53 protein-coding genes (1 of these 53 cut by a window edge) are annotated in these 55,469 nt (G+C 73.2%); 29 read left to right on the top strand and 24 right to left on the bottom strand.

Features of this window, described 5'->3' with window-relative positions; translation table 11 throughout:
- A protein-coding gene (locus ACIBNE_RS01270) for an FAD-dependent oxidoreductase (RefSeq protein ID WP_399268173.1) crosses the window boundary here: on the top strand, window positions 1-490 show its final stretch. 1,292 nt of this gene lie to the left of the window's left edge; only the last 490 of its 1,782 coding nucleotides appear in the window; its start codon lies beyond the left edge, outside the window; it ends in the stop codon at window positions 488-490.
- A 12-nt stretch (window positions 491-502) separates the two neighbouring features.
- On the opposite strand, the gene ACIBNE_RS01265 is transcribed toward ACIBNE_RS01270, so the two are convergent.
- From ACIBNE_RS01265 to ACIBNE_RS01250, 4 genes are all read right to left on the bottom strand, one after another.
- A complete protein-coding gene (locus ACIBNE_RS01265; RefSeq protein WP_399268171.1) occupies window positions 503-886 on the bottom strand; it encodes a winged helix-turn-helix transcriptional regulator in 384 nt (127 codons plus the stop codon).
- 100 nt (window positions 887-986) lie between these two features.
- Window positions 987-1,775 carry an amino acid ABC transporter ATP-binding protein gene (locus ACIBNE_RS01260; RefSeq protein WP_399268169.1) on the bottom strand — a complete coding sequence of 263 codons (789 nt, stop codon included), beginning with the start codon at window positions 1,773-1,775 and terminating at the stop codon, window positions 987-989.
- The gene (locus ACIBNE_RS01255; protein WP_399269993.1) at window positions 1,772-2,677 is read right to left on the bottom strand and encodes an amino acid ABC transporter permease; all 906 of its coding nucleotides are present in this window, start codon (window positions 2,675-2,677) and stop codon (window positions 1,772-1,774) included. The genes ACIBNE_RS01260 and ACIBNE_RS01255 overlap by 4 nt, the downstream gene beginning before the upstream one ends.
- 2 nt (window positions 2,678-2,679) lie before the next feature.
- Window positions 2,680-3,558, bottom strand: coding sequence for an ABC transporter substrate-binding protein (locus ACIBNE_RS01250; protein ID WP_399268166.1), 879 nt, complete (start codon window positions 3,556-3,558; stop codon window positions 2,680-2,682).
- 185 nt (window positions 3,559-3,743) lie between these two features.
- Here ACIBNE_RS01250 and ACIBNE_RS01245 point away from each other — a divergent pair, with 185 nt between their 5' ends.
- The 3 genes from ACIBNE_RS01245 to ACIBNE_RS01235 all read left to right on the top strand — a co-directional run bounded on the left by ACIBNE_RS01245 (window position 3,744) and on the right by ACIBNE_RS01235 (window position 6,399).
- A complete protein-coding gene (locus ACIBNE_RS01245; RefSeq protein WP_399268164.1) occupies window positions 3,744-4,649 on the top strand; it encodes a LysR family transcriptional regulator in 906 nt (301 codons plus the stop codon).
- A 101-nt stretch (window positions 4,650-4,750) separates the two neighbouring features.
- On the top strand, window positions 4,751-5,320 hold the full coding sequence (locus ACIBNE_RS01240; protein WP_399268162.1) for a cysteine dioxygenase: 570 nt from the start codon (window positions 4,751-4,753) through the stop codon (window positions 5,318-5,320).
- Entirely contained in the window at window positions 5,320-6,399 is a 1,080-nt protein-coding gene (locus ACIBNE_RS01235; protein ID WP_399268160.1) for a YeiH family protein, read from the top strand. The genes ACIBNE_RS01240 and ACIBNE_RS01235 overlap by 1 nt, the downstream gene beginning before the upstream one ends.
- A 211-nt stretch (window positions 6,400-6,610) precedes the next feature.
- Here ACIBNE_RS01235 and ACIBNE_RS01230 read toward each other — a convergent pair whose 3' ends face one another.
- The gene (locus tag ACIBNE_RS01230) at window positions 6,611-7,939 is read right to left on the bottom strand and encodes a 6-phospho-beta-glucosidase (RefSeq protein WP_399268158.1); all 1,329 of its coding nucleotides are present in this window, start codon (window positions 7,937-7,939) and stop codon (window positions 6,611-6,613) included.
- A 73-nt stretch (window positions 7,940-8,012) separates the two neighbouring features.
- Here ACIBNE_RS01230 and ACIBNE_RS01225 point away from each other — a divergent pair, with 73 nt between their 5' ends.
- Together ACIBNE_RS01225 and ACIBNE_RS01220 are read left to right on the top strand one after the other, a co-directional pair.
- Window positions 8,013-9,929, top strand: coding sequence for a M64 family metallopeptidase (locus tag ACIBNE_RS01225; RefSeq protein ID WP_399268156.1), 1,917 nt, complete (start codon window positions 8,013-8,015; stop codon window positions 9,927-9,929).
- A gap of 68 nt (window positions 9,930-9,997) precedes the next feature.
- Window positions 9,998-11,473 carry a membrane-associated oxidoreductase gene (locus ACIBNE_RS01220; RefSeq protein WP_399268154.1) on the top strand — a complete coding sequence of 492 codons (1,476 nt, stop codon included), beginning with the start codon at window positions 9,998-10,000 and terminating at the stop codon, window positions 11,471-11,473.
- A 70-nt stretch (window positions 11,474-11,543) separates the two neighbouring features.
- On the opposite strand, the gene ACIBNE_RS01215 is transcribed toward ACIBNE_RS01220, so the two are convergent.
- Together ACIBNE_RS01215 and ACIBNE_RS01210 are read right to left on the bottom strand one after the other, a co-directional pair.
- Window positions 11,544-11,753 (bottom strand): DUF397 domain-containing protein, encoded by a 210-nt coding sequence (locus ACIBNE_RS01215; RefSeq protein ID WP_399268152.1) that lies wholly within the window; start codon window positions 11,751-11,753, stop codon window positions 11,544-11,546.
- Complete coding sequence (locus ACIBNE_RS01210; protein ID WP_399268150.1) at window positions 11,750-12,580, bottom strand: helix-turn-helix domain-containing protein; 831 nt, start codon at window positions 12,578-12,580, stop codon at window positions 11,750-11,752. Before ACIBNE_RS01210 ends, ACIBNE_RS01215 begins: the two co-directional genes overlap by 4 nt.
- 105 nt (window positions 12,581-12,685) lie before the next feature.
- Here ACIBNE_RS01210 and ACIBNE_RS01205 point away from each other — a divergent pair, with 105 nt between their 5' ends.
- Window positions 12,686-13,159, top strand: a complete 474-nt coding sequence (locus ACIBNE_RS01205) for a hypothetical protein (protein WP_399268148.1) — start codon at window positions 12,686-12,688, stop codon at window positions 13,157-13,159.
- Between the two features lie 163 nt (window positions 13,160-13,322).
- Window positions 13,323-13,838, top strand: a complete 516-nt coding sequence (locus ACIBNE_RS01200) for an NUDIX domain-containing protein (protein WP_399268146.1) — start codon at window positions 13,323-13,325, stop codon at window positions 13,836-13,838.
- Between the two features lie 91 nt (window positions 13,839-13,929).
- Here ACIBNE_RS01200 and bglX read toward each other — a convergent pair whose 3' ends face one another.
- The 4 genes from bglX to ACIBNE_RS01180 all read right to left on the bottom strand — a co-directional run bounded on the left by bglX (window position 13,930) and on the right by ACIBNE_RS01180 (window position 18,262).
- Window positions 13,930-16,140 (bottom strand): beta-glucosidase BglX, encoded by a 2,211-nt coding sequence (gene bglX / locus ACIBNE_RS01195; protein WP_399268144.1) that lies wholly within the window; start codon window positions 16,138-16,140, stop codon window positions 13,930-13,932.
- 87 nt (window positions 16,141-16,227) lie between these two features.
- On the bottom strand, window positions 16,228-17,043 hold the full coding sequence (locus tag ACIBNE_RS01190; protein WP_399268141.1) for an SAM-dependent methyltransferase: 816 nt from the start codon (window positions 17,041-17,043) through the stop codon (window positions 16,228-16,230).
- A 121-nt stretch (window positions 17,044-17,164) separates the two neighbouring features.
- A complete protein-coding gene (locus ACIBNE_RS01185) occupies window positions 17,165-17,401 on the bottom strand; it encodes a DUF397 domain-containing protein (RefSeq protein ID WP_399268139.1) in 237 nt (78 codons plus the stop codon).
- The gene (locus ACIBNE_RS01180) at window positions 17,402-18,262 is read right to left on the bottom strand and encodes a helix-turn-helix domain-containing protein (RefSeq protein ID WP_399268137.1); all 861 of its coding nucleotides are present in this window, start codon (window positions 18,260-18,262) and stop codon (window positions 17,402-17,404) included.
- A gap of 207 nt (window positions 18,263-18,469) precedes the next feature.
- Here ACIBNE_RS01180 and ACIBNE_RS01175 point away from each other — a divergent pair, with 207 nt between their 5' ends.
- From ACIBNE_RS01175 to ACIBNE_RS01165, 3 genes are all read left to right on the top strand, one after another.
- Window positions 18,470-18,937, top strand: coding sequence for an ATP-binding protein (locus ACIBNE_RS01175; RefSeq protein ID WP_399268134.1), 468 nt, complete (start codon window positions 18,470-18,472; stop codon window positions 18,935-18,937).
- Window positions 18,931-19,353, top strand: coding sequence for a hypothetical protein (locus tag ACIBNE_RS01170; RefSeq protein ID WP_399268132.1), 423 nt, complete (start codon window positions 18,931-18,933; stop codon window positions 19,351-19,353). Before ACIBNE_RS01175 ends, ACIBNE_RS01170 begins: the two co-directional genes overlap by 7 nt.
- A 735-nt stretch (window positions 19,354-20,088) precedes the next feature.
- Window positions 20,089-21,168 carry a terpene synthase family protein gene (locus tag ACIBNE_RS01165; RefSeq protein WP_399268130.1) on the top strand — a complete coding sequence of 360 codons (1,080 nt, stop codon included), beginning with the start codon at window positions 20,089-20,091 and terminating at the stop codon, window positions 21,166-21,168.
- 62 nt (window positions 21,169-21,230) lie between these two features.
- Here the strand turns inward: ACIBNE_RS01165 and ACIBNE_RS01160 are convergent, their stop codons facing one another.
- From ACIBNE_RS01160 to ACIBNE_RS01110, 11 genes are all read right to left on the bottom strand, one after another.
- Entirely contained in the window at window positions 21,231-22,871 is a 1,641-nt protein-coding gene (locus tag ACIBNE_RS01160) for a cytochrome P450 (protein ID WP_399268128.1), read from the bottom strand.
- A 24-nt stretch (window positions 22,872-22,895) separates the two neighbouring features.
- Window positions 22,896-23,522 carry a GTP-binding protein gene (locus ACIBNE_RS01155; protein WP_399268126.1) on the bottom strand — a complete coding sequence of 209 codons (627 nt, stop codon included), beginning with the start codon at window positions 23,520-23,522 and terminating at the stop codon, window positions 22,896-22,898.
- Entirely contained in the window at window positions 23,503-23,937 is a 435-nt protein-coding gene (locus ACIBNE_RS01150; RefSeq protein ID WP_399268123.1) for a DUF742 domain-containing protein, read from the bottom strand. The genes ACIBNE_RS01155 and ACIBNE_RS01150 overlap by 20 nt, the downstream gene beginning before the upstream one ends.
- Window positions 23,934-24,341 (bottom strand): roadblock/LC7 domain-containing protein, encoded by a 408-nt coding sequence (locus ACIBNE_RS01145; protein WP_399268121.1) that lies wholly within the window; start codon window positions 24,339-24,341, stop codon window positions 23,934-23,936. Before ACIBNE_RS01145 ends, ACIBNE_RS01150 begins: the two co-directional genes overlap by 4 nt.
- Window positions 24,338-26,020 (bottom strand): ATP-binding protein, encoded by a 1,683-nt coding sequence (locus ACIBNE_RS01140; RefSeq protein WP_399268119.1) that lies wholly within the window; start codon window positions 26,018-26,020, stop codon window positions 24,338-24,340. Before ACIBNE_RS01140 ends, ACIBNE_RS01145 begins: the two co-directional genes overlap by 4 nt.
- A 364-nt stretch (window positions 26,021-26,384) precedes the next feature.
- Window positions 26,385-29,063 (bottom strand): ATP-binding protein, encoded by a 2,679-nt coding sequence (locus ACIBNE_RS01135; protein WP_399268117.1) that lies wholly within the window; start codon window positions 29,061-29,063, stop codon window positions 26,385-26,387.
- A 179-nt stretch (window positions 29,064-29,242) separates the two neighbouring features.
- The gene (locus tag ACIBNE_RS01130) at window positions 29,243-30,634 is read right to left on the bottom strand and encodes an MFS transporter (protein WP_399268115.1); all 1,392 of its coding nucleotides are present in this window, start codon (window positions 30,632-30,634) and stop codon (window positions 29,243-29,245) included.
- Between the two features lie 56 nt (window positions 30,635-30,690).
- Window positions 30,691-31,122: a nitrite reductase small subunit NirD gene (nirD, locus tag ACIBNE_RS01125; protein WP_399268113.1), complete on the bottom strand. Its 432-nt coding sequence runs from the start codon at window positions 31,120-31,122 to the stop codon at window positions 30,691-30,693.
- On the bottom strand, window positions 31,119-33,665 hold the full coding sequence (gene nirB, locus ACIBNE_RS01120; RefSeq protein ID WP_399268111.1) for a nitrite reductase large subunit NirB: 2,547 nt from the start codon (window positions 33,663-33,665) through the stop codon (window positions 31,119-31,121). The genes nirD and nirB overlap by 4 nt, the downstream gene beginning before the upstream one ends.
- Window positions 33,662-34,912 (bottom strand): NAD(P)/FAD-dependent oxidoreductase, encoded by a 1,251-nt coding sequence (locus ACIBNE_RS01115; RefSeq protein ID WP_399268109.1) that lies wholly within the window; start codon window positions 34,910-34,912, stop codon window positions 33,662-33,664. The genes nirB and ACIBNE_RS01115 overlap by 4 nt, the downstream gene beginning before the upstream one ends.
- Window positions 34,909-36,963, bottom strand: coding sequence for a molybdopterin oxidoreductase family protein (locus ACIBNE_RS01110; RefSeq protein ID WP_399268107.1), 2,055 nt, complete (start codon window positions 36,961-36,963; stop codon window positions 34,909-34,911). The genes ACIBNE_RS01115 and ACIBNE_RS01110 overlap by 4 nt, the downstream gene beginning before the upstream one ends.
- A 192-nt stretch (window positions 36,964-37,155) precedes the next feature.
- Between ACIBNE_RS01110 and ACIBNE_RS01105 the strand changes: the two genes are divergently transcribed.
- Both ACIBNE_RS01105 and ACIBNE_RS01100 read left to right on the top strand, forming a co-directional pair.
- Complete coding sequence (locus ACIBNE_RS01105; protein WP_399268105.1) at window positions 37,156-38,358, top strand: uroporphyrinogen-III synthase; 1,203 nt, start codon at window positions 37,156-37,158, stop codon at window positions 38,356-38,358.
- Entirely contained in the window at window positions 38,355-39,155 is an 801-nt protein-coding gene (locus ACIBNE_RS01100) for a sirohydrochlorin chelatase (protein WP_399268103.1), read from the top strand. The genes ACIBNE_RS01105 and ACIBNE_RS01100 overlap by 4 nt, the downstream gene beginning before the upstream one ends.
- Here ACIBNE_RS01100 and ACIBNE_RS01095 read toward each other — a convergent pair.
- Complete coding sequence (locus ACIBNE_RS01095; protein ID WP_399268100.1) at window positions 39,056-39,523, bottom strand: GNAT family N-acetyltransferase; 468 nt, start codon at window positions 39,521-39,523, stop codon at window positions 39,056-39,058. The two genes, ACIBNE_RS01100 and ACIBNE_RS01095, sit on opposite strands and share 100 nt — an antisense overlap.
- 14 nt (window positions 39,524-39,537) lie before the next feature.
- Window positions 39,538-41,184: a cytochrome bc complex cytochrome b subunit gene (locus tag ACIBNE_RS01090; protein ID WP_399268098.1), complete on the bottom strand. Its 1,647-nt coding sequence runs from the start codon at window positions 41,182-41,184 to the stop codon at window positions 39,538-39,540.
- 235 nt (window positions 41,185-41,419) lie between these two features.
- Here ACIBNE_RS01090 and ACIBNE_RS01085 point away from each other — a divergent pair, with 235 nt between their 5' ends.
- The 16 genes from ACIBNE_RS01085 (at window position 41,420) to ACIBNE_RS01010 (ending at window position 55,374) form a co-directional block, all read left to right on the top strand.
- Window positions 41,420-41,827 (top strand): hypothetical protein, encoded by a 408-nt coding sequence (locus ACIBNE_RS01085; RefSeq protein WP_399268096.1) that lies wholly within the window; start codon window positions 41,420-41,422, stop codon window positions 41,825-41,827.
- A 47-nt stretch (window positions 41,828-41,874) separates the two neighbouring features.
- Window positions 41,875-42,447: a phage tail protein gene (locus ACIBNE_RS01080; protein WP_399268094.1), complete on the top strand. Its 573-nt coding sequence runs from the start codon at window positions 41,875-41,877 to the stop codon at window positions 42,445-42,447.
- A 15-nt stretch (window positions 42,448-42,462) separates the two neighbouring features.
- Window positions 42,463-42,756: a hypothetical protein gene (locus tag ACIBNE_RS01075; RefSeq protein ID WP_399268092.1), complete on the top strand. Its 294-nt coding sequence runs from the start codon at window positions 42,463-42,465 to the stop codon at window positions 42,754-42,756.
- Between the two features lie 65 nt (window positions 42,757-42,821).
- Window positions 42,822-43,169 (top strand): hypothetical protein, encoded by a 348-nt coding sequence (locus tag ACIBNE_RS01070; protein WP_399269991.1) that lies wholly within the window; start codon window positions 42,822-42,824, stop codon window positions 43,167-43,169.
- 25 nt (window positions 43,170-43,194) lie between these two features.
- Window positions 43,195-43,818: a hypothetical protein gene (locus ACIBNE_RS01065; protein WP_399268090.1), complete on the top strand. Its 624-nt coding sequence runs from the start codon at window positions 43,195-43,197 to the stop codon at window positions 43,816-43,818.
- Between the two features lie 24 nt (window positions 43,819-43,842).
- Entirely contained in the window at window positions 43,843-44,994 is a 1,152-nt protein-coding gene (locus ACIBNE_RS01060) for a hypothetical protein (protein ID WP_399268088.1), read from the top strand.
- Window position 44,995: 1 nt separating this feature from the next.
- Window positions 44,996-45,883, top strand: a complete 888-nt coding sequence (locus ACIBNE_RS01055; RefSeq protein ID WP_399268086.1) for a phage distal tail protein — start codon at window positions 44,996-44,998, stop codon at window positions 45,881-45,883.
- A 74-nt stretch (window positions 45,884-45,957) separates the two neighbouring features.
- Window positions 45,958-47,019, top strand: coding sequence for a hypothetical protein (locus tag ACIBNE_RS01050; RefSeq protein ID WP_399268084.1), 1,062 nt, complete (start codon window positions 45,958-45,960; stop codon window positions 47,017-47,019).
- 6 nt (window positions 47,020-47,025) lie between these two features.
- Window positions 47,026-48,114: a hypothetical protein gene (locus tag ACIBNE_RS01045; RefSeq protein WP_399268082.1), complete on the top strand. Its 1,089-nt coding sequence runs from the start codon at window positions 47,026-47,028 to the stop codon at window positions 48,112-48,114.
- On the top strand, window positions 48,114-48,350 hold the full coding sequence (locus tag ACIBNE_RS01040) for a hypothetical protein (RefSeq protein WP_399268080.1): 237 nt from the start codon (window positions 48,114-48,116) through the stop codon (window positions 48,348-48,350). Before ACIBNE_RS01045 ends, ACIBNE_RS01040 begins: the two co-directional genes overlap by 1 nt.
- A gap of 77 nt (window positions 48,351-48,427) precedes the next feature.
- A complete protein-coding gene (locus tag ACIBNE_RS01035) occupies window positions 48,428-49,192 on the top strand; it encodes a VOC family protein (RefSeq protein WP_399268078.1) in 765 nt (254 codons plus the stop codon).
- A 3-nt stretch (window positions 49,193-49,195) separates the two neighbouring features.
- Complete coding sequence (locus ACIBNE_RS01030; RefSeq protein WP_399268076.1) at window positions 49,196-49,645, top strand: OsmC family protein; 450 nt, start codon at window positions 49,196-49,198, stop codon at window positions 49,643-49,645.
- 258 nt (window positions 49,646-49,903) lie between these two features.
- Window positions 49,904-50,917 (top strand): LacI family DNA-binding transcriptional regulator, encoded by a 1,014-nt coding sequence (locus ACIBNE_RS01025; RefSeq protein ID WP_399268074.1) that lies wholly within the window; start codon window positions 49,904-49,906, stop codon window positions 50,915-50,917.
- Window positions 50,918-50,928: 11 nt separating this feature from the next.
- Complete coding sequence (locus ACIBNE_RS01020) at window positions 50,929-52,521, top strand: sugar ABC transporter ATP-binding protein (protein ID WP_399268072.1); 1,593 nt, start codon at window positions 50,929-50,931, stop codon at window positions 52,519-52,521.
- On the top strand, window positions 52,511-54,448 hold the full coding sequence (locus ACIBNE_RS01015; protein ID WP_399268070.1) for a substrate-binding domain-containing protein: 1,938 nt from the start codon (window positions 52,511-52,513) through the stop codon (window positions 54,446-54,448). The genes ACIBNE_RS01020 and ACIBNE_RS01015 overlap by 11 nt, the downstream gene beginning before the upstream one ends.
- Window positions 54,445-55,374, top strand: a complete 930-nt coding sequence (locus tag ACIBNE_RS01010) for a ribokinase (protein WP_399268068.1) — start codon at window positions 54,445-54,447, stop codon at window positions 55,372-55,374. The genes ACIBNE_RS01015 and ACIBNE_RS01010 overlap by 4 nt, the downstream gene beginning before the upstream one ends.
- Window positions 55,375-55,469: the final 95 nt, after the last annotated feature.

Raw genomic sequence — 55,469 nt, 5'->3', positions numbered from 1 at the left:
GGACAAGCCGGGGATCCTGTACGGGAAGACGGCCAAGCAGTGCACGCGCGAGCAGGTGGCGCGCGAGGTGTGGGCGCAGCTCAAGGCGACGCTCAACGACACGGGCAGGACGGTGCTGAGCGACGGGATGCTGCACTCGTGGTTCCTGGACCCGGGGGTGGACGGTCTCGGCACGCCGAACCCGACGAACGAGGACGAGCTGCTGATCCACCCGGTGGGCACCTTCCACAACCGGCCGTCGGCCGGGACGCGGATCCCCAACTTCTTCCTGGCCGGGGACTACGTGGCCGTGGACATCGACCTGGCGACGATGGAGGGCGCGAACGCCTCGGCCCGGCAGGCGGTCAACGCGCTGCTCGACCGGGAGGGTTCGACGGCCCCGCGGTGCAGGGTGATCCCGATGCACCGGGTCCCGGCGGTCGAGGCGCTGAAGCGGCACGACCTGCTGCGGTACCGGCTGGGTCTGCCCAACGCGCTCGACCTGGGGTGACCGGGGGCGCGGTCAGGCGTCGAAGCGGTCGCGCGCGTCCTCGATGTGAGCGAGGTGCCTGCCCGTCCAGCCGCAGATGACGTCGACCGCCGCGCGCAGGTCCTGCCCCGGGCCGGTGAGGGTGTACTCGACCCGGGGCGGCACCGTGGGGTACACCTTCCGGTCGACCAGGCCGTTGCGCTCCAGCATGCGCAGGTTCTGGGTGAGCATCTTGTGGCTGACGCCCTCGACCTCGCCGCGCAGCTCGCTGAAGCGCAGGGTGCCCTCCCCCAGCGCCTCGATGATGAGGAGCGCCCATTTGTTGGCGACGTCGGAGAAGATCTCCCGCGCCAGGGAGTCGGCGCGCCTCAGGTCCGCGTCCTCGGGCAGGCCCACGAGCTGCCGCTTGGTCATCATGGGGCTCCTCCGTCACCGGTCCGCCGCTGTTCCACCCACGTGGGCGCCACTCTCCTCCGGTTCCCCGGTCACCGCAAGAGAGCACGGCGGGGCGGGCGCGCTATCCGGGGGCGAGGCGGCCCGACTCCACGATGCGCCGCAGGAAGCGGCGGGTGCGCTCCTCGCGGGGCGCGCCGAACACCTCGGCCGCCGTGCCGCGCTCCAGCACCCGGCCGCCGTCCAGGAAGCACACCTGGTCGGCGACGTCGCGGGCGAAGCCCATCTCGTGCGTGGCGATGACCATCGTCATGCCCTCGTCCTTCAGCCCGCGCACCACGGCCAGCACCTCACCGACCAGCTCCGGGTCGAGCGCCGCCGTGATCTCGTCGAGCAGCAGCAGCCGGGGCCGCACCGCGAGGGCGCGGACGATCGCCACGCGCTGCTGCTGGCCGCCGCTGAGCCGGTCCGGGTACTCCCCCGCCTTGTCGGCGAGGCCCAGGCGCGCGAGGAGTTCGCGCGCCCGCTCCTCGGCCGCGGCGCGCTGCGCCCGGTGCACGCGGCGCGGGGCGAGGGTGATGTTGTCGAGCACCGTCATGTGCGGGAAGAGGTTGTACGACTGGAAGACGATGCCGATGCCCCGGCGCACCTCGTCGGGGTCGACGCGCGGGTCGGTGATCTCCCGGCCGTCCAGGAAGACCGCCCCGTCGTCGATCTCCTCCAGCAGGTTGGCGCAGCGCAGCAGCGTCGACTTGCCGGAGCCGGACGCGCCGATGAGGGCCGTGACGGTGTGCGCGGGGACGTCGAGGGAGACGTCGCGCAGGACGGGTTCGGCGTGCTTGCCGAAGGTCTTGCGGACGTTCTCCAGACGCAGCACGGGGGTGCCGGGAGGGGTCTCGGCCGTGGCGCTCATGCGGTTCCTCCCTGGGTGCGCCTGCGGTCCGTGCGTGCGGTGACCCAGTCGGTGAGGCGGGTCATGGGGATGGTCAGCGCGACGAAGACCAGTCCCGCGACGACGTACGGCGTGTAGTTGAAGGACTTGCCCGCGAGGATCTGCGCCGCGTACACCGCGTCGACCGCGCCCGCGATGGAGACCAGCCCGGTGTCCTTCTGGAGCGAGACCAGGTCGTTGAGGAGCGGCGGCACGACGCGCCGCACGGCCTGCGGCAGCACGACGTGGCGCAGCGCCTGCCGGTGGGTGAGGCCCAGCGAGCGGGCCGCGGCGCGCTGGCTGGGGTGGACGGACTCGATCCCGGCGCGGAAGACCTCGGCGACGTACGCGGAGTAGGTGAGGACCAGCGCGGTGCCGCCGAGCACGACGGGGTCGGTGGTGACGCCCTGGAGCCGGAGCGCGGGCACGCCGAAGACGACCATCAGCAGGCAGATGATCAGCGGGAGTCCGCGGAAGAAGTCGGTGTACGCGGTGGCCAGCGCGCGCAGCGGGAAGAAGGCGGGGCCGCGCAGGGTGCGGGCGACGGCCAGCAGCATGCCGATGGCGAGGACGGCGGCGCCGCAGACGGCGAGGAGGCGGAGGTTGAGCCAGAGCCCTTCCATGACGAGGGGGAACGCCTCGCGGGCGTAGTCGGCGCTGAAGAAGGTGGCGCGGGTGCGCTCCCAGCCGGGCGAGTTGACGACGGCGAGGAAGAGGACGGCGCCGGTGACGAGGGTGGACACGGCGGCGATCGCGGTGGCGCGCAGGGCGCGGCGGCGCTTGTAGCGCTCGCGGTCGACGCGGCGCCGCGACGGTACGTAGGGGTCGGTGCCGGGCGGGTCCGGGGGGATCGGGTCCGGGGGGAGCGCGTCCTCCTTGTGCAGGCTCACTTGAGCACCGGGGCGTTCGCCGCGTCCGCGAGCCACTGCTTCTCCAGTTTCGCGAGCGTCCCGTCCGCGCGCAGGGAGTCGACCGCGCCGGTGACGCAGGCGGTGAGCGCGCTGCCCTTGTCGAGGACGAGCCCGAACTGCTCGCCGCCGGGGCCGCCGCTCTCGAACTGCCCGACCACCTTCGCCTCGGGCACTTCCGCCGAGGTGATGTAGAAGGCGGTGGGCAGGTCCACCACGATCGCGTCGACCTGGCCGTTCTTGAGCGCGGACTTGGCGAAGTCGTTCTTCTGGTAGACGGCCGGCTTCTTCGTCGGCTTGATCACGTCGTTGATCACGTCGAGGCTGGTGGTGCCGACCTGCGCGCCGAGCCTGACGTCCTTGAGGTCGGCGGGGGTCTTCGCGTTCGCGGCGGGCGAGTCCTTGAGGGCGATGACCGCCTGGCGCACGTCGTAGTAGCCGGAGGAGAAGTCGACGGCCTTCTTGCGCTGCTCGCTGATCGAGATCTGGTTGATGTCGAAGTCGAACTTCTTCGCGCCGGGCGCGACGGCGGAGTTGAACGGGACGGTCTGCCAGACGACCTTGTCCTTGGCGTAGCCGAGCCGTTCGGCGACCGCGTAGGCGACCGCCGCCTCGTAGCCCTTGCCGCCCGCCGGGTCGTCGTCCTGGAACCACGGCGCGTACGCGGGCTTGTCCGTGCCCACCGTGAGCCTGCCCGCCGTCCCGGTGGCGAGCGCGCCCTTGGCGCAGGCGGCGCCGGACGCGGCGGGGGTCTTCCCGGTCGCGCTCTCGGACTCCTGCGGGGCGCAGCCGACGGCGGCGGTGAGGAGGAGGAGGGCAGCGGCGGCGAGGGTCTTGAGGTGGTTGCGGTGCGGCATGGCGGGAGCCTGGCAGCGCGGGCGGCACCGTGTCGAGGGCTACCCGTTGCGATCTTGTGAAGTTCCCCGGGAACGGCTGCGGAAACCGCCGGGCCGCGTACCGGCCGCGTCCTGACCGCGTACTGGCCGAAAAGGCGCAGCCGGAGAACTGTTCGAGTACTCCAACATCCGCTTATGATTCTGCGGTGTTCGACTCGCGGCACATCAGGACTTTCCACGAAGTGGTCCGCACCGGTACCTACTCCGCTGCCGCCCGCTCGCTGGGCTACACCCAGCCCGCCATCACCCAGCAGATGAAGGCGCTCGAACGCTCGGTGGGCACGCCGCTCTTCACCCGCGTCGGCCGCCGCATGCGGCTGACCGAGGCCGGCGAGGCGCTGTCGCGGCACGCCGGGATCATCCTGGAGAACATCTCCACCGCCCAGCAGCAGATGAACGCGATCACCCGGCTCCGCTCGGGCCGGGTGCGGATCTGTGCCTTTCCCAGCGCCAGCGCCACGCTCGTGCCCGAGGCGCTGGCCCGGCTCGACGCGGGCCATCCGGGCATCCGGGTCGAGCTCCAGGAGAACGAACCGCCCGAGTCGCTGCACCGGCTGGTGCGCGGCGAGTGCGACGTCACGCTCGCCTTCACCTACCCCGGCCTGCACGAGGAAGTGCCGGACGAGGTCGAGGAGATACCGCTCCTGGAGGACCAGCTGACCGTGCTGCTCCCGGTCGGGCACCCGCTGGCCAGGCGCCGTTCGATCAAACTCACCGACCTCGCGGGCGAACGGTGGATAGCGGGGTGCCTGCGCTGCCGGGCCAATCTGCTGCACGAGTGCGCGGAGGACGGCTTCGCCCCGGACATCACGTTCACCACGGACGACAACCTGGTGGTGCAGAGCCTGGTGGCGGAGGGGCTCGGCATCGCGATGGTCCCGGCGCTGGTGCTGTCGTTCCTGTGCCACAAGAAGGTGGTGGGGCGCCCGCTGGACCCGGCGTCGCGGCGCCAGGTCTCGGCGTACGTCCTCCGGGAACACCTGCGGATCCCGGCGACCGCGCTCGTGCTGGAGCAGCTGAAGAAGGTCGCGGCGAACCGGGTCGGCTGCTGAGCGGCACCCGCGACGCACGGCGCGACGCATAAGCGCGGCTTCGCACAAGTCCAAGGAACCGTCGTTGGACGTGATGGATCGGCCGCCCCGACGCTGCTGGCATGACCACTCCGACCGCGTACCGCGCAGAGACGACCACCGCTCGCCTCGACGCCCTCGTCGCCGACATCCGGGACGCGGTCGGCCGGGGCCTGCCGCCCGACCTCACCGCCTACCTCGTCGGCGAGCGCCTCGCGCCGCACCTCGGCGCCGCCGACCTCCTGGCCGACGTGCAGTGCCAGGGCGACCCCGAGCGCTACCGCCAGCACCTGCTGCACGCCGAGCACGACGGCAGCTTCTCGCTCGTCGCGCTCGTCTGGCTGCCCGGCCAGCGCACCTCGATCCACGACCACGTCTCCTGGTGCGTCACCGGCGTCCACCGGGGCGAGGAGCACGAGCGCCGCTACCGGCTCGTCCCGGCCACGGAGACCGGCGGCGAGGCCAGGCTGGTCGCCACCGAGGACGTCGTCAACCCGCTCGGCGCGGTCTGCGGCTTCGCCCCGCCCGGCGACATCCACCGCGTCTGGAACGCGGGCCCCTCGCTCGCGATCTCGCTCCACGTGTACGGGGCCGACATCTCGCGCCTGGGCAGCAGCGTCCGGCGCGTGTACGAGCTGGAGGCGGACCGCTGATGGCGCTGCTCGACCGGCGGCCCTCGCGCGCGTCCGCCGCTCCCCCGCGCCGCACGCCCACCCCGGCGTCGCTGCTGCCCGTCCCCGCGCCAGGCGACCTGCCGGGGCTCGCGCTCGCCGCGCTCGGGGTGGCCGTCGCCTGGTGCGTGCACCTGCTGGTGCCTGCCGTGCCGATGCTCACGGCCGCCGTGGTGCTCGGCCTGACCGCCGCCCATCTGCCCGGGGCGCGCGAGGTGGTGCGGGGCACCGCCAAGGCGGGCCTGTCGTTCGCCGGGAAGCGGCTGATGCGCGTGGGCATCGTGCTCCTCGGGCTGAAGCTGAGCGCGGGCGACGTGCTGGGGCTCGGCTGGGCGACCGTGGCGATGGTGCTCGCGGTCGTCGCGGCGACGTTCTTCGGTACGTGGTGGCTGGGGCGGCGCATGGGGCTGCCCGGCGACCAGCCGCTGCTCATCGCGACCGGGTACTCCATCTGCGGCGCGTCCGCGATCGGCGCGATGAGCGAGGTCAACGACAGCGACGAGCGCGACACGGCGACGTCGGTGGCGCTGGTCACCCTCTGCGGCACGCTCGCCATCGCCGTACTGCCGCTGCTCCAGGGGCCGCTCGGGCTGGACGCGCCGGAGTTCGGCCGGTGGGTCGGGGCGAGCGTCCACGACGTGGGGCAGGTCGTGGCGACCGCGCAGACCGCGGGACCCGGGGCGCTCGGCGACGCGGTGCTCGTGAAGCTGATGCGGGTGGCGCTGCTGGCGCCGCTGGTCGCGGCGGTGGCCCTGTCGGTACGGGCGCGGCGGCGCACGGACGGGGGCGCGGCGGGCAAGCGGCCGCCGCTGGTGCCGCTGTTCGTCGCCGGGTTCCTGGCGATGGTGCTCGTACGGAGCACGGGGTGGCTGCCGGACGGGGCGCTGGACGCGGCCGGGGTCGGCCAGGAACTGCTGCTGGCCGCAGCGCTGTTCGGCCTCGGCAGCATGGTGGACCTGCCGCGCCTGTCCCGCACGGGCGGCCGGGTCGCGGCGCTGGGCCTGTGCTCCTGGGTGGTCGTGGCGGGAGTGTCGTACGCGGGGGTGCTGCTCACCGCGTGAGCGGAGGCGGGCGGTTCCGCCTACGGCGGGTGGTTCCCCTACCCGCCCCTTCCCGAAACCCTGCCGGGGGCGTCAAAGATCGCGCAGTTCCCCGCGCCCTTCAAGGGGCGCGGGGAACTGCGCGAAACGGGGGCTGGGGCAGCGCCCCAGTTTCGGGAAGGGGCGGGTAGGGGACCTGCCCCGCGCAGCGGGACCCCACCCCAAATCCGGCTCACCCCTTGAGGTACGCCAGCCCCGGGTGCACCTCCCGGTACCCCTCCACCAGCCGCCGCGCGACGTTCACCGAGTCGACCAGCGGATGCAGCGCGAACGCCTTCACCGCCGCCGCCCGCGACCCGCTCTCCGCCGCCGCCAGCACCTCCCGCTCGACCGCCTTCACGGCCGTGACGAGCCCCACCGCGTGGTACGGCAGCGGGGCGACGGACACCGGGCGCGCGCCCTTCGCGTCCACCACGCACGGCACCTCGATGACCGCGTCCGCGTCGAGCACGGACAGCGTGGTGCCGTTGCGGACGTTCAGGATCAGCGTGGCGCGCTCGTCGCGGGCGATGCCCCGCATCAGGGCCAGCGCCACCTTCTCGTACCCGCCGGACACCAGGTCGGCCTCGTCGCGCTCGCCCGCTCCCGACGCCTCGCGGTTCTCGGCCATGTAGGTGGCCTCCCGCTCCGCGAGCGTGCGCCGCCAGGACGCGAGCGACGCGGGCTCGGCGTAGAACCTCGACTGCTGGACGCGCAGGAAGGCGCCGCGCGTCAGCTCCGCCTCCCGGTAGGCGCGCACGGTCTCGCGGTTGAAGTAGTAGTAGTGCAGGTACTCGTTGGGGATCGCGCCCAGCGACTGGAGCCAGTCCGCCCCGAAGAGCCTGCCCTCCTCGAAGGAGCCGAGCAGCTCCCGGTCCGCGAGCAGCCGGGGCAGTTCGTCGCGGCCCTCCACGCGCAGCCCGCGCAGCCAGCCCAGGTGGTTGAGGCCCACGTAGTCGATCTCGGCGCGGTCCGGCGCCGCGCCCAGCAGGCGCGCGACGCGTCGGCCGAGGCCCACCGGCGAGTCGCAGATCCCGATGACCCGCCCGCCCAGGTGGCGCGCCATGGCCTCGGTGACCAGGCCCGCCGGGTTGGTGAAGTTGATGACCCAGGCGTCCGGCGCGAGCGCCTTGACCCGGCGGGCGATCAGATCCGCGACGGGCACGGTCCGCAGCCCGTACGCGATGCCGCCCGCGCCCACCGTCTCCTGGCCCAGCACGCCCTGGTCGAGCGCGACCCGCTCGTCGGCGGCGCGCCCTTCGAGGCCGCCGACGCGGATCGCGGAGAAGACGAAGTCGGCGCCGCGCAGCGCCGCGTCGAGGTCGCCCGTCGCGCTGACGGCCGGCGCGTCGGGCACGTCGGCCGCCTGGTCGGCGAGGACCCGGGTGATCGAGGCGAGCCTGGCCGGATCGGTGTCGTGGAGCGCGACCTCGGTGACGCGGCCCTCGGCGCGGTCGGCGAGCAGCGCCCCGTACACCAGCGGCACCCGGAAGCCGCCACCGCCCAGAATGGTCAGTTTCATGCCCTCACGTTACCCTCATTGGCAACTTCGGCCTCTTTACCGCCAGTTGGCCCCGGCCCTACGCTCCGCGGCCATGAGACCCCCGAGCAGATTCGCGCTCGCCGCCACCGCGGCGACGGCACTCCTGGCGGCGTGTTTCACCGCGCCGACCGCAGCGGCCGGCCAGGCCCCCAGCGCCACGACCGACAGGACCAGTCTCACCGATCTGACCGATCTCACCGACTCCGCGACCGTCGTGCCGATCCAGACCACGGGCCCGGCCGACAAGCGCTTCAACCTGGTCGTGCTCGGCGACGGCTACACCGCCGCCGAGCTGCCGAAGTTCCGGGCCGACGTCGAGAAGCACATCAACGTGCTGTGGAGCGCCGAGCCCTTCGCCTCCTACCGTTCGTACGTCAACGTGTGGGCCGTGGAGATCCCCTCCCCCGAGTCGGGCGTCGACTGCGACCCCTCGCTCACCGCCCCGCGCCGCGACACCCCGCTCGACATGGCGTTCTGGGGCGGCTGCGACGCAGGCAGCGTGCAGCGGGCGCTGACCGTCGACTCCGCGAAGGCCGCGGCCGTCGCGGACCTGGTGCCGGGCACGACGGGCGCCAACCGGCAGACCGTGGCCCTCGCCAACAGCACCACGTACGGCGGCACGGGCGGCACCTACGCCACCGCGTCCGGCGGCAACGCCCTCTCCGCACTCATCACCCCGCACGAGATAGGCCACTCGCTGGGCAAGCTCCAGGACGAGTACGACTACTACGGGCGCGGGGTGCCCGGCGGCACGTACACCGGCGGCGAGCCGTCCTCGCGCCACCACACGCTCCTCACCGAGGAGCAGATGCGGACCCAGCGCGCCAAGTGGTGGCGCTGGCTGGGCGAGGAGAGCCTGTCCGGCGGGACGATCGGACGCCACGAGGGCGGCATGTACGCCACCAAGGGCGTGTGGCGGCCCAGCAGGCACTCGATGATGAAGAGCCTCGGCTTCGACTTCGACCAGGTCGAGCGCGAGATCATGACCCAGGCGATTTCGGCCAAGGTCAACCTGGTCCAGGACCACACCCCGAACGCGGCGCCCGTGGGCGACGACCGCGCGCTGTGGGTGGACGTGCTGCACCCGGTGGGCGGCGAGCTGGCGACGTCCTGGACCGTGGACGGCCGGGCCGTCGCCTCGTCCGTGCGCACCCTGGACCTGCGGCGCCTGCGCCTGTCCCCCGGCCGCCACACGGTGACCGCGACGGTCACCGACCCCACGCCCTTCGTGCGCGATCCGGCGGTACGGGGTTCGGCGGCACTGACCCGTACGGTCACCTGGACCGTGGACACCGCGCTGAGCACGCCGCCCGTCGCCGCCCCGCCCGCGTTCACCGGCCACACCTCGACGGACGCGCCGGTCGGCGCGGAGTCGGTGGTGTACGCGGACACCACGCACCCCACGGGCGGCCCGTACCGGGTCCGCTGGGCGCTGGACGGCAAGCCGGTCGCCAACCCGGGCAACGACCGCGACCTGGACCTGGGCGCGCTGCGGCCGCGCGCGGACCGCGACCACGTGCTGACGGCACGGATCGCGGGCACGGACGAGACCCTGACGTGGCAGGTCGACGCGACGGCCGCGAAGGCGTCGTACGCCCTGTCGAAGCCGCTGCGCACGGTCGGCAAGCCGGGCCGGACGCAGGAACACGTGTACGACGGGCCGTTCACCATGAAGCTGACGGCGGCCGACGACCGCGCGGGTTACGTCGTCACGCAGTTCCGGGTGGACGGCGACGGCTGGTACACGTACTACGGCTGGCCGACCGACGCGGACGCGCCGTTCCTCTTCACCCCCAGCGGCACCGAGATCGACGGCCTGGTCTTCGGCAAGCTCGGCCGCTTCCGCGCGGTCCCGTGGGACGACGCGACGCCCGAGTACGGGCGGCACACGGTGGAGTACCGGACGATCGACTCGGCGGGGAACGTCTCGGCGGCCCAGTCGTTCCGGGTGCGGCTGATCCGGAAGTGAGCGCTCCGGGGCGGGCGGGCCGGGCACGGGTTGACGGCCCACCCGCTTCCGGGTGAGAGTCCCCGACGATGGAGATCACCGAACTCAGCTCCGCGGAGCGCCGGGTGTGGGAGGCCGTCCCGCGCGGCGAACCCGTGGACTTCCGCACCGGCAGCGGCGACGACCCGCTGGTCGACGGCCCGTCCTGGGGCCCGGAGCGCACCGTACGCGGCGAGGTGTTGCGCGCCCTGCTGCTCGCCGGGCCCGTGCACAACGGCGAAGTGCCACGGCTGCGCCTCGGGGGCGCCCGGATCAGCGGCGTCTGGAACCTCCAGTACGGCACGGCGCACTGCTCGGTACGGCTCTCGGGCTGCCACTTCGACGAGGAGCCGGTCCTGTACGGCGCGCAGTTCCAGCAATTGTCGCTGGTGCGCTCCGTCCTGCCGGGCCTGAGCGCGGCCACCGTCCGCGTCGACGGGGCGCTCAGACTGTCCGGCAGCAGGTTCCACGGCACACTCCGCCTGGGGGCCGCCTCGGTCTCCCGGCGGCTCTTCCTCGACGGCACGCACCTCGGCGGCGGTGAGGGCGGGGCGGACGACGGCACGGTCCTGAAGCTGAGTCAGGCGACCGTCGCCGACGACATCGTGGCGACCGGGCTCGTCGCGCACGGCGAGGTGCGGCTCAACGGCGCGACCGTGACCGGTCACATCGACCTCAGCGATTCCGAGCTGCACAACCCGTCGGGCACCGCCCTCCAGGCCAAGAACCTCTCCGTCGGCACCGACCTGCGCGCGATGCGGCTGCGCGCGAACGGCCGGATCAGTCTGCGCGGCGCACAGATACCGGGCCAGCTCAACCTGGCCTACGCGGCCCTCGCCAACCCCGACGGGGTCGCGCTGAGGGCCAGCGGTGCCGCCATCGGCGAGCTGTGGCTGCGCGAGTCCGTGCCGATCGAGGGCACGGTCAACCTCAGGCGCGCCCAGATCAATCTGGTGCACGCGGTGCCGTCGGTGTGGCCCGATCGGGTCCAGCTGGACGAGCTGACCTACCGTTCACTCGTCCCACACCTCCCCGCCAAGGAGCGGATCCCGCTCGTCGAACGCGACCTCGACGGTTACGTCCCCTATTCCTACGAGCAGTTGACCGCCGCGTACCGCCGCATAGGCGACGACGCGGCGGCCCGTACCGTCCAGCTCGCGAAGCAGCGCAGGCACCGCGCGACGCTGCCCGGGTACGCCCGGGTGTGGGGGTACGCCCAGGACGCGGCCGTCGGCTACGGCTTCCGGCCGGTGCGGGCGGCGGCGTGGCTCACCTCGCTGGTGCTGGTCGGGGCGGTCGCGTACGGGCTGCGCCCGCCGAAGCCCCTGAAGGCGGACGAGGCACCCGAGTTCAACCCGCTGTTCTACACGCTGGACCTGTTGCTGCCCATCGTGGACTTCGGACAGGAAAAGGCGTTCGCCCCTGCGGGGTGGTACCAGTGGCTGGGGTACGCGCTGATCGTGACGGGCTGGTTGCTGGCGACGGCGATCGCGGCGGGCGTGACGCGCACGGTGAGCCGCCAGTAGAACGGGCCCCGCCGTCCCGGAGGGAACGGCGGGGTCTTCGTCGCTGCTCTGCCGGTACCGCTGCGGAGAGTCAGACGGCGTCGAACTCTCCAGCCTTGACGCCCGCCACGAAAGTTGCGAACGAGTCGGCCGGGATGCTGAGAACCGGACCGGTCAGGTTCTTGGAGTCACGGACGGGGACCACGCCGCGCGTCGCGACGAGGTTTGCGGCGACCTCGATGCACTGGCCGCCGTTGCTGCTGTACGAGGACGTGAACCACTGCGGGTTGTCGGTCGTCACGATGTGCCCTTTCGCGCCTGTTCGATCATGGCCACGGACGCCGCCTGAGAAGCAGCTTCGGCCTGTAGCTGATGGTAGGCCGTCAACATGGGCTGTACGAACCGCAAATCCCGCTCCAGTCGCCCTTGCTGGGCAGACTCCGAGTACGCAATGTGAGACCGGTCAGGAAGGGTCAGGAGGGTGATCGGCAGGTCGAACGAACGCCGCTCGCCGAGCCCGAACGGCGCGACTTGGAGCACCGTGTTCGGTTGCTCGGCGAACGCGACGAGCTTGCTCAACTGGGCAGCCATGGCGTCCGCTCCGCCGACAACCCGCCGGATACAGCTTTCGTCCAACACCGCGTAGACGAACGGCGGGGGCGTCCGCACCAGGGACGCCTGCCGCTCGGCGAGATGGGACAGCCGTTCGTCCGCCTGCTGCTCCGTGATCGCACCTCGTCGTACAGCACCGGTGGCAATGGCTGCTGCGTACTCCGGAGTCTGGAGCAAGCCCGGAACGATACCGAGCTCAAAGAGTCTGATCTCCGTGGCCCGCACCTCCTGCTTCGCATACTCCGGAAACCCGTCGAGCAGTGCCGAGTTCTGTAGCGCGCTCACCATGCGCTGGAACCTGTCCCCCGTCCCGAACGCCCTGTCAGCACCTGCCGCGAAGCGGCTAGTTGGTGGGCGCCGACCAGTTTCCACGGCGGAAATGTGCGTTCCGGTGCACCCGATGCGTTCGCCCAACTCGTCCTGGGTCCAACCACGTTCGTCCCGAAGTTGCCTCAGACGCTGGCCGAACGCCGCCCCCGGCGACGTTTCGGGGTCCAGCACCTTCCGGTTCACCATGCAGATTTCCTAACTCTCCGAGCAAATACCGCAAGTTGATGACTTCCACTCTCTGGGACACGCTGGTTCTCCCCAGTAGCGATGGCGTTACGGAGAGGAGTGGCCGTGTTCGGCGAGGATAGGGCAGCCGAGACCGCGCAGCGGACGAGATACGACGAGTACCAGGCCGAAGTGGTCGCCACGGGTCCCGTGAACGGCAAGTGTGTTCGGGTCGTCCTCGCCACGCTTCGGACTCCGTACCTCGGGATCACGAGTCGGTGGCTGCTCGTTCAGGCCCACCGCATCGCGGACGGGCTCGACCCCGCCCCGGACGTCCGCTGGCTCGACCCCGAGCAGCGCGGTGCGCTGGTGACGAGCCCGGAGCTGAACCGGCTTCCGAGCGCCCCCGCGGAGTTGCGGGCCTGGTGTGCGAACCGGGTGGGTCAGCGGATGACGTACGACCGGTTGCGCTGCGGGCTGTCCGTCGTGATCACCGTGGCTGACCACACCGGGACGTACTCGCTGCGCGCCGTGCCCGTGGTCGGGCCGGCCCCCGAAACTCCCGTGCGCCCGGCCGCTGTCGCGGGGCACAGCCCGTGAGGCACGTGCGGAGCGCGCTGATCGCGGTATCGGTGTTCGCCGCGTGGGCGGCGGTCGGCTGGCTGCTGACCACGCCCCTCGTACGCCCCTGATCCGCCCGTCGACGTCCGCCCCTGTGGGGACTTCACGGGCACCCACCCTCCTCAAGAGAACGGACGAACCCATGACACACGCCGACATCGACCCCGCGAACCCGCCCGGACGCCGCCTCGGGGCCGTCGTCCTCGTCCGCGACCAGGACGGTTCCGTACTCCTGGTGAAGCCGACCTACAAGCACGCGGACAGCAAGCTCGGTTGGCAGCTGCCCGGGGGCGGGGCGCACGCGGGAGAGACCGTGGCCGCTGCCGCCGCACGCGAACTCTTCGAAGAGACCGGGCTCAAGCGGCGCATCTCCCACGCGCTGATGATCGACCAGATGCCCGCGAGCGAGGACGGCACCAGTGCCGAGGGCATCAACATCGTCGTCGACGGGGGCATCCTGACCCCGCAGGAAGCCCGCGCCGTACGGCTCCCCGAGAGCGCCGTCACGGAACTCTCCGCGCTGCGCTGGGTCCCCATGGGCGACCTGGACCGGCACGCACTCCCGTACCAGGCCGCCCGCATCCGCGCGGCCGCCCGCGCCTACGAGTTCGGGATGCGACTGCCGCTCTACCGGCGTGCCGAGCCCGCCAAGGCGTAGGCCCAGCGAAACGGGAAGAAGGAGCCGGGGACCCGAGTGTCCCGACGCGCGTGTTCCGCGCGGGAAGAAGGCGCCCCCGGGCAACGGCCCCCTACGTGATCCGTAGCCCCGCCCTGCCCCGCGCCGCGGAACTCGCGCCCGCGTACACGTCGACCTCCCCCGGCTCCACCACGAACACGCCCCGGGGATCGTTCGTCCAGAACCCCAGGTCCGCCGCGCCCAGCGCGAACCGCACCACCCGCTCCTCCCCCGCCTCCAACCGCACCCGTCGAAAGCCCCGCAGCTTCCGCACCGGCTGGACGAGGCTCGCCGCCTTGTCGTGGACGTACAGCTGGACCACTTCGTCGCCCGCCCGCGTCCCCGTGTTGCGCACGGCCACCGAGACCTCCACCTCCGCGCCGCCGCGCAGCGCCGCCGCCGACACCCGGTCCCAGCTCAGCCGGGGCCCGTCCACCTCGAAGGTGGTGTAGCTCAGCCCGTGGCCGAAGACGAACTGCGGACCGTGCTCCAGGTCCAGGTACGTGGAGGTGTACTTGTTCCCGGGGTCGTACGGCCGCCCCGTACTCTCGTGGTTGTAGTAGACCGGCACCTGCCCGACGCTCCGCGGGAACGTCACCGGCAGCTTCCCGCCCGGGTTCACCTCGCCCAGCAGGACGTCGGCGACCGCGTTGCCCGCCTCCGTGCCGCCGTGCCACGCCTCGACGACCGCGGGCGCCGAGTCGAGCCAGTCGCCGATCGTCAGCGGGCGGCCGTTGACCAGGACCACCACGAACGGCCTGCCGGTCCGAGCGACCGCCGCGATCAGCCGCTCCTGCGCGCCGGGCAGCGTCAGGTCGCTGCGCGCCGCCGCCTCCCCGCTGAGCGCCGCCGCCTCGCCGACGACCACCACGGTCACCTCGGCGGCCCGCACGACGTCGAGGGCCGCCGGGATCCCCGAGGTGTCCTTCCCGTCCGCGTCGACCCCGAGCGCGTACGTGACGTCCGCCCCGGGCAGCGCGGCCGCCAGGCCCTCACGCACGGTGACCGCGGGGGCCTTCTTCGCGGCGAAGGGGAACGCCCACGTCCCGAGCAGGTCCGTGGAGTCGGCGAACGGTCCGACGACCGCCACCTTCCGCACCGAGGGGGACAGCGGCAGCGCCCCGCCCTCGTTCTTGAGGAGCACGGCCGAGCGGGCCGCCGCGCTCCTGGCCGCGGCCCGCGCCCCCGGGGTGGGCGCCGAGACCGCCGCCTCCTCGTCGACGTACGGGTCGTCGAAGAGCCCCAGGTCGAACTTGAGGCGCAGGATCCGGCGCACCGCGTCGTCGAGCCGTTCGCGGGTCAGCGCGCCGCTCGCCAGCAGCCGCTCGCCGTGGGTCGCGACGTGGGTGCTGGTCATCTCCATGTCGACGCCCGCGCCGATCCCGAGCCGCGCGGCCTCGGCGCCGTCGGCGGCGAAGCCGTGCGGGACCAGCTCCTGGATGCCGGCCCAGTCGCTGACGACGGGGCCGTCGAAGCCCCACTCGCCCTTGAGGACGTCGGTCAGGGTGTGCCGCTCGGCGTGCGCGGGGACGCCGTTGAGGGTGTTGAAGGAGGCCATGACGGTGGCCACGCCCGCGTCGACGGCCGCCTTGAAGGGCGGCAGGTAGTGGTTGCGCAGCTGGGCCTCGGAGACGACGACGGTGTTGTAGTCGCGGCCTCCTTCCGCCCCGCCGTACGCGACGAAGTGCTTGGCGCAGGCGGCGACGCGGTCCTTGTCCTTGAGGCTGCCCCGGCCTTCGCCCTGGTAGGCCCTGACCTTGGCCGCCGCGAGGACCGCCGTCAGGTACGGGTCCTCGCCGTGGCCCTCGGCGATGCGGCCCCAGCGCGGTTCGCGGGTGACGTCCATCATCGGCGCGAAGGTCCAGTGGACGCCGTTGGAGCGGGCCTCGGCCGCGGACACCTCGCCGTCCGCGGCGGCGACCGCGGGGTCGAAGGCCGCGGCCTGGGCGAGCGGGATCGGGAACGTCGTCCAGAAGCCGTGGATCACGTCGAGGCCGAACAGCAGCGGGATGCCGAGCCTGGACTCCTCGACGGCGATCCGCTGGAGGTCGTTGCAGGTCCTGGCGCCGAAGACGGAGAGCACCGAGCCGAGCCGCCCCGCGCGGGCCGCCTCCACCGCCTCCCGTGTGCCGCTGCCGCCCGGCCCGGTGTCGTACGCCCAGGGCAGCTGCTGGAGCTGGCCCAGCTTCTCCCCCGGGGTCATGTCGCCCAGCAGCCGCTCGACGTCCGCGGCGACCGCGCCGCTCGGTGCGGCGAGGTCACTGCGTCGTCGTACACCACTCATGCATTCATCCTTTGAAGGAACTCTGTGATGAAGTGCGGAAAACCCTTACAAGGGTTGAGTGGAAGCTAGGTGTTTGTTACAGACGGGTCAAGAGATCTTGCGCGACACGCCCGCATAGACCGGAATCGTGTCGTCCCCCTCGTGCGCGGCCTCGTCGCCGATCTCCGGACGCCACTTGGCGCCCAGGACGACACCGGGCCCGGCCAGCTCGAAGCCGTCGTGGAAGGCGGTGACCTCGGCCTGCGAGCGCAGCCTGAGCGTGACGCCGCCCGCCGCGTACAGCGCGGTCGCCCGCTTGGCGCCCTCCGGGTCGAAGTCGCCCGTGACCTGCGAAAGGACCAGGTAGCTGCCGGGGGCGAGCGGCTCCATCAGGGTGTTGACCAGCTCGTACACCCCGTCGTCGTCGCCCAGGAAGTGGGTGAGGGCGATCAGCGAGAGCGCGACGGGCCGGTCGAGGTCCAGGACCTGCTTGGCGAGGCCGAAGATGGTGTCGGGGTCCCGGACGTCGGCCTGGACGTACTCGGTGACGCCCTGCGGCGTCGAGCGCAGCAGCGCCTCGGCGTGCCGCAGCACGATGGGGTCGTTGTCCGCGTAGACGACGCGGGCGTCCGGCGCGACCCCCTGGGCTATCTGGTGGAGGTTCGGCTCGGTGGGGATGCCGGTGCCGATGTCGAGGAACTGCCGGACGCCGCTCTCGGCGAGCCAGCGCGTCGCGCGGTGCATGAAGGCGCGGTTGACGCGGGCGATCTCCCGGCCGCGGGGCTCGACGGCGAGTAACTGGGCGGCCAGCTCCTCGTCGACCGGGTAGTTGTCCTTGCCGCCGAGGAACCAGTCGTAGACCCGTGCGGGGTGCGGCTTGGTGGTGTCGATCTCGTGGGCGGCGCGGTCCTGGCCTGCGGTCATAACGGGCTCCAAGGGGTCGTCGGGAGGAGGCGGGCGGGCCCGGTCACGGGCTGGGGACGGACGGTGTCGGGCACGGGAGCGGATGCGGTCGCGGGGCCCGCGGAGCGGACGGGTGCGGGCGTCACGTGAGCAGGAAGTCGGCCTGACCGGCCTTCGCGCCCTGAATGAAGGCGGCGATCTCGCCGTGGGTGTAAATGAGCGCGGGGCCGTCGGGGTCGGCGGACTGGCGGACCGCGACTCTGCCGTCGGCCAGCTTCATGGCCTCGACGCAGTTGCCGCCGTTTCCGCCGCTCCACGGCTTGTACCAGCCCTCGGAGCCGAGCTCCGCGGCGGGCATGCCGTTGTATATGCGATCCATTCACAGCTCCTTGCGGAAATCCCGGAGGATCTCCTTCGTGCGTTGTGCAGTGGCGGCCTGGGCCGCCATTCGGTCCATCACCTCTAGGTAGGCGGCGACCTCGGGGCGCGAGTCGAAGTAGACGGCCCCGGTCAGGTACTCGCTGTAGACCATGTCCTGAAGCTCGGGGACGGCGAACCTGAAGATCACGAACGGGCCGTACGTGCCGGGGTGGTGGCCGCTGCCGAACTCGGCGATCTGGAGCGTCACGTTCGGCAGCTCCGCCGATTCGAGCAGCCGGTCCGCCTGGGCCCGCATCTCGTCCGCCGTGCCGACGGTCCTGCGCAGCACCGTCTCGTCCATCACCACCCACAGCCGCGGGGCGTCCGCCCTGGTGAGCAGCGCCTGCCGCTCCATGCGCAGCGCCACGTGGCGCTCGATGTCCTCGGGGCTGGTGTGCCCCATGGAACCGGTGCGCATGATGCCGCGGGCGTACGCCTCGGTCTGCAGGAGGCCGGGCACGAAGTGCGGCTCGTACGTCCTGAGCAGCGAGGCGGAGCCCTCCAGGCTGACGTACATGGAGAACCAGTTGGGCAGGACGTCGTGGAAGCGCTGCCACCAGCCGGGCTTGTTCGCCTCCTCGGCCAGCTCCACGAAGGCCTCGGTCTCCGCGTCCGTGCCCCCGTAGGCGCCCAGCAGCAGCTGGACGTAGGGGATCTTCAGCGCGACCTCGGCCGTCTCCATCCGCCGGATCGTGGCAGGTGCCACCCGCAGGACCTTGGCGGCCTCCTCGCGGCTCAGCCCGGCACGCTCCCGCAGATCCTTCAGGCGCTTGCCGAGCACCACCTGGCCCACGGTCGGAGCGGACCGGGGTTCACTCACTTCTGACCTCCCCTACGCACAGTTGTGTCGCAGTCTGCCATGCGCCTCGGATCAAGGACACGGGCACTCTGCAATTTCCAGAGTGCCTCTTGCCAAGTGTCACCGACAGGGGGACAGTTGTCTGGAGTGAACTGGTTCACGCGGCTGCCGCGCTCCGCCACGGGGGAGCACGGCGCGGCAGTCGCACCCCCACTGTGAGGATCGGCTGTGCTTGGAAGTGCGCTCGGACCCCTGCGCGAGGAGATACGCCCCTGCGCGGAAGCCCGCCGTCACGGGTTCGATTTGCCGGCGCGCGCCGAGGCCGTGGCCCAGTCCCGGAGGATCCTCCGGGAGCAGCTGGTCCTGTGGGGACTGGACGAGGACTTCCGTGACACGGCCTGCCTCGTCATGTCGGAGCTGTTCACCAACGCGGTCGTACACACCGACGGCGACCGCGTCTTCGGTGAGCTGCTCTGCGGGGTCGACCGGCTGCGCATCTCGGTGCGCGACCTCGGCCTCAGGTTCGACGGCCCCCGGATGCGCGCCGCCACGGCGGACGGCGAGTGCGGACGGGGGCTCCTGCTGGTGGACGCGGTGAGCAGTGCCTGGGGGGCGCACGACGCGTCACCGGGTCCTGGCAGGGTGGTCTGGGCGGAGCTGGCCCACGGGGCGGGCGGAGCGGGGTGGTCATGCTGAAGGGCGCCATGTCTCATCTGGGGCTGTCCCGACTGGTCAAACAGCGGGAGCAGTACACGCGCCTGCCGCTGCCGCTCGCCCTCCCGGCCACGCTGGGCAGCGACGCGGTGGGGGTGCCCGCGCGCCACGGCGAGCGGCTGCTCGACCACCTGCCGAGGGCCGGCTGCGTCTTCGCGGACGCGGGCTGGTGGTGGTGGATCGTTCCTGCCGGGTCGGACCTCGACCTGGACTGGCCGCCGCCCGTGCGGTACTCGTCGGGGGCGTACGTGCCGCCGGGCTCGCCCCGGCTGGTCCACCCGTCGGACGGTGCGACGCCCTACACGCCGCCCATCCCGCTCTACCTCACCGTCTGCCAGGTCCTGGGCGCCGTACCCGCCTGGAACGCGGACAGCGCGGATGTGCTGCCCACCCGCTGACGCGGCACGCGCCCCGGGAGCGGCCCCGGGGCGACGCCCGGCGCCGCTTCCCGGGTCCGCGCACGGCGAAACGTCCCTTCCGCAGTCCGGCGCGCCGCCACGCGCCGTGACTCGCCTCCGCGCGCCCTCCGGCGGCCGTACGCGCACCGCGTCGCGCCCCGCGCCCGCGCGGAGGCGCCCGACCTCCACGGCACCCAACTCCCCGTGTGCGCGCGCCGGTTCGGCGCTCGCGAACACCCGGCGCGGCCGTCCGCCCCCGGCGTGAGATCGCTCACCCGGCGCGCGGGGCGCACGCTCCCCGGTTGAGCAGGACCTTCCCCGAAAGGCCAATGCCCCGAATAGGCCATTCGACTATTCACCCGCTCGTGCGCCTCTCCCCGGCTTCCGGGTTGAGTTCCTCCCGCACCCCCAGAACCCTGCGCAAAGACGCTTCGAACGCCTTCCGGGTGCCGTACGTCACCGCAGTCCCGCCGCTGCCGCTCGCCGCTCTCCGACCACGCGCCGAGCCGCACCCGAATGACATCGTTATGCAGACTATGAGCGGTTCTGTGGATCCGGGTCGACCGGCACTCCTTGCGATTGGGACTAGGAACTACCGCCCCGACCACCTAAATTGACTAGTCCGGACAGCGGGCGATCAATTCGAGCCAGCTGAAGGGCATTTGCATTGTTATTGATGGTCGGACATGGGCATATACGCTCCATTGCGGGGATCGCTGAACGAGGAGATCGATCATGACTGTTGCCTCGGAAAACCGCCTGGTCCAGCAGCTGCCGGTGGTGCCGTTCTACTGCCCGGTACCAACGGCCGTACATCCGTCGGCGCGGGTACTCAACGACATGACGGTCCATTGGATGCTCAGGCAGAAACTCGACACGGACGAGCTCCAGCGAAAGCGACTGGCGCGCGTCGACTTCGGCGGCCTGACCGCCTACACGATGCCCTACGGAAAGCTCGAACGGCTCTCCTTCATGGCCAAGTTCCACGCCGTGCTGTTCTCACTTGACGACGGCGTGTGCGACGAGGGCTTCGCGACCGCCGACACCATGGCACGGGAAACTTCCCGAATAGTACGGGGGATCGAAGCCCCCGCCGTACGCCTCACCGATGAATCGCCGCACGGGGCCGCGCTGCGCGCACTCCGGCTGGAGCTCGAACGATTCGCCACACGGCAGCAGTTGAGGCGCTGGACCGACGCCATGCGCGTCTACACCTCCGGGCTCGTCTGGGAGGCGTCCTGCCGACGCAGCCCCGGACTCCCCTCGCTCGACGACTACGTGACGCTCTGGATGCGGGCCATCGGCATGGCACCCTCCACCGCGATGATCGAGGTCATGGCCGGGTACGAGGTGCCCGACCACGACATGGAGGACCCCAGGGTGCGGGCCCTCACCGAGATCACCTGGACGCTGGTCAGTTGGGACAACGACCTCTACTCGCGCAACAAGGAACTGCTTCGGGCGGACGACAACCTCAATCTGATCGATGTCCTTTCGGAAGAGCTCAGCTGCGATCCGCATGACGCCCTCGAACGAGCGGTGGAGATGCGGGACCGCGTGATGGTGCTGTTCCTCCGGCTGCGCGACCAGGTGCTGCGCTACGCGAGCGACGAACTGCGGCGCTACATAAAGGGGTTGGGGCAGTTCATCAGAGGCCACCTGGACTGGGCCTCGCGCTGCCCGCGCTACTCCCTGCCCGCGAGCCCGATCACCGCGCCCGACCAGTGGTGGAAGCAGCGCCCGGCCGACGACAGCCGGGAGCCGCTTCCGATCCCCACGATCGCCTGGTGGTGGGACCAGCTCGACCGCACGTGACCACCGCGGACCGTACGTGAACACCGCGGACCGTACGGAGCGACCGCCGGTAGCGGCGCGGGTCAGTGACCGCGCAGCCACCGGGTGAGCGAGCGCCAGAGCCGCTTGGGCGCCGATTCCCCGCGCTGCGCGGGGATCCCGGCGACGGGCGGCACTGGCGCGTCCGGGCCCGGTGCGTACGGCTCGTGCGCGGGCCGTCCAGCCGGATCCTGCGCCGGTGCGTACTGTCCGGGCACCGGCTGTCCAGGGGTGAACCGCGCCGGTGGTACGGATCCGGGTCCGCCGTCCGCCGGAGCGCTCCCCGGCGTCCGCTCCCCGGCGGCGCCGGACCCCGCGCCCGGCCCGCCGGTCACGTGCCACGCCTCGGGCTTGCGCGGCGGGTGCGGCATGTGGGTCGGGGCGACGATGACGTCCTGCGGCGGCCGGGGGCCGAACTCCACCGGCAGTTCCTGGAGGTGACGGGACATCAGCGTGCTGGACCAGCGCAGCTCGTGCTCCTCGACCGAGAGCTCCAGGTCCGGCAGCCGCATCAGCAGCGCGTCGATGCCCGTGTCGGCGATGGCGCGCCCGATGTCCTGCCCCGGGCATTCGTGCGGGCCGCCGCTGAACGCGAGGTGCGAGCGGTTGCCCTGCATGTTGGCGCCGAGGTCGGGCCGCACCACCGGGTCCACGTTGGCCGCGGCGATGCCCACGATCAGCGCGTCGCCCGCCTTGATCTGCTGCCCGCCGAACTCCACGTCGCCCACCGCCCAGCGGCCGAGGATCGTGGTGAACGGCGGCTCGTCCCACAGGGTCTGCTCGACGGCCTCGGGCAGCGTCATGTGCCCGCCGCTGAGCTGGGCGCGGAAGCGCGGGTCGGTGAGGACCATGCGCAGCGCGTTGGAGATCAGGTTGGCGGTGGTCTCGTACGCGGCGATCAGCACCAGGCGCAGGTGCTGGGCGGCCTCGTCGTCGGTGAACCCGGCCTCGTGGTGCACGACCCAGCTGGCGAAGTCCTCCTGCGGCTCGGCCCTGCGGCGCTCCACCAGCCGGGTCAGCACCTCCATGACGTACGCGTTGCTCGCGATCGCCGTCTCGGTGCCCTTGATCATGTCGCGCGCGGCCTGCACCAGGCGTTCGTCGTACTCGTCGGCCATGCCGAGGATGTGGCACATCACCATCATCGGGAGGTGCTCGGCGAACTGGCTGACCAGCTCGGCGCGGCCGTTCTGGCAGAACTCGTTGACGAGCCGGTTGCTGCACCGGTTGATGGCGCGGCGCACCCCGCGGTGGTCGATGCGGGCGATGGAGTCGGTGACCGCGCCGCGCTGCCGTTCGTGCTCGGCGCCGTCCGCGAAGACGCAGATGGGCTGCCAGGTGAAGATCGGGGCGAGCGGGTTGTCCGGGGCGACCGTGCCGTCCTTCAGCCTGCGCCAGCGCCGCGCGTCCCGGGAGAACTGCGAGGGCGTGCGGGTCATGTGCAGGTTCTCGCTGTGGCCGAGGACCAGCCAGGCGGGCGCGTCGCCGCTCATCAGCACGGGCGCCACGGGGCCGTACTCGGCGCGCAGCTTCTCGTACAGGCCCATCGGGTCGTTGGCGTGCTCGGGGCCGTAGAGCCTGCGCAGTCCGCCGGGGCCGATGCCGCCGGCGCCGTGGGCCGGGCAGCCGGGGGGCGGCACCGCACCGCCGTCCGCGCCGGGGCTCGGGGTATGGGGAGTTGTCACGGTCTCTCACTCCAGGATTCGGGATCAGGGGTGTGGCACGGCGAGGGAGTGCAGATAGCGGATCAGGGTCATCAGGACGTCACGGCTGGAGGTGCGTTGACGGGCGTCGCAGTCGACCATCGGCACCTCGGCGGGGAGGTCCAGCGCCGCGCGCAACTCCTCGATCGGGTGACGCGGCCCGTCGGGGAAGGTGTTGACGGCGACGACGAACGGCACTCCGCCCTCCTCCAGGCGGCCGATGACGTCGAAGCTGACCTCCAGGCGGCGGGTGTCGACCAGCACGACCGCGCCCAGCGCCCCCTCGAAGAGGCCGTTCCACAGGAACCAGAAGCGCTCCTGGCCCGGGGTGCCGAAGAGGTAGAGCACCAGTTCCTCGGTGATGCTGATGCGCCCGAAGTCCATCGCGACGGTGGTGGCGGTCTTGTTCTCTACGCCGCGGTTGTCGTCGACGCCGACGCCCGCCTGCGTCATGGTCTCCTCGGTGGTCAGCGGACGGATCTCGCTGACCGAACCGACCATCGTGGTCTTGCCGACCCCGAAGCCGCCCACGATGACGATCTTCACCGCCGCGGTCGCCGTGGTGGGCAGCACGTCCTCGGTGCGGGGCCCGGCGATGCGGCCGGACATCGTGTCAGAGCTTCTGGAGTCCATGCATCACCGCTTCGAGGAGAGACCGGTCGGGCAGGGTCGCACGGGCGATGGGGGCGCGCGACTCGACCAACTCGGTCGCGAGGAGTTCGGTCAGCAGCGCGGTCACCACGCTGAACGGCAGGGTGAGGTAGGCCGAGAGCTCGGCCACCGACAGGGGGGCCTGACAGAGGCGCAGGATCGCGGAGTGCTCGGGAGGTATCGAGGGCTCCGCCTCCTCGCACGCCACGATCATGGTGACCAGGTCGAGCCTGGCGCGCTCGGAGCCGTCGGGTCCACCGGTGATCACGTAGAGCCGTTCCAGCTCCCTGCCGTCGTCCTTGGCCTTCGCCTTGCCCTCCGTCTGGTGGGACGAGGAGCCCGCGGGCGGTGCGGACTGCGGGAGGGGCTTGCGGCGTACGCGGCGGGGCACGGTCATCCGGCGCGCCCGTCGTGCCGGGGCGGGCTCGTCAGGTGAGCCCCGATGCGGACGACCAGATCGCGCATCCGGGCCCCGACGAGGCCCGCCTCCACCGTCTCGTCGGTGAGGACGGCGAGGTAGGCGCCCGCGCCCGCCGCCATCAGGTAGAAGTATCCGCCCGTGACTTCGATGACGACGAGTCTCATCCGCCCGTCGCTCTCCGGGATCTCCGTCGCCACCGCGGCCGCCAGGCTCTGGAGCCCGGCGCAGGCCGCGGCCAGCCGGTCGGCGCCGTCGTGGTCACCGCCGTGCCGGGCGATGCAGAGGCCGTCCGACGACAGCACCACGATCTGGTGGATCTGCGGCAGCTCCTTGGCCAGATTCGTGAGCATCCAGTCGAAGTTGGCACGCTGCTGGATCACTTGAGATCTCCCTTGTCCCACGCATCGTCTGAGTCACCGTCGGCGGCGGGGCCCTCGGGGACTCCGTTGACGGCCTTGGTGAATGCCTCGAGCCAGATGCCCGGCCCGGGTTCCTGCTTGGGCTCCGCCCCGTACGGCTGCTCGTCCGCGTACACCCCGGTCCGCGCCGACGGCTCGGCCGGCTCGGCCGCGAACGGGTCGTCGCCGTAGGCGTCGCCGCCGAACGGGCTGTCCGCCGCGTGGCCGTTGAGCTCCCTGGCGGGGGCCTCGGGAGCGGGGGCCGGAACGTTGTGCGACCCGAGGGGCGCGCGCATCCGGCTCCGCCGCTGGGGCAGGCCGTTCGCGGTCCATTCGGTCACCACGGGGACGTCCTCCTCCATGGCCGACGCGGTCGTGGGCACCGGGCGCTTGGGGCCCCCGCCGCGCGCCTTCTTCTCGCGCCACGCCTTGGCGCGGGCGGGCTCGGGCAGCGGGTTGTCGTCGGCGTCCCTGCTGGGGCGCGAGGCGGCTCCGATGCCGTGCGCGATGCCCGGGGCGCGGCCGGTGGTGATCATGTCGCGGGGCACGATGAGGACGGCGCGGACGCCGCCGTACGCGGACTGCCGGAGCGAGACCTGGAGGTCGTACATCTTCGAGAGCCGGCCGACCACGGCCATGCCCAGGCGCGGGGTGTCGCCGAGCGCGTTGAGGTCCACGCCCGCCTGGGCCGCGGCGAGCATGTTCTCGGCCCTGCGCCTGGCCTCCTCGCTGAGGCTGACGCCGCCGTCCTCGATCTCGATGGCGACGCCGGTCTGCACCTCGACCGCGGTGACGTGCACCCGGGTCTGCGGCGGCGAGTAGCGGGTCGCGTTGTCCAGCAGCTCGGCGCAGGCGTGGATGAGGGGCTCGACGGCGGTGCCGACGATGGCGACCTGGGCGATGGCGTGCAGGTCGACCCTGCGGTACTCCAGGATCCGGGACATGCTGCCGCGGAGCACGCTGTAGAGCGGCACGGGCTTGGGCCACTGGCGGCTGGGGCGGGCGCCGCCGAGCACCGAGATGGAGTCGGCGAGGCGGCCGATGAGGGCGTTGCCGTGGTCGATGCGGAGCAGGTCGTCGAAGACCTCGGGGTTGTGCCCGTGGTCCTCCTCCATCATCCGCAGCTCACTGGCCTGCTGGTGGACGATGGCCTGGACGCGGCGGGCGATGGAGACGAAGGAGCGCTGGGCCGACTCGCGCATCGCCTCTTCGTCGTCGATGACTTCGAGGACCTTGCGGAGCATGCGCCGCTGGCCTTCGCCGATGGTGCGGAACTGCTCGTCGCTGTCGACGACGGCGATCATCGTCTCGTGGGGCGCCTCGCCCTGCCGCATCCGGGAGATCGCGGTGGGCAGCAGCTCGGTGGCGAAGCGCAGGGCCTCGGCGTCGTGCCGGGCCAGCCGGTGCTCCAGGACGGTGGTCCGCTGCTGGTGCTCGGCGCGCAGGCCGCGCAGCGTGCGGCCGCGGCGGAGCAGGGCCGTGAGCAGGCCGGCGACGACGACGGTCATCACGGCTCCGCACCACAGGACAGGTATCCGGGCGACTTCGTCGACTGCGGCGACGGCGGCGGCGGTGGCCGCGGCCATCAGGAGGAACAGCAGCAGAAGGGCCCGAACGAAGGGTGTTTCGCGATCAGTTGGAGGGGAGTCCACGCGCACCATGCACACCTTCTGGCATTCGAGTCGGGGGTCGTACAAGGGAACAATTGCCTGAATTCACAACAACTCGGCTTGTTGCGGGCGAGCTTAGCCCTCGCGATCCGGCGCGGCGGACTGTTCGGCCAACACCGGACGGAAGCGTCCCTGCCGGTAATAGACTCGCCACTTTTGCACGCTCAGCCCCCAACTGTGCACGTCGAGTCACCGGATGGGGTTCAGTGTTGGGTAATGCCCAACGCATAGTCCACGGAAGTGCTATGGGCGTTCAGGGAGCGCTCGTACGGGATTCGTACGCGGGTACGCCGGACCCCGGGCACGGCTTCCGCCGTGTCCGGGGTCCGGCTTCCGGTGCGGGACCGGCGGGCGCTCAGGGCAGCCGGGGGCCGTTCCGCAGGGCGCGCTCGGCCTGCTCCACCAGGCCGTCGGCGCTGCACGCCTTGGCGAGGTCGAGGCCGTGGCGCAGCTCGGACGCGGAGCGGGCGGCGATGCCGTACTCGACGCGCGCCAGGGCGTGTTCGTACGTGCACGGCGACGCTTCCAGATAGGCGACCGCGCGCGACAGGAGCTCCACCGCGCGCCCGCCGTCCGCGAGGGCGGCCTCGCAGCGCAACGATTCGCCGATGGCGGTGTCCGTGCCGAAGCGCTCGGCGCGGTCCCTGGCGTACGCGGCGAGTGCCGCGGCCCGCTCGGGCTCCTCGTCGGCCACGGCCCGCGCCAGCTCGACGGCCCACGGCGCCATCACGACGTTGTGCCTGCCGCGCCTCTTCAACGCCTCGCCCGCCGCCTCCAGTTCCGCGACGGCCTCCTTCCTGCGGCCCTGGGCGAGCAGCAGCCGGCCGCGGACCGTCGGCGCGTCCGGGATGACGATGGCCGACGGGTAGGGCGGGGCGAAGCCGTAGCGGTCGGCGACCTCCTGCGCCTTGTCGACCTGGCCCCGCGCCAGGAGCGTGTCGATGAGCATGCAGGCGGCGTCCCAGTGCATGGGCAGTCCGTCGCCGACGCGCGCGGACAGCCGCAGGCTCTCGCGCAGGGACCTCTCGGCGTCGGCGAGCTGTCCGCGTCTGCGCAGGAGGTAGCCGTTGAGCGCGTGCGCGAAGGCGAGGTGGCCGCCGCTCCAGCCGGCCTCCTCGAAGGACCGCAGCGCCTGGCTGAACAGGCTCTCGGCGCGGTCGAGCCGGTCGGCGAAGGCGTAGGTGAGGCCGAGCAGCGCCGGTGGCTCGAAGCCCCAGGCGGTGTTGGTCCAGCCCATGCCCGGCGCGAGGCGGCCGTTCACCAGGGCGCGGTCGCAGATCTCGACGATCTCCTCGGCGCTCTCGCCCCTGGCCATGCCGTCGAAGGCGCGCAGTATGAGGAGCGCCTGTTCGGTGTTGTCGCGGCCCCTGAGTCCTTCGGCCGCGTCCGCGAGCCGGCGGGAGCGGGCGTTGCCGTCCTCCTCGACGGCCTGCACGCCCTCCCAGAGGAAGTGCACCGCGGTGAGCCGCAGCCGGTCGGGGCCGTCGGGGGTGCGCGCCGCCTCCTCCGCGACGACCTTGGCGGCCTCGCCCGTCTCGTTGTTGTGGGTCAGTGCCTGGGAGAGCCGGAAGACGGCGTCCACCCGGTCGTCGCCCTCCAGGCCCGGGATGTCGAGCGCCGCGCGCAGGTGGCCCACGGTCTCGGCGGGCGAGGTCAGCAGCGTCGCACAGCCCAGTTCGTACAGGACCTTGGCGTGGACCTCGGGCAGCGGCGGCTCCGCGAGGGCCCGCTCCAGACAGCGCCTGGCCGCGCCCGGGGCGCCGACCGCGATGTGCTCGGCCGCGGCCTTGCGCAGCTGCTCGACCAGCTCGGGATCGTCGTCGGGGATCACTTCGAGCAGGTGCCGCGAGGCGGCGACCTCGCCGAGGCCCGACTGGGTGATGGCCCAGGCGGCGCGGCCGTGCAGCGCCGTGCGGGTGGCCGGGGTGATCGACTCGTAGACGGAGTCGAGGACCAGCGGGTGGACGAAGTCGAGCGGGTCGGTGCCGGTGAGGATGCGGGCGTCGCGCAGCCGCTGCGCACAGGCTTCGGCCTCGGCCCTGCCGATGTTCGCGAGCTTGGCCGCGAGGTCCAGGGAGATCTCGGTGCCGAGGATCGCGGCGCCCCTGGCGAACTTGAGGGTGGTCGGGCCCAGTTCCTCCAGCCTGGCCATCAGGCCCGTGCCGCGCGTGGACGCGCTGAGCGCGCGCAGCTCCGCCGCGTGCTCCTCCACCGGGTCGAGCGCGTCGTTGCGGACCTTCAGCAGCAGCTCGACCGTCCCGAAGGCGTTGCCGCCCGTGACGGCCCAGACCTCGCGGCAGAACGGGTCGTCGGCGTGGGCGCCGAGCGCGGTCCTGGCGAGGCGGGCGGTGGCGTCGGGGGTGAACGCGCTCAGCCTGTTGGGCTCGCCCGACGCGCTGTCCAGCGCGCGGAGGTGTTCGGCGGTCTCGCCGGTGGCCTCGTCGGTGCGGTAGGCGACGACGATCAGGACGGGCTGTTCGGCGAGCCGCTCGGCGTACGACACCAGCCAGTCCAGCGTCTCCACGTCGCACCAGTGCGCGTCGTCGACGATCAGCACCAGCGGGCCGTTCTCCTCGGCGAGGCCGTCCACCAGGACGTCGAGTCCGTCGCGCACGCCTTCGGGGAGCGTCGGGCTGGCGGTGGGCAGGGCGATGCCGAGGGCCGGTCCCACGATGCCGAAGCGGTCGCCCAGCAGGTCCTCGACCTGGACGGACCGCAGTCCCGACAGGGCGGGTTGCAGCAGCTGGCGCACGACGTGGAACGGTACGGACGCGACGATCTCGCCGCCGCGCGCCGACCACACGGTGCTCCGCTCCGCGGCCAGCCTGCCGATCTCGGCGAGCAGGGCCGTCTTGCCTATTCCGGCCTCGCCGCTGTAGACGAGGAGCCCGCCCTTGGGCGGTGCGGTCCCTCCGGGGCCGCCGCGGAGGGCGTCGACCGCGGTCCTGGCGTGCCGAAGCTCCACGTCGCGCTCCAACAGCGGCGCGACGGCGTTCGGCTCGGTGTTCGGGTTCTCCGGCTGGGGCACGATCATCGTCCCTCCCTACCCCCATCGTGTGGCCGATGTCGAGCGTAGCCCGGCACCTGCCGCCGTGGACCTGATACGCGGGGTTTGGGCCGGGACGGGTGACGAGAAAGGCCAACGCGCGTTCCGCCAGGCCCCTTTCGGCCACATTCGGCCGCGCGCGCAGCGGCTTCCGGTCGCCCGGAGCGTCACACTCCGGGCAGTCGGCGCGGTGCGGGCCGCAGGTACACCGCCCAGGTGAGCAGGGCGCAGACGCCGTACGCGAGGAGGAAGGTCAGGTACGCGGCGTCGCCGTCGCCCGACTCCAGGAAGGCCTGCCGGAACACGATGTTGACGAGCACCCCGCCGAACGCGCCGATCGCGCCCGCGAGGCCGATGAGCGCGGACGCCAGGCGCCGCGAGCGCCGCTCGGCCTCCTCGGGGTCGCCGCCCGCGGCGACGTCGGCCGCCGCCCTGGCCCGGAAGACCGCGGGGATCATCTTGTACGTCGAGCCGTTGCCGACCCCGCTGAAGACGAAGAGCGCGACGAATCCGGCGATGAACAGCGGCAGCGAGCCGCGCCCCGACGCGTACAGCACGAGCGAGGCGCCCGCCGCCATGGCGCCGAAGGTCGCCAGCGTCACCCTGGCGCCGCCCCAGCGGTCGGCCGCCAGCCCGCCGACCGGGCGGACCAGGGAGCCGAGCAGCGGGCCGACGAAGGTGAGGCAGGCGGCCTTGACCGGGGTGTCGAACTGGTCGTGGAACTGGACCTGGAGCACCTGTCCGAAGGCGAAGCCGAAGCCGATGAAGGAGCCGAACGAGCCGATGTAGAGGGCGGACACGACCCAGGTGTGCGGCTCGCGGCAGACCTCCCGCAGCGCTCCCCCGTCGTTGCGCAGGGCGGTGAGGTTGTCCATCTTGAGCGCGGCGCCGAGGGCGGCGAGGACGATGAGGGGGAGGTAGACCAGGGGCAGCAGCCTGGGGTGCGCGGCGCCCGCGGTGGCCAGGACGAGCAGGCCGAGCAGCTGGACCGCGGGGACGCCCAGGTTGCCGCCGCCCGCGTTGACGCCGAGCGCCCAGCCCTTGAGGCGCTGCGGGTAGAAGGCGTTGATGTTGGCCATGGACGAGGCGAAGTTGCCGCCGCCGACGCCCGCGGCGCAGGCGACGGCGAGCAGGGTCCCGTAGCCGACGCCCGGTTCGAGCACGACGCCCGCCAGGACGGTGGGGACCAGGAGCAGCAGGGCGCTGAAGACGGTCCAGTTGCGGCCGCCGAACTTCGCGACGGCGAAGGTGTACGGCAGCCTGAGCAGCGCGCCGAGCGCGGTGGGCAGCGCGGTGAGCAGGAACTTGCCCGCGGGGTCGATGCCGTACTCCGGGCCGAGGAAGAGGACCAGGACCGACCAGAGGCTCCAGACGGAGAAGCCGATGTGCTCGCAGAGCACGGAGAAGAGGAGGTTGCGGCGGGCGACGCGGGCGCCGGCCGCCTCCCAGAAGGCGGTGTCCTCGGGGCGCCAGTCGTCGATGGCGCGGGCCCCGGAGCGGGTCGTGGCGGGGGCGGGGGCGCCGGTCGCGGGGGGTTCGGGGGTGATCGTGGAGGTCATGCGGTCAGCCTGGCGGCGGCAGGTTTCGGCCCGCCGCCGCCGGTGGCTCGGGGGTGCTACGTCTCGCGCACACCGGCGGTGGCGGGCCGTGAGGTGAGCGGCGTGCCCGCGGCGCGCACGGGCCACACGCGCAGCGGCGGGCACTCCTCGTCGTCCAGGCAGACCCCGGTGCGCAGGTCGAAGGCCTGCTTGTACATGGGCGACGCGACGACCGGGACGCCGCCGCGGCTGCCGGTGAGGCCGCGCGACAGGACGTGGGCGCCGCTGAACGGGTCGCGGTTGGCGAGCGCGTAGAGGCGGTCGGCGCGGTCCCGGAAGACGGCGATCTGTTCGGCGCCGACGAGGACGGCGACGCCCCTGCCGGGGACGAGGTCCTCCAGCGCGCAGACGCGTTCCCAGCGGGTGCCGTCGTGGATCTCGACGGCGGCGGGGGCGGGGGCGGTCGGGGCTTCTTCGGTGCGGAGAGCGGCGGGCGCCGTCGTGGTCATCGGGTGCGTACCTCCAGTGCGGGGCCCGCGATCGGTTCGCCGGGGCGGGCCGGGCGGATCTGGCCCCGCTCGGGGGCGAAGCGGATGGTGGGGTCGGGGGTGCCGGGCGCGTTGGCGAAGGAGACGAAGCGGCGGAGCCGGTCGGGGTCGGCGAGGGTGGCGGCCCACTCGTCCTGGTACGTCTCGACGTGCCTGGCCATCAGTTCGTCGAGGTCGGCGCAGATGCCGAGCGCGTCGTCCAGGAGCACGGCGCGCAGGTGGGCCAGGCCGCCGTCCAGCCGCTCCAGCCAGGGCGCGGTGCGCTCCAGGCGGTCGGCGGTGCGGATGTAGAACATCAGGAAGCGGTCGACGGTGCGCAGCAGCGTCTCGCGGTCGAGGTCGGCGGCGAGCAGGTCGGCGTGGCGGGGCGTCATGCCGCCGTTGCCGCCGACGTAGAGGTTCCACCCGGTGGAGGTGGCGATGACGCCGAAGTCCTTCGACTGGGCCTCGGCGCACTCGCGGGCGCAGCCGGAGACCGCCGCCTTGATCTTGTGCGGGGCGCGCAGGCCCCGGTAGCGCAGCTCCAGTTCGATGGCGAGGCCCACCGAGTCCTGGACGCCGTACCGGCACCAGGTCTCCCCCACGCAGGACTTCACGGTGCGCAGCGCCTTGCCGTACGCGTGGCCCGATTCGAAGCCCGCTTCGACCAGCCGCTTCCAGATGGGCGGGAGTTGGTCGACCGAGGCGCCGAAGAGGTCGATCCGCTGACCGCCGGTGATCTTGGTGTAGAGGCCGTAGTCGCGGGCGATCTCGCCGATGGTGATGAGGCCTTCGGGGGTGATCTCGCCGCCGGGGACGCGGGGCACGATCGAGTAGGAGCCGCCCCGCTGGAGGTTGGCGAGGAAGTGGTCGTTGGTGTCCTGGAGCGCGCCCTGTTCGCCGTCGAGGATGTGGCCGCCCGCGAGGCCCGCGAGGATCGAGGCGACGGCGGGCTTGCAGACGTCGCAGCCCTCGCCCGTGCCGTGCTCGTCGACGAGGCGGGCGAAGGAGTCGATGCCCTTGACGCGGACGATCTCGTACAGCTCGGCGCGGGTGCGGGTGAAGTGCTCGCAGAGTCCCGCGGCGGTCTCGACGCCGCTCGCGGCGAGTTCGTCGGTGACGATCGAGGACAGCAGCTTGACGCAGCTTCCGCAGCTGGTCCCGGCCTTGGTGCACTTCTTGACCTCGGGGACCGAGGTGCGGCCCCCGGTGCGCACGGCGGCCCTGATCTCTCCCTTGCTGACGTTGTTGCAGGAGCAGACGACGGCCTCGTCGGGCAGCTCCAGCCTGACCGGCTCCCGGCCCGCGGGGAGCACCAGTTGCTCGGGCGGCGCGGTGAGCGGGGCGCCGCCGGCGGCGAGCGGGCGCAGGGTGGCGTACGCGTCGGTGTCGCCGACCAGGACGCCGCCGAGCAGGGCGCCGTCCGCGCCGATGACGAGCTTCTTGTAGACGCCGTCGCGGCTGTTGGCGTACAGCACGTCGAGGCTGCCTTCGGTGGCGCCGTGCGCGTCGCCGAAGCTGGCCACGTCGACGCCGAGGAGCTTGAGCTTGGTGGAGGTGTCGGCGCCGGTGAACCGCCCCTCCCCCGACATGAGCCGGGCGGCGGCCGTCTGGGCCATCTCGTAGCCCGGCGCGACCAGTCCGTAGACCCGGCCGTCGGCGGCGAGCGCGCACTCGCCGATCGCCCACACGGCGGGGTCGGCGGTGCGGCAGTGCTCGTCGACGACGATCCCGCCGCGCTCCCCCACCGGCAGTCCGCACTCCCTGGCGAGCTGGTCGCGCGGGCGCACCCCGGCCGAGAACACCACCAGATCGGCGGCGAGTTCGGTGCCGTCCGACAGGGTCATGGCGCGCACCCTGCCGTCTTCGCCGGTCTCGACGCGCTGGGTGCCCGCGCCGGTGTGGACCCGCACGCCCAGGTCCTCGATCTTGCGGCGCAGCACCTCGCCGCCGCCCTCGTCGACCTGGAGGGCCATCAGGCGCGGGGCGAACTCCACGACGTGGGTCCGCAGGCCGAGCGCCTTGAGCGCGCCCGCCGCCTCCAGGCCGAGCAGCCCGCCGCCGACGACGGCCCCGGTCCTGGCTCGCCCGGCGTCCGCGCGGATGCCCTCCAGGTCCTCGATGGTGCGGTAGACGTGGCAGCCGGGGGCGTCGTGGCCGGGTACCGGCGGGACGAAGGGGTACGAGCCGGTGGCCAGGACCAGGGCGTCGTAGGCCAGGGTGCGGCCGGAGCGGGTGGTGACCGTGCGGGCCTCGCGGTCGATCGCGGTCGCGGGGTCGGCGAGCAGCAGCTCGATGCCGTGCTCCGCGATGAAGCCGTCGGCGCACAGCGAGAGTTCCTCGGGCGTGGTGCCGGAGAACCACGAGGTGAGGTGGACCCGGTCGTAGGCGGGCCTGGGCTCTTCGGCCAGGACCGTGACGCGCCAGGCGTCGCGCGCTCCGGGCTGCCCGGCCAGTGCCTCCAGGAAGCGCTGGCCGACCATGCCGTGGCCGACCAGGACCAGGTGCTGGGGTGTCGCTGTCATCGGGCGGCTCCTTGGGTGGTGAGCAGGTGCAGGGGCGCGAGGGACCCGGGCAGCGGGTCGTCGCGGAGGTAGGCGCGGGTGAGGGCGCCGACGGTGGCGAGGTCGCCCACGAGGACGCCGCCGACGAGCCGGTCGCCGCGCAGCAGGAGCTTCTTGTACGTGGCGCGCGTGGCGTCCGCGAGGCGGAGCACGTCCACGCCGGGCCCTTCGGCCGTGGGGTCCCCGAACGCCGCGTATTCGAGGGGTCCCGCGGTGAGCCGGGAGAGCGGGCGGGTGCCGGTGTAGACGGCGTCCGGGTCGGCGCCGGAGAGGCGGGCGGCGAGGACGTCGGCCTGTTCCCAGGCGGGGGCGGCGAGGCCGTGGACGGTGCCCCGGTGCTCGGCGCAGTCGCCGATCGCGTACACGGCGGGCTCCCCGCGGGGCGGCTGGCCGGTCACCGCCAGCGTCCCGTCCACGACCACCCCCGCGCGCACCGGCAGTCCCGCCGCGCGGGCGAGTCCGGTGCGCGGGCGGACGCCGCAGGCGAGCACCACCAGGTCGGCCGCCAGGACGTAGCCGCTCGCCAGCTCGACGGCGCTCACGCGGTGGGTGCCGTGCAGCGCGCGGGCGCGGTTGCCCGGGTAGGTCTCGACGCCGAGCGCGGCGAGCCGGGTGCGCAGCACCGCGCCCGCCTCCTCGTCCAGGTGGCGTTCGATCAGGTGCGGGGCCTGGTGCACGATCTCGACGGGCAGTCCGAGCGCGGCGAGCGCCCTGGCGGCGCTCACGCCGAGCACGCCGCCGCCGACGACCACGGCGCGGGTGGCGTGCGCGGCGTCGGCGGCCAGCCGCGTGGAGTCGGCGACCGTGCGGAAGGAGTGGACGCCGCCGACGAGTTCGCCGTCCGGCCCGCGCAGTCCCCGGACGGGCGGCAGGACCGGGTTGGCGCCCGTGGCGATGACGAGGGTGTCGTACGGGGCGCGGGTGCCGTCGTCCAGGGTGAGGGCGCCGGGCCCGAGCGCGGTGACCTCGGCGCCGGTGCGCAGTGCGGCGCCGCCGGTCGGCAGGGCGATGTCGTCGGCGCCGTACCGGCCGGTGAGGACGTCCGCGAGGAGGACCCTGCTGTACGGGGCGCGCGGCTCGGCCCCGTACAGCGTGACCCGGCCAGGACCGCCGAGCGCGGTGTACCGCTCGGCGAAGCGCGCGGCGGCCATGCCCGCGCCGACGACGGCGATGCGGTGTCCGGCGCGGCCTGTCGTGCGCCTGCTCATCGGACCGCCTCCACGCGCACCGCGCACACCTTGAACTCCGGCATCTTCGACGTCGGGTCCAGCGCCGGGTTGGTCAGCGCGTTGGCCCGTCCTTCGCCGCCCCAGTGGAACGGCATGAAGACCGTGTCGGGCCGGATCGTGTCGGTGATCCGGGCGGGGGCCAGCGCCCTGCCGCGCCTGCTGCTCACCGCGAGCGCGTCGCCGTCGGCCACGCCGAGCCGGTCCGCGAGGTGCGGGTGGATCTCGACGAACGGCCCCGGCGCGGCCCGGTTGAGCGCGGCCACCCTGCGGGTCTGGGCGCCGCTCTGGTACTGCGCCGCGACCCGCCCGGTCGTCAGGTACAGCGGGTAGTCGGCGTCGGGTTCCTCGGCGGCGGGGCGGTGCGAGACGGCGGCGAAGCGGGCCCGGCCGTCGGGGGTGGCGAAGCGGTCGAGGAAGAGCCGGGGCGTGCCGGGGTGGTCCTCGTCGGGGCAGGGCCAGAAGACGCCGTCCTCCTCGGCGATGCGCCGGTAGCTGATGCCCGCGTAGTCGGCCCGGCCCCCGGCCGAGGCGCGGCGCAGTTCGTCGAACGCCTCCTCGGGGTCGTCGGGGAAGCCCTTGTCGGTGCCGAGGCGGGCGGCCAGCTCGCGCAGGACGGCGAGGTCGGTGCGTACGCCTTCGGGGGCGTCGACCGCCTTGCGGCGCAGGATCACCCTGCCCTCCAGGTTGGTGGTGGTGCCGGTCTCCTCGGCCCACTGGGCGCTGGGCAGGACGACGTCGGCCAGCGCGGCGGTCTCGGAGAGGACCAGGTCGGACACGGCGAGGAAGTCCAGGGAGCGCAGCCGCCGTTCGACGTGGGCGGCGCGCGGCGCGGAGACGACCGGGTTGGAGCCCATCAGGAGCAGCGCCCTGACGCCGTCCGGCTGCCCGAGCCCGTCGAGGAGTTCGTACGCGGAGCGTCCCGGGCCGGGGAGGTCGGCGGGGTCGACGCCCCAGACGCGGGCGACGTGCTCGCGGGCGGCCGGGTCGTCGATGGCGCGGTAGCCGGGAAGCTGGTCGGCCTTCTGGCCGTGTTCGCGGCCGCCCTGGCCGTTGCCCTGTCCGGTGAGGCAGCCGTAGCCGGACAGCGGGCGGCCCGCCTTGCCGGTGGCGAGGGCGAGGTTGATCCAGGCGCCGACGGTGTCCACGCCCTTGGACTGCTGCTCGGGGCCGCGCGCGGTGAGGACCATGCCGGTGCGGGCGCGCGCGAACGTCTCGGCGGCCTCGCGCATCGCGGCGGCCGGGACGCCGGTGATCCCCTCGACGCGCTCGGGCCAGTGCGCCATGGCGGCGGCCCGCGCGCCCTCGAAGCCGCTGGTGCGCTCCGCGATGAACTCCGGGTCGGTGAGGCCGCCCGCGACGACCAGGTGCAGCAGGCCGAGCGCGAGTGCCAGATCGGTGCCGGGCACGGGCTGGAGGTGCAGGTCGGCCAGTTCGGCGGTCTTGGTGCGGCGGGGGTCGACGACGATCAGCGTGCCGCCGTTCTCGCGCAGTTCGCGGAGGTGGCGCAGGGCGGGCGGCATGGTCTCGGCGGGGTTGGCGCCGACCAGGACGAGGCAGTCCGTACGGGAGACGTCCTCCAGCGGGAAGGGCAGGCCCCGGTCGATGCCGAAGGCCTTGCGGTGCGCGGCCGCCGCGGACGACATGCAGAAGCGGCCGTTGTAGTCGATGTGCGGGGTGCGCAGCACGACGCGGGCGAACTTGCCCAGGAGGTAGGCCTTCTCGTTGGTGAGCCCGCCGCCGCCGAAGACGCCGACCCGTTCCCCGGCCGCCGCGAGGCCGCGCGCGACCCGCTCCAGCGCCTCGTCCCAGGACGCCTCGCGCAGCGCGCCGCCGTCGCGCACCAGCGGGGCGGTGAGCCGGGCGGAGCGGGACAGGACGGCCGCGGCCGTACGGCCCTTGCCGCACAGGACGCCCCTGTTCACCGGGAAGTCGGGGCGCTCCAGCACCTCCACCGCCTGCGGCGGGCGGCCGGAGAGCCGCATTCCGCACTGGAGCGAGCAGTACGGGCAGTGGGTGTCGGTCGTCGTCATGGCAGGGATCGTCGCCCGGTGGCGTTTCGCGCCCGCGTCCCTCGTGTTGCGCGCGGGATATGCGGTTCTCACGCCCCGGCGGCGGCGACGTGGGCGCCGCGACATCTTCCGTAACATTCGGCGGGCGTGCGCTAACCCGCCCGTGATCCGGGGGCAACACCGGTGCAACGGCGCTGGCTGAGTCTGCGGGGCATGGCTACTGGCGAGTCCGAAGAACCGCGCGGCACGCGGCGGGCGCCGCGCGCGCCGCTCACCGGCTTCACCGTGGGCGTCACGGCGGCGCGCAGGCGCGACGAGTTGAGCGCCCTCCTGGTGCGCAGGGGTGCGCGCGTCGTCGAGGCGCCTTCCCTGCGGATCGTGCCGCTCGACGACGACGCGGCGCTGCGCGGCGCCACCGAGCGGTGCCTGGCGGGGCCGCTCGACTACGTGGTGGCCACCACGGGCGTGGGCTGGCGCGGCTGGATGAGCGCGGCCGACGGCTGGGGGCGCGGCGCCGACCTGGCGCGCGCCTGTGCGGGCGCGGCGGTGCTGTCGCGCGGGCCGAAGGCGACGGGCGCGGTGCGGGCGAGCGGGCTGACGGAGGCGTACGCGCCGGAATCCGAGGCGATCGACGAGCTGCTGGCGTGGCTGCTGGAGCGCGGGGTGGCCGGGCGGCGCGTCGCGGTCCAGGAGCACGGGGCGCCGCTGCCCGGGTTCACGGCGGCGCTGCGGGAGCGCGGCGCGGAGGTCGTCGAGGTGCCGGTGTACCGCTGGGCGCCGCCCGAGGACCCGGACGCGGTGCGCAGGCTCGTGGAGCGGACGGCGCGCGGCGAGGTGCAGGCCCTGACGTTCACCAGCGCGCCCGCGATCACCGCGTTCCTGGAGGCGGCGCGGGCGGCGCGGGCTCAGGGCGACGCCGCGCTCCACGGGGACGTGCTGGCGCGGCTGCGCGAGGGGTCCGTGCTCACGGTGTGCGTGGGTCCGGTGTGCGCCCGGCCGCTCCAGGAGCTGGGCGTGGCGACGGTGTGGCCGGAGCGCGGGCGGCTCGGCGCGATGGTGCGCACGCTCACCGAGACGCTGCCCGGCCGGCACCGGCGCGAACTGCGCTTCGGCGGGCGGGTGCTGGCGCTCCAGGGCAGTGCGCTGCTGGTGGACGAGGAGGTCCTGTGGCTGCCGCCGGTGTCCGCGGCGGTGCTGCACGCGCTGGCGCAGCGGCCCGGCTGGGTGCTGAGCAGGGCGGAGCTGTTGCGCCGGGTGTGGGCGGGGCGGGCGGGCGACGGCGCGGGCGCGCGGACGGACGAGCACGCGGTGGAGGCCGCGGTGGCGCGGCTGCGCGCCGCGCTGGGGCCGTACGCGGGGCTGATCCGTACGGTGCCCAAACGCGGGTACCGGCTGGAGGTGGAGGCCGAGCGATGAGCACCGCCGCCCTCGTGCCGGACGCGCCCCCTCTGGTGCTGGTCGCCCACGGCACCCGCGACGCGGAAGGGGTGGCCGCCACGCTCGCGCTGGCCGACCGGGTGCGGGCGCTGCGCCCCGGGCTGCGCGTCGAGCTGGGCTGGCTCGACCTGGTGGAGCCCGGCCTCGACGCGGTCCTGGCCCGGCTGCGCGGCGCCGCCGTGCTGGTGCCGCTGCTCCTGGGCAACGGCTTCCACGTCCGCGGCGACATCCCTGACGCCCTGTCCCGCGCCCCGCACCTGCGCGCCCGCACGGCGCGGGCGCTGGGGCCCGATCCGCTGCTCGCGGACGCGCTGGCCGAGCTGCTGGGCCCCGTGCCCGCCGGGTCGCCCGTGGTCCTGGCGGCGGCGGGTTCCACGGACCCGGCGGCGAACGCCGAGACCGCGCGCATGGCCGGGCTGCTGGCGGAGCGCACCGGGGCCCGGGTGAGCGCCTCGTACCTCTGCGCGGCGGCCCCGACGCCGCGGGACGCGGTGGCGGCGCTGCGCGCCGGGGGCCATGCGCGCGTGCTCCTGGCCCGCTACCTCCTGGCCCCGGGGCACTTCGCCCGGCGCGCGGCCCTGGCGGGCGCCCACCGGGTCTCGGCCCCGCTGATCGGCCATCCGGCCGTGGCCGCGCTGGTCCTCGCGCGGTACGAGGAGGCGGCGGCGCGGCCCCCTCATCCCGTCAGGGGGAACTCCAGCTCGGGCCGGTCCCACAGCACCGCGGGCGGCGCGGCCCGCACCGTGCCGACGCGCTCCGCGCCCACGCTGAGGTAGAACCCCTCGGCGGGCGGGTGCGACACGACCCGCACGCGCCCGATCCCGGCGGCCCGCGCGGTCTGCTTCATGTGGGCGGCGAGGGTGCGGCCGACGCCGAGGCCCTGCGCGTCGTCGGCGACGAACATCAGGTCGAGCTCCCGCTGCTCGACCAGGAGCGCGTAGAAGCCGAGGATCCGGCCGTCGGCCGCGACGGCGGCGTACACCTCGTGGGTCTCGATGTAGTCGGGGCCGACGCGGTAGCCGGCGACCATCGACGCGTAGTGGCCCTCGTAGGCGCGGGAGCGCCGGACGAGCCGGGTCAGGCGCGGGGCGTCGGCGGCGGTCGCCCGCCGCATCGACACCGCACCCGTAATGGATGACTTCATGCACCGAGTATTACTCACCCGTGATCGGCGCCGTGCCCCTCCCCGCTCCGCAGCTCCCGGTGCTCGTCGGCCGTCGCCTTCGGCACGTGCGAGCCCGGCCCGTACAGCGCGCGCGACACCCTGGCCCGCAGCAGCTCGCCGCGCCGCACCTTGCGGGCCACGCCGTTCTCGTCGACGAGCGGTCCCGGTGCGTACGGCTCGGGCTGCTCGTGCGCGGTGAGGGTGTACCGCTGCCCCTGCGTGAGGGGTTCGTGGACCTCGACGTACTCCCCGTGCGGCAGCCGTTTGACGACACCGGACTCGCGGCCGTGCAGCGCCTTCTCGCGGTCGCGGCGCTGGAGCCCGAGGCAGATCCGCTTGGTGACGACGAAGGCGAGCACGGGCCCGACGAAGAAGGCGACGCGCACGAACCAGGTGATCGCGTTGATCGAGAGGTGGAAGCGGGTGGCCCACAGGTCGTTGCCGCCGCCGACCAGCAGCACCGCGTAGACGGTCAGCCAGGCCACGCCGAACGCGGTGCGCACGGGGGCGTTGCGCGGCCGGTCCGCGATGTGGTGCTCGCGGTCGTCGCGCGTGGCCCAGGCCTCGACGAAGGGGTAGACCGCGATGACCGCCATGATCAGCGGGAAGAGCGCGAAGGGGATGAAGACGCCGAGCTGGAGGGTGTGGCCCCAGGCGTTGACCTCCCAGGCGGGCATGACCCGGATCAGCCCCTCGGAGAAGCCGAGGTACCAGTCGGGCTGGGCTCCGGTGGAGACCATGTCGGGCCGGTAGGGGCCGATGTTCCAGACGGGGTTGATGCTCGCGACCGCGCCCATCAGCGCCAGCACCCCGAAGACCAGGAAGAAGAACCCGCCCGCCTTGGCGACGTAGTTGGGCAGGAAGGGCACGCCGACGACGTTGCGCTCGGTCCTGCCGGGCCCGGCGAACTGGGTGTGCTTGTGGTAGAAGACCAGCACCAGATGGGCCACGACCAGGCCGAGCATGATGCCGGGCAGCAGCAGGACGTGCACCGAGTAGAGCCTGGGGATGATGTCCTCGCCGGGGAACTCCCCGCCGAAGAGGAAGAACGACAGGTACGTCCCCACCACCGGGATGGACAGGATGGCGCCCTGCGCGAAGCGGATGCCGGTGCCCGAGAGCAGGTCGTCGGGGAGGGAGTAGCCGGTGAGCCCGGTGATCAGGCCGAGCATCAACAGCGTCCAGCCGAACAGCCAGTTCAGCTCGCGCGGCCTGCGGAAGGCGCCGGTGAAGAAGACCCGCATCATGTGCGCGAGCATCCCGGCGACGAAGACCAGCGCGGCCCAGTGGTGGATCTGCCTGATCAGCAGCCCGCCGCGCACCTCCATGCTGATGTCCACGGTCGACTCGAAGGCGCGCGTCATGCGGATGCCCTGGAGTGGTTTGTACGAGCCGTCGTAGACGACCTCGGCGCCGCTCGGCTCGAAGAAGAGCGTGAGGTAGACGCCGGTGAGGATCAGGATCAGGAAGCTGTAGAGGCAGATCTCGCCGAACATGAACGTCGGGTGGTCGGGGAAGATCTTGCGCATCTGGGTCCTGGCCAGGGTGTGGACGCCCAGCCGTCCGTCGGCCCAGTCCGCGACGCGCTCCCCCCGGCCCGCTCCGGCCTTCCGGGTGCGCCGGTCGATGCTCTCGCTCATGCGAATCCCCTTCGCCGCGCTCGGGGCCCTCGGGTGGTCCCAGCGTGGCACGGCGCCCCGGCCGAGCCAACAGCACCCCACGCCCGCGTCACATGTGGAACGTCAACTCCCTTATCAGGAACACCTGTTGAACTCCTCAGCACCACGGGACACACTGGCGACGGCGATGGGGGCGCCGTCAACTCGCGTTCCCTGCCTGCCTGTTCATGCTTTCCGACAGCTTTCAGGAGCGCGCATGCCCGAGCCTCCGATCCCGTTCCCCGACGTCGAGCGCCTGGTCGTGGACCACCTCAAGAGCCGTGGCGAACTGTCCGGCGTGATCGTCGACAACCGCACGCCGCCCGGGTTCGACGGCACGCAGAAGGCGGTGCTGGTCTCCAGGTCGGGCGGGGTGTGGACGGAGGACCTGGGCCTGGACCAGCCGCTGATCGACCTGGAGGTGTACGGCCCCGACAAGCCGACGGCGCACGCCGTCGCCACGGCGGCCCGCACCGCGCTGCTGACGGTGCGCGGCACCGCGTACGGCACCGCCCACGTCACCGACGCGGTCGAGGCGGACGGGCCGCGCTGGCTGCCCGACTACCGGCACCAGGCCGCCGCGCGCTACCTCTCCACCACGCGGCTCTCGATCCGTCCGGCCTGAACACCGCACTCCCGCGACCGCGCACACCACTGCGAAGGAGCATCCACATGCCAGGAATGAACCCGAGCGAGATCCGCGTGGCCGGCACGGGCCGCGTCCTCACCGCGCCCCTGGGCACGCCCGCGCCCACCGACGTCACCGCACAGTGGCCCGCAGCCTGGCGCGACCTCGGGTACACCACCACGGACGGCATCCGCTTCAACAAGAAGGACAAGATCGACCCCGTCGACACCTGGCAGTCCGTCAGCCCGGCGCGCTTCGTCTACTCCGACCGCGACCTGACGGTGAAGTTCGCGCTGCTGCAACTGAACGAGGACACGCTGCCGTTCTTCTTCGGCGGCGCCGCGGTCAAGGAGACCGCCGAGGGGTCGAAGCTGTACCGGTACGAGATCGCCGCCGAACCCGTCGAGGACGAGCGGATGCTGGGCGTGGAGTTCGCGGACGGCGGCGTCATCCGCTACCGCTTCGTCATCCAGCGCGGCCAGGTCACCGAGACCGAGGAGCTCCAGCTCACCCGCACCGCCGCGCTGAAGCTCGGCCTCACCTTCACCGCGCTGGCCACGGACAGCACCGCGCCGCTCGCCGTGTGGCTGATGAACGACCCCGCGTACGCGAAGTAGGAGGAGACCCGACCGATGCCCGCCAAGTTCAACGTCAACGCGGCCCGCGCCCAGCGCCTCGAAGCCCTCGGCCTCCAGTGGGAGTTCGAGGTCGACGGGGAGACCTACGGCCTGCCGACCGAGATCCCGCGCAGCGCCGCGAAGGCGCTCGCCGCGCTGGACGACAACGACCTCGACGGGCTGCTCGCGCTGCTGCTCGGCGACGAGCAGTACAAGCGGCTGTGCGCGCACGACATCAGCGTCCAGGACGTGTCCGCGATCCTCAACGCGTACGGGGAGGAGACGGGCCTTGGCGTGGGGGAAGGCTGAGCCTCGGCGCGCTGGTGGAGGAGCACGCCGAGGCGCTGGAGGCGGATCTGCTGCGGTTCTACGGGGTGGACCTGCTGGACTGGCACAGGGGCGCGCTGACGTCGCGCCGCCTTTCGGTGCTGGTGCGCCACCTGCCGCGCGAGAGCGCGTTCGTGCGGGAGCGGGAGGGCGAGGCGGCCCAGTGGTCCCTGACGGACCACCTGCTGGCCGCGACGGTCGACCACCTGGCGATCGCCAACTGGATGTTCGCGTCGGTCAACCGCGACGAGGACGAGCCGGCGCCGCCGGCCCCGGACCCGGTACCGCGCCCGGGGGTGGAGGCGACGGGGCCCTTCGAGGACGCGCCCGCGAAGGAAGCGCCCGCGGAGGACGGGGCGCCGAGCGCGGCGGAGCTGATGCGGTTCTTCGGTTGAGGCGCTCTTGGCGAGGGGCGGCACGATGACGCATCCGATGGGGCCGTACTTCGGCCCCGGCAGCAAGGAACACGCCGAGGCCCAGGCCGCGCAGGCCGCGTGGATCAAGAAGCAGCTGGAGCTCACGGCGAACGACGTCGTCACGAAGCTCAAGGATGCCTGGGCGAACGCCAGCCGTGCGGGCGCCGAGATGACCGGCCTCAAAGGCGAAGCCATCGGCGGCCAGATCGGCATCAAAGGCGCCGAGACCAACTTCAGGCTGTACGGAAGGGACTTCAACCTCAACGAGTTCATCGCGGAGCGCAGGGAGCAGAAGCGTCTGAAGAGCGAGGGCCTCACCCCTGAGCAGCTCAAGAACTCGATCACTCAGACCCAGAAGTCCCTGTCTCGCACCATCAGGAACGTGGGCGCCGCCAGCCGGGCCGCGCGCGCGGCCCGGACGAGCGCGTCGGAGGCCAAGGCCCTCGCCCGTACCGCCGACACCAAGGCCGAGCGCGCCCTCAGCCGTCAGGCGAGCGCCGCACAGCGCGGCGGACAGGGCAGCAGGACCGGGCAGGGCACGGCCGACGTGCGGAACATCGACCAGGCGTCACAGGCCATCGACCGCCTGGAGCGCCGCATCAACCGCCTCGCGGCCGAGCTGGGCTGACCCGCCGAAGGGAGGGAACCGACCATGTCGCTGATCCAAGCGCTGAACCGCTCCGCCGCCGGCTTCCGGGGCCTGCGCACCAACGCCGGCCAGGCGGAGTCCGGGGTGAACAAGCTCCGCACCACCGTGCAGGGCACCGACCGGGCCGTCACGAAGATCAAGGGCGGGCTCGACCGCACCGCGACCGGGCTCAAGGGCGTGAAGCGCGAGGCCGACGCCGCCGCCGCAAGCGCGAAGAAGGCCGACCGGGCCATGGACGGGGCCGGGAAGTCCGCAGGCAAGGGCGGCGGGCTGATGGGCCGCATGAAGACCGGCCTCCAGGGCGTCACCACCGCCCAGAAGGGCCTCAACACCGCGATGAAGGCGAACGTCTTCGGCGCGATCATGGCCCTGCTCATGCCGCTCATCACCAAACTGATCGACATGGCCATGCAGTCCAAGACCGTGCAGCGCATCGTGAAGACCGCCTTCAAGGTCATCGGGGACGTCATCGGCACGACCCTGCGCGTGGCGAAGAAGGTGGTCCAGACGACCTGGAACGCCATCAAGACCGCGTTCCAGGTGGTGCTCAAGGTCATCTGGACCGTGGTCAAGACGTACTTCAACATCTACAAGGCGATCATCACCGCCGTACTCAAGGCGATCATGGCCGTGGTCCGCCCGGTGCTCGACTTCTTCAAGGAGAAGATCCCGGCCGCCTTCAACGCCGTCAAGAACGGCCTGCACAAGGCGTGGAGCGGGCTCGCGGGCTTCACCAAGGGCGTGTTCAACAGCGTGCTGGGCGCCGTGCGCGGCCCCATCAACGCCGTGATCGGCCTGGTCAACAAGGCGATCGGCGCCCTCAACCAGGTGAAGGTGACCATCCCCGACTGGATACCGGGCATCGGCGGCGAGACGTTCGGGATCAACATCCCGACCATCCCCGCCCTCGCCGACGGCGGCATCGTCCTGCCGCGCGCGGGCGGCACCCTCGCCCTGCTCGGCGAGGCCGGGCAGGCGGAGGCCGTGCTGCCGCTCGCCAAGCTGGACGCGCTGCTGGCCCGCCGCGCCGCCGCCGGCCCCGCCGCTCAGGGCGCGCGCGGCGGCCTGGTGATCGAGCACTACCACGAGGCGTCGGGCTCCAGCCCCCGCCAGACCGCCGAGGAGCTGATGTTCCTGATGAGGGCGAGGGGTTGAGATGGCGGCGTCACTGATCGGCCGGGACGGCCAGGTCCAGTGGGGCGACCTACTGCTCGGCCCCGGCACGCGCTTCTGGATCGCCGCGGAGGGCCTGACCGGCTGGGAGGAGCTGCCGGGACTGGAGTCCGCCGACGCCAACCGGCCTGCGGGGCACGGCGGTTGGCCGGGCGCGCAGTGGGCTTCGCCGCGCGTGGTGACCGCCCAGGTGTGGTTCGCGCCCGACCCGGGCGGCGGCCCCGAAGCGGCACTGGCCGCGCTGCGGGCGCTGCGCGCGGCGACGGCGGTGCGCGACGAGGAGGAGTGGCTCGCGGTGCGGTTGTACGGGGAGACGCTGGCCGTGCGCGCCCGGGTGGTCCAGCGCGTCGTACCGACCGACCGCCAGTTCCTCGCGAACCGCACGGCGAAGGCGACGCTCCAGTGGAAGGCGATGGACCCCCGGCGGTACGAGGCGGTGGAGCGGCGCGAGTCCGTGGGGCTGCCCGCGCCCGAGCCGGGGCTGCGCTGGCCCCTGGAGTGGCCGCTGAACTGGGGCGCGCCGACCTCCACCGGCGACCTCCTGGCGGAGAACACCGGCAGCGCCCCGGCCCACCCCGTGATCACCTTCGCCGGGCCGTGCGTCAACCCCCGGCTGGCCAACCGCTCCAGCGGCGTCTGGCTGGAGTACGGCATCACCCTGACCCGGGGCGACGAACTGGTCGTGGACGCGGCCGACGGGACCGTGACGTTCAACGGCACGGCGTCCAGGCGCCACACCGCGACGGTGGGCAGCGCGCCCGAGGAGCTGTTCGCCCTGGCGCCCGGCGCCAACCAGCTCTCCTTCCGGGCGCGCGACGGCGACCCCGAGCAGGCCAGCGCCACGATCAGCTGGCGCTCCGCCGACTGGTGACCGGCGGACGACGAGAGGCAGTCCGCGGCAGCGGGCGACGAGCAGCGAGCAACGACGAGCCCAGGAGCACGCAGATGACCATCCGTTCCGCCTGGCACCAGCCGACCGGCCAGACCCGGGAGGACACCCGGCTCGCCGTGAGCCTCGGCATGGCCTCGACCGGGCCGCTCACCACCCTCGCGGGGTGCGTCCACGGCGGCCTCCAGCTCACCGGGAGCGCCGCCGTCAGCATGCAGGCCAGGCTCTCCCCCGGCCGCGTCTGGGTGGCGGGCACGTCCGCGGCGGCCCAGGGGTCGTACCCGGTGACCGTGGACGCCGACACCCTGCTGACCTTCAGGGACGGCCACGCGACCCTGCCCAGGGTCGACGCGCTCGTGGTCCGGGTCCACGACCCCGACTACGACGGTACGGGCACGCCCGCCTCGGTCCTGGAGCTGATCCCCGGGGAGCCCGCCGCCGCCCCGGTGCCGCCGGGGGTGCCGAAGAACGCGGAGCTGCTGTACCACGTCCGCGTCCCCGCGGGCGCTTCGGCCGCGACCGGGATCACCTGGGCGCAGGCGGTCACCGACCGGCGCCGCTACACGGCCGCGCTCGGCGGCATCATCCCGGCGGGCGGCGGTCCGGGGGCGGCGACGTCCGGGTACCACGTGGGGCAGTACCGGGACGCGAACGGCCGCCTGGAGCGGTGGGACGGCAGCCGGTGGGCGAAGTACGTGCCGGACGCGTACCTCCTGCTGTCCGGGGACCGGGGCTACACCAAGAAGGAGGAGCCGGAGTACGAGGAGCTGCTGCGCGACGAGACGCCCGACGGGGCGGGCAGGTGCAGTGCGCCGTTCGTCGGCCCGCCGTCCGGCTACGTCCACATCAGCGTCGGCGCCCTGGTGATCGTGGAACACGCCTTCGGCGGTTACGTCTCGTGCGTCGTCCGCCAGGGGAGCACGGTCGTCAGCGCCGCGAGCGCGGACCGCGCGGCGGTCTTCTCGGGCGTCGCGGGCCGGGCATCGGTCTACACCAACTTCGCGCTGAAGGTGACCCCGGGCGCGGAGTACGTCGCCACCGCGGCCTACGCGAGCGGCAGGCTCAACTCCCAGGTCGACTTCGACAACCGCTTCGTCCGCGTCGACCCGGTGGTGTGACCGCCCGTGCCCACCAGCCTCTACCGCGCCCTCTTCGCCGACCTGCGCACCGACGCGGCCCTGGACGTGCTGCCCCTCCAGGGCCTGGAGTACGACGACTACATCGGCAAGCCAGGCTCGCTCTCCGCGACGATCCCCGTCCCCAACCGGCGCATGGCCGAGCGCGTCCGGCAGGTCGTCGAGGGCAGGACCGCGGTCTACCTGGAGCGGGACGGGCAGATCTGCTGGGGCGGCATCGTCTGGACGCTCACCCCGGCCATGGACGAGCAGGGCACCGTCACGGTCGCGCTCCAGGCCGCGACCTTCGACTCGTACGCGGGCCGCCGCTACGTCCGGGAGGACTGGTCCCGCACCGGCGTCGAAGACCTCCAGATCGTCCGGGACCTGTGGGCGTACATGCAGCGCGAGGAGACCGGCGGGAACATCGGCGTCGGCTTCGCGCCGGGTCCCAAGGGCTCGCCGCGCACGGTGGCGTTCCGCGACGGCGACGAGACGTCGGTCGAGGAGGCGGTCAACCAGCTCGCCGCGATCGAGCCGGGGTTCGAGTACCTGGTCTCCGTCTACCGCGACCCGTCGACCGGGTACCGCGTCAAGCGGCTGCACTTCGGGGTGCCGCGCATCCTCGTGGGCGACGGCACGGTCGTGCTCGACCACCCGGGGGACGTCCTCGCGTACTCCTTCCCGCGCGACGCGACCCGCGGCGGCACGGCGGTCAGGGTGCGCGGCGGCACCCCGCCGAACGCCGACCGCCCCGCGGTCTCCGACGAGCAGCTCGCCCGGGACCTGATCGCCGACGGGCACCCCAAGCTCGACGTCTCGTCCGACCACGGCGCCGCCACCGACAGGGCGACGCTCAACGCGATCGCGAGGGCCGAGCTGGCCGCGCTGCGCGGCCCGGTGGTGATCCCGGCCGTCAAGATCCGCCTCGACCGGGGCGGTACGCCCGCGCTGCTGGGCACCGCGGTGCGGCTGCGCATCAGGGACGTGTGGTTCGCCGAAGGCCTCGACGCGTCGTTCCGGGTGGTGGGCGTGAAGGTGCAGCCGCCCGAGCGGGGGCGCGCCGAGACCGCCGAGCTCTATCTGGAGGCCCTCTGATGCCGAACCTGCCCGAGGACATCGTCGACCGCGTCAAGCGGCTGGAGCGGCAGGTGCAGCAGCTCACGGCGCGGATGCAGGCGGCGGCCCCGGCCGTGCGCACGGCGGCGCCTCCCGGGGCGGCGGCGGACGGCGCGGCGGCTCCCACGGCGGCGCCTCCCACGGCGGCGGACGGCGCCGGGGAGAGCGCCTCCCCCGAGGACGGCGCGCCCGGCCGCGACGGGGACGGAAGCTGAGTCGCAGGCCCGCCGACCGGGACGTACGGTGCTCTGGGGGCCACATTCCCGGGGGACGCGTTCCTGGAGGTACGGGCATGAAGTTCGGCGAGCCTGTGCTCGGCGGTCCCTGCTGGGTCGAGCTGAGCACGAGCGACCTGGCGGCGTCGCGGGCGTTCTACGGCGTGCTCTTCGGCTGGCGGTGCGAGACCGACCCCCGCGAGGAGGCGGGCGGCTACACCGTCGCCCACGTCGGGGACGCGCCCGTCGCCGCGCTCACCCCGCTCTACTCGCCCGAGCAGCCCGCGGGCTGGCAGGTCTCCTTCGCGACCGCCGACGCGGACGCGAGCGCCGAGGAGGCGCGGCGGCTGGGCGGGACGCTGCTGGCGGGCCCGATGGACGTCTTCGACATGGGCCGCTTCGCGATGCTCGCGGACCCCGGGGGCGCGGTGTTCCACGTGTGGCAGGCGCGCTCCTTCCCGGGCGCCGGGCTGCTGAACGCCCCGGGCGCGCTGGGCTGGGTCGAGCTGGCGACGCGCGCCCCCGAGGCGGCGCTGGCGTTCTACCCGGCGCTCTTGGGGTGGACGGTCGCCCCGTCGGAGTTCTATCCGCAGTGGGGCGTGGACGGCGCGGACTTCGGCGGGATGGCGGCGATGGACGAGGAGGTGCCGGCCGACGTGCCGCCGCACTGGCTGCCGTACTTCGCCGTCCCGGACGTGGACGCCGCGGCCGAGCGGGCCGGGGCGGCGGGCGGCGAGGTGGTCATGGAGCCCGCCACGGTCCCCGAGGGCCCGCGCATCTGCGTCCTCAGGGACCCGCAGGGCGCGGAGTTCGGCATCCACCGGGCGTACGAGGAGGGCTGAGCCGTGGCCGACTACCGCGTCGAGGCGGTCAGGGAGTCCTCGCGCCGCTGGACGGTCCGCAACGCGCGCGGCGCCGAGGTGCGCGTGGGCGCGGCGGACGACGAGGGCGCACAGCCCTCCTTCACTCCGGTGGAACTGCTGCTCGCGGCGCTGGGCGGCTGCGGCGGCCTGGTGATGGACCGGGTGGCGCGCACGGTCGTGGACGACGGCCTGCGGATCACGGTCGAGTCGGTCTCGGGCCCCGAGGACGACGGCCGGGTGGGCACGGTCCGGATCGCCTACGAGATGGAGCTGCCCGAAGGTGCGCGGGAGGCGTTCGAGCGGGGCGTGCGGCTGACGCACGAGAAGTACTGCACGGTGAGCAGGACGGTGGAGCACGGCGCGCGCGTGGAGGCGCTGCTCCCGGACGGCACGGCGGGCTTCGCGGCGGGACCCGAGCCCGGGGGCGCGTAGCCCCTTCGGCGCGGAGCGGTCCCGGGAGCGAGCGGGCCCCTCGGCACGGAACGCGGTCCCGGGGGCACGTAGACCCCTCGGCGCGGAGCCGTCCCGGGGGCGCGCGGGCCCCTCGGCGCGGAGCGGTCCCGCGCACCCCCGTACCGCCTGATCACGATCCGGTCACGCCCTGGCCCGAGCCCCTTGCGCACGGTCCGTGTAATCGATTCCAATCACCCGTGTAATCGATTCCAAGACCACAAGGAGGTGGTCAGGGCGATGCCGAGCATCAAGGACGTCGCGGCCGAAGCGGGGGTTTCCGTCGCCACGGTCTCCCGGGTCCTCAACGATCACCCTTCCGTCAGCCCCGACGCCCGCTCCCGGGTGCTCGCCGCCGTCGCGGCCCTCGGCTACCGGCCCAACGCCGTCGCCAGGTCCCTGCGGACCGACCAGACGCGCACCCTGGGCCTGGTCATCAGCGACGTGCTCAACCCGTACTTCACCACGCTGGCCCGCTCCGTCGAGGAGGAGGCGCGCGCGCTGGGCTACAGCGTGATCATCGGCAACGCCGACGAGCGCCCCGACCTCCAGGACCACCACGTCCGCACGCTCCTCGACCGGCGCATCGACGGCCTCCTGGTCTCCCCCACCGACGGCGGCTCCCCGCTCATGCTGGACGCCGCGCGCGGCGGTACGCCGATGGTCTTCGTGGACCGCTGGATCCCCGGCCTGGACGCGCCGGGCCCTCCCGTGGTGCGCGCCGACGGCAGGGCCGCCGTGCGCGAGCTGGTCCGCCACCTCCACGGCCTCGGCCACCGCAGGCTCGCGATCATCGCCGGGCCGGCCGCCACGACCACCGGCAGCGAGCGCGTCGCGGCGTTCCGCGACGCGCTGGGCGAACTGGGCCTCGCGCTCCCCGACGCGTACATCGGGCAGGGCGACTTCCAGGCGGAGAGCGGGCGCCGCGCCACCGAGCGGTTCCTGGCGCTGCCCGAGCCGCCCGACGCGGTGTTCGCCGCCGACAACCTGATGGCGCTCGGCGCGCTGGACGCGATCAGGGAGCGCGGGCTGCGCGTCCCCGGCGACATCGCGCTCGCCGCGTTCGACGACATCCCCTGGTTCGTGCACACCGATCCGCCGATCACCGCGATCGCGCAGCCGACCGGCGAGCTTGGCCGGGCGGCCGTGCGCGCCCTGGTCGACCTGATCGAGGGCAGGCCCGCCCGGTCCGTCGACTTCCCCGCCCGGCTGGTCGTCCGCCGCTCCTGCGGCGAGGCGCCCCCCGTCCAGTGAAGGAGCGACCCGTGAACCGTCCGGACGAGTTGCTGCGCATGGAGGGCGTCCGCAAGACGTTCCCCGGCGTGGTCGCGCTCGACAGCGTCGACTTCGACCTGCGCCGCGGCGAGGTGCACGTGCTGCTCGGCGAGAACGGCGCGGGCAAGAGCACCCTCGTCAAGATGCTCTCCGGCGCCTACCGCCCCGACAGCGGCCGCATCCTCGTCGAGGGCCACGAGGTCCGCATCCACGGCGCGCAGGACGCCGAGCGGCTCGGCATCGCCACGATCCACCAGGAGTTCAACCTCGTCCCCGACCTGACGGTCGCCGAGAACGTCTTCCTCGGCCGCCAGCCCCGGCGCCTCGGGCTGATCGACCGGGGCCGCATGGAGGCCGGGGCCGCGAAGCTCCTGGAGCGCGTCGGGCTGGCCGTGTCCCCCCGCGCCAAGTGCCGCGACCTGGGCATCGCCCGGCTCCAGATGGTCGAGATCGCCAAGGCGCTCAGCCTGGAGGCGCGCGTCCTGATCATGGACGAGCCGACCGCCGTGCTCACCTCCGACGAGGTCGCCAGGCTCTTCTCGATCGTCCGGGCGCTGCGCGCCGACGGCACCGCGGTCGTCTTCATCACCCACCACCTCGACGAGATCGCCGCGCTCGGCGACCGCGTCACGGTCGTCCGCGACGGCCGCAGCGTCGGGCAGGTGCCCGCCGACACGCCCGAGGACGACCTCGTGCGGCTCATGGTGGGGCGCAGCATCGAGCAGCAGTACCCGCGCGAGCGCCCCGAGGCCGCCGAGGGCGCCGAGAGCGCCGAACCCCTGCTGGCCGTACGGGGGTTGAGCAGGGCGGGCGCCTTCCATGACGTCTCCTTCGAGGTGCGGGCCGGTGAGGTGGTCGGTGTCGCGGGGCTGGTGGGCGCGGGCCGCACCGAGGTCGCCCGCGCCGTGTTCGGCGCCGACCCCTACGACGCGGGGACCGTGGAGGTGCGCGGCGCACGGCTGCGCGGGGGCGACGTGAACGCGGCGATGGCCGCGGGGATCGGGCTCGTGCCCGAGGACCGCAAGGGCCAGGGCCTGCTCCTGGACGCGTCCGTCGAGGAGAACCTGGGGCTCGTGACGCTGCGTTCGGCGACGCGGGCGGGCCTGGTGGACCGCGCGGCGCAGAGCGCGGCGGCCGCCCGGATCGCCGAGCGGCTCGGCGTGCGCATGGCGGGGCCGCACCAGCACGCGCGCACCCTGTCCGGCGGCAACCAGCAGAAGGTCGTCATCGGCAAGTGGCTGCTGGCCGACACGAAGGTGCTGATCCTCGACGAGCCGACGCGCGGCATCGACGTGGGCGCCAAGGTCGAGATCTACCAGCTCGTCAACGAGCTGACGGCGTCCGGGCACGCGGTCCTGATGATCTCCAGCGACCTCCCCGAGGTGCTGGGCATGAGCGACCGGGTGCTGGTGATGGCGGGCGGCAGGCTCGCGGGCGAACTGCCCGCCGCCGAGGCGACCCAGGACGCGGTGATGGCGCTCGCCGTCACCGCCCCCAACGGCAACAACAACGACAACGACAACAACGCCAACAGCAACGACGACAACGACGCCGACCGAGTGGAGGGCTCCCGTGGCCACTGACACCCAGCCGATCAAGGGAGCCGGTGGCGGCGCGGCCGCCCTCCGCGGGATCCTGCTCGACAACGGCGCGCTGAGCGCCCTGGTGGTCCTGGTGGTGGCGATGTCGCTGCTCTCCGGCGACTTCCTCACCACCCAGAACCTCCTCAACGTCGGCGTGCAGGCCGCGGTGACCGCGATCCTCGCCTTCGGCGTCACGTTCGTGATCGTCTCGGCGGGCATCGACCTCTCCGTCGGCTCGGTCGCCGCGCTCTCGGCGACCGTGCTCGCCTGGTCGGCGACGAGCGGGGGCGTGCCGGTGTGGCTCGCGGTGGTCTTCGCGGTCGCCACGGGCATCGCCTGCGGTTTCGTCAACGGCGCCCTCGTCTCGTACGGGAAGCTCCCGCCGTTCATCGCGACGCTGGCGATGCTCTCGGTGGCCCGCGGCCTGTCGCTGGTGGTCTCGCAGGGCAGCCCCGTCCCGTTCCCCGACTCGGTCTCGCACCTCGGCGACACCATCGGCGGCCGGCTGCCGGTGCCGGTCCTGGTGATGGTCGCCATGGGGCTGCTGACGGCGCTGATCCTGAACCGCACCTACATCGGCCGTTCGATGTACGCGATCGGCGGCAACGAGGAGGCCGCGCGGCTGTCCGGGCTGCGCGTCAAGCGGCAGAAGCTGGTCGTCTACGCGCTGTCGGGGCTGTTCGCGGCCGCCGCCGGAATCGTCCTGGCCAGTCGGCTGTCCTCCGCGCAGCCGCAGGCCGCGCAGGGGTACGAGCTGGACGCGATCGCCGCGGTCGTCATCGGCGGCGCGAGCCTGGCGGGCGGCGTCGGCAAGGCGTCGGGGACGCTGGTCGGCGCGCTGATCCTCGCGGTGCTGCGCAACGGCCTCAACCTCCTCTCGGTCTCCGCGTTCTGGCAGCAGGTCGTGATCGGCGTGGTCATCGCGCTCGCGGTGCTGCTGGACACCGTGCGCCGCAGGGCGGGTGCGGCGCCCGCCGCCGCCGCGTCCCCCGGCGGCGGCACGAGCAAGCTGCGGCTGGCGCTCGCCGCGGTCGTGGTGGCCGCCGTCGTCGCCGCCGTCTCGCTGCTCAACCCGGGCCCGTCGGGGACGGGCACCAAGGTCGGCATGTCGCTCTCCACGCTCAACAACCCCTTCTTCGTGCAGATGAAGGCGGGCGCGCAGGCCGCGGCGGAGGAGGCGGGCGTCGAGCTGACCGTGACCGACGCCCAGAACGACGCGTCCCAGCAGGCCAACCAGCTCCAGAACTTCACCGGCGGCTCCGTGAAGGCCGTCATCGTCAACCCGGTGGACTCCGACGCGGTCGGCCCCGCCGTGCGCGCCGCGAACAAGGCGGACGTGCCGGTGGTCGCCGCCGACCGGGGCGTCAACGAGGCGAAGGCCGCGACGCTCGTCGCGTCCGACAACGTCGAGGGCGGCAGGCTCGCCGCGCGCACCCTCGCCGAGCGGTTGGGCGGCAAGGGCCGGATCGTCGTCCTCCAGGGCACGGCCGGCACCTCGGCCAGCCGGGAGCGCGGCGCGGGCTTCGCCGCCGGCATCAGGGCGTTCCCCGGCATCGAGGTCGTGGCGAAGCAGCCCGCGGACTTCGACCGCACCAAGGGCCTGGACGTGATGACCAACCTCCTCCAGTCGCACCCGGACGTCGACGGCGTGTTCGCCGAGAACGACGAGATGGCGCTCGGCGCGGCCAAGGCGCTCGGCGCGGGGGCGGGCCGGTCGGTGGCCGTGGTCGGCTTCGACGGCACGCCCGACGGGCTGAAGGCGGTCGAGGCGGGCACGCTGTACGCGTCGGTGGCGCAGCAGCCCCGGGAGCTGGGCCGGATCGCCGTGGAGAACGCGGTGAGGGCGGCCAGGGGCGAGCGGGTGGCGCCGCTGGTGAAGGTGCCGGTCAAGGTCGTCACCGCGAAGAACGTCGGGGACTTCTCATGAGCGCGCGGCAGGCTCCTCGCGACCTGCTGGTGGTCGGCTCGGCCAACGCCGACCTCGTCGTGGGCGTCGAGCGCAGGCCCGCCGCGGGGGAGACCGTCCTCGGCTCGGACCTCGCCGTCCACCCGGGCGGCAAGGGCGCCAACCAGGCGGTCGCCGCGGCCAGGCTCGGCGCGGACACGGCGCTGCTGGCCCGGGTCGGCGACGACGCGCACGGGCGGCTGCTGACCGGCTCGCTGCGCGCGGCGGGCGTGGACGTCTCGGGCATGCTGACGGGCGGTGCGCCCACCGGGGTCGCGCTGATCACCGTGGACCCTTCGGGCGACAACAGCATCGTGGTGTCGCCGGGGGCCAACGCCCGGCTGACCCCGGCGGACGTCGAGGCGGCGGGCGGTCTCTTCGCGCGGGCGGGGGTGGTCTCCGTACAGCTGGAGATCCCGCCCGCGACGGTGGCGGCCGTGGCGCGGGCGCTGCGGCCCGGGGCCAGGCTGGTGCTGAACCCGTCGCCGCCCGCGCCGCTGGACGCCGCCGTCCTGGCGGCGTGCGATCCGCTGGTGGTCAACGAGCACGAGGCGCGGGTCGTCATCGGGGAGGGCGCGGGCGAGGAGCCCGAGGAGTGGGCCGCCGCGCTGCTGGCCCTCGGCCCGCGTTCGGTGGTGGTGACGCTGGGCGCCGGGGGCGCGCTGGCCGCGGACGGGGAGAGGACGGTGCGGGTGGCGAGCCCGCGCGTCGAGGCGGTGGACACGACCGGTGCGGGCGACGCCTTCACGGCGGCGCTGGCCTGGCGGCTCGGGCTCGGCGACGACCTGGTGGCGGCCGTGCGGTTCGCGGTACGGGTCGGCGCGGCGGCGGTCACCCGGCGCGGCGCGCAGGATTCGTACCCGACGCGGGGCGAGCTGGCGGCGTTCGCGGAAGAGGTGCGGGCGTGAGCACCCGGAAAGCCGGGGCGGGGTGGGGGGGGGGGCCCCCCCCCCCCCCCCCCCCCCGGGGGCCCCCCCCCCTCAGCGGACCCCCACACGTGTAA

This window comes from Streptomyces sp. NPDC050504 (assembly GCF_044458065.1).
In the GTDB taxonomy this organism is placed as follows: Bacteria; Actinomycetota; Actinomycetes; order Streptomycetales; family Streptomycetaceae; genus Streptomyces.
The sequence above is the reverse complement of the archived record's forward strand: the minus strand, read 5'-3'. Positions and strand labels throughout refer to the sequence as shown.

Coding starts and splice junctions, on each gene's coding strand:
- ACIBNE_RS01265 (WP_399268171.1), bottom strand. CDS start 886: ATGATGACCAAGCGGCAGCTCGTGGGCCTGCCCGAGGACGCGGACCTG.
- ACIBNE_RS01260 (WP_399268169.1), bottom strand. CDS start 1,775: ATGAGCGCCACGGCCGAGACCCCTCCCGGCACCCCCGTGCTGCGTCTG.
- ACIBNE_RS01250 (WP_399268166.1), bottom strand. CDS start 3,558: ATGCCGCACCGCAACCACCTCAAGACCCTCGCCGCCGCTGCCCTCCTC.
- ACIBNE_RS01240 (WP_399268162.1), top strand. CDS start 4,751: ATGACCACTCCGACCGCGTACCGCGCAGAGACGACCACCGCTCGCCTC.
- ACIBNE_RS01235 (WP_399268160.1), top strand. CDS start 5,320: ATGGCGCTGCTCGACCGGCGGCCCTCGCGCGCGTCCGCCGCTCCCCCG.
- ACIBNE_RS01230 (WP_399268158.1), bottom strand. CDS start 7,939: ATGAAACTGACCATTCTGGGCGGTGGCGGCTTCCGGGTGCCGCTGGTG.
- ACIBNE_RS01225 (WP_399268156.1), top strand. CDS start 8,013: ATGAGACCCCCGAGCAGATTCGCGCTCGCCGCCACCGCGGCGACGGCA.
- ACIBNE_RS01220 (WP_399268154.1), top strand. CDS start 9,998: ATGGAGATCACCGAACTCAGCTCCGCGGAGCGCCGGGTGTGGGAGGCC.
- ACIBNE_RS01210 (WP_399268150.1), bottom strand. CDS start 12,580: ATGGTGAACCGGAAGGTGCTGGACCCCGAAACGTCGCCGGGGGCGGCG.
- ACIBNE_RS01200 (WP_399268146.1), top strand. CDS start 13,323: ATGACACACGCCGACATCGACCCCGCGAACCCGCCCGGACGCCGCCTC.
- bglX (WP_399268144.1), bottom strand. CDS start 16,140: ATGAGTGGTGTACGACGACGCAGTGACCTCGCCGCACCGAGCGGCGCG.
- ACIBNE_RS01190 (WP_399268141.1), bottom strand. CDS start 17,043: ATGACCGCAGGCCAGGACCGCGCCGCCCACGAGATCGACACCACCAAG.
- ACIBNE_RS01185 (WP_399268139.1), bottom strand. CDS start 17,401: ATGGATCGCATATACAACGGCATGCCCGCCGCGGAGCTCGGCTCCGAG.
- ACIBNE_RS01170 (WP_399268132.1), top strand. CDS start 18,931: ATGCTGAAGGGCGCCATGTCTCATCTGGGGCTGTCCCGACTGGTCAAA.
- ACIBNE_RS01165 (WP_399268130.1), top strand. CDS start 20,089: ATGACTGTTGCCTCGGAAAACCGCCTGGTCCAGCAGCTGCCGGTGGTG.
- ACIBNE_RS01155 (WP_399268126.1), bottom strand. CDS start 23,522: ATGGACTCCAGAAGCTCTGACACGATGTCCGGCCGCATCGCCGGGCCC.
- ACIBNE_RS01150 (WP_399268123.1), bottom strand. CDS start 23,937: ATGACCGTGCCCCGCCGCGTACGCCGCAAGCCCCTCCCGCAGTCCGCA.
- ACIBNE_RS01140 (WP_399268119.1), bottom strand. CDS start 26,020: ATGGTGCGCGTGGACTCCCCTCCAACTGATCGCGAAACACCCTTCGTT.
- ACIBNE_RS01135 (WP_399268117.1), bottom strand. CDS start 29,063: ATGATCGTGCCCCAGCCGGAGAACCCGAACACCGAGCCGAACGCCGTC.
- ACIBNE_RS01130 (WP_399268115.1), bottom strand. CDS start 30,634: ATGACCTCCACGATCACCCCCGAACCCCCCGCGACCGGCGCCCCCGCC.
- nirD (WP_399268113.1), bottom strand. CDS start 31,122: ATGACCACGACGGCGCCCGCCGCTCTCCGCACCGAAGAAGCCCCGACC.
- nirB (WP_399268111.1), bottom strand. CDS start 33,665: ATGACAGCGACACCCCAGCACCTGGTCCTGGTCGGCCACGGCATGGTC.
- ACIBNE_RS01115 (WP_399268109.1), bottom strand. CDS start 34,912: ATGAGCAGGCGCACGACAGGCCGCGCCGGACACCGCATCGCCGTCGTC.
- ACIBNE_RS01110 (WP_399268107.1), bottom strand. CDS start 36,963: ATGACGACGACCGACACCCACTGCCCGTACTGCTCGCTCCAGTGCGGA.
- ACIBNE_RS01105 (WP_399268105.1), top strand. CDS start 37,156: ATGGCTACTGGCGAGTCCGAAGAACCGCGCGGCACGCGGCGGGCGCCG.
- ACIBNE_RS01100 (WP_399268103.1), top strand. CDS start 38,355: ATGAGCACCGCCGCCCTCGTGCCGGACGCGCCCCCTCTGGTGCTGGTC.
- ACIBNE_RS01095 (WP_399268100.1), bottom strand. CDS start 39,523: ATGAAGTCATCCATTACGGGTGCGGTGTCGATGCGGCGGGCGACCGCC.
- ACIBNE_RS01090 (WP_399268098.1), bottom strand. CDS start 41,184: ATGAGCGAGAGCATCGACCGGCGCACCCGGAAGGCCGGAGCGGGCCGG.
- ACIBNE_RS01085 (WP_399268096.1), top strand. CDS start 41,420: ATGCCCGAGCCTCCGATCCCGTTCCCCGACGTCGAGCGCCTGGTCGTG.
- ACIBNE_RS01080 (WP_399268094.1), top strand. CDS start 41,875: ATGCCAGGAATGAACCCGAGCGAGATCCGCGTGGCCGGCACGGGCCGC.
- ACIBNE_RS01075 (WP_399268092.1), top strand. CDS start 42,463: ATGCCCGCCAAGTTCAACGTCAACGCGGCCCGCGCCCAGCGCCTCGAA.
- ACIBNE_RS01065 (WP_399268090.1), top strand. CDS start 43,195: ATGACGCATCCGATGGGGCCGTACTTCGGCCCCGGCAGCAAGGAACAC.
- ACIBNE_RS01060 (WP_399268088.1), top strand. CDS start 43,843: ATGTCGCTGATCCAAGCGCTGAACCGCTCCGCCGCCGGCTTCCGGGGC.
- ACIBNE_RS01055 (WP_399268086.1), top strand. CDS start 44,996: ATGGCGGCGTCACTGATCGGCCGGGACGGCCAGGTCCAGTGGGGCGAC.
- ACIBNE_RS01050 (WP_399268084.1), top strand. CDS start 45,958: ATGACCATCCGTTCCGCCTGGCACCAGCCGACCGGCCAGACCCGGGAG.
- ACIBNE_RS01040 (WP_399268080.1), top strand. CDS start 48,114: ATGCCGAACCTGCCCGAGGACATCGTCGACCGCGTCAAGCGGCTGGAG.
- ACIBNE_RS01035 (WP_399268078.1), top strand. CDS start 48,428: ATGAAGTTCGGCGAGCCTGTGCTCGGCGGTCCCTGCTGGGTCGAGCTG.
- ACIBNE_RS01025 (WP_399268074.1), top strand. CDS start 49,904: ATGCCGAGCATCAAGGACGTCGCGGCCGAAGCGGGGGTTTCCGTCGCC.
- ACIBNE_RS01010 (WP_399268068.1), top strand. CDS start 54,445: ATGAGCGCGCGGCAGGCTCCTCGCGACCTGCTGGTGGTCGGCTCGGCC.